The following is a 54497-nucleotide window of genomic DNA, read 5'->3' as shown; positions in this document are numbered from 1 at the left end:
TCCGAGCTTTCCGCGATCGGCCATCCGGCCGACGACAGGGAGAAAGCGCTTCTGGCGCCCTACCCCGGCCGCGTCCCGGCCGATGTCATGGACGGTACATGGCGGCCGCCGGTGACCGACGGATCGGGCCAGGACCGCCGCGTGCTGAAGGCAGCCTTCGATCTTTTGAAAAGTGTCGGCTACCACGTGCAGAATGGAACGATGCTTGATCCCGAAGGCAAACCCTTCAGCTTCGAAATCCTGACCGCGTCGCAGGACGAGGAGCGCCTTGCCGGCATCTACCAGCGCACGCTGGAGAAGATCGGCATCGATCTCACCATTCGCAGCCTCGACGGCGACCAGATCCAGTCGCGCAAGCAGCGCTTCGACTTCGAGGTCCTGATCGGATCGAGCGGCTTCAACAATTCGTTGTCGCCCGGCATCGAGCAGAGCGGGCGCTGGAGTTCCGCCGCGGCCAGGACGGAAGGCTCGTTCAATCTCGCAGGCGTCGCCGATCCGGCTGTGGACGCGGCGATCGAGGCGATGCTGCGCGCCCGCTCCAAGGAGGATTATGTTGCCGCCGTTCGCGTTCTCGACCGGCTGCTGATCTCCGGCAACTACATGGTGCCGATGCAGCACAACACGCAGCAATGGATTGCCTACTGGAACTACCTGGAACATCCGCAAAAGACGCCCATATTCGGGTATCAGCTCCCAACATGGTGGCGCAAACCCAACTGAGGATCAGGAGATCGAGATGAGCGAATTGAACGCCATCACCGTCGATGTGGTGTCCGATGTCGTCTGCCCCTGGTGCTTCATCGGCCAGAAGCGGCTCGACAGGGCGATTGCCGCCGTCGGCGATGTCGACGTGCATGTCCGCTGGCGGCCGTTCCAGCTCGATCCGACCATTCCGCCTGAAGGCAAGGACCGCCGCGAATACATGCTGGCAAAATTCGGCAGTGATCAGCGCATCCGCGAGATTCACGCCCGCATCGAGCCGCTGGGCGAAATCGAAGGCATCTCGTTCGCCTTTGACGCCATCAAGGTGGCGCCGAACACGCTGGATGCGCATCGGCTGATCCGCTGGGCAGGTGCCGCCGGCGAAGCCATTCAGAACAGGCTTGTGCGCCGGCTGTTCCAGCTGAATTTCGAGGAAGGCGCCAACATTGGCGATCATGCCGTGCTGGTCGAGGCGGCGCGCGAGGCCGGCATGGATGCGTCCGTGGTCGCCACGCTTTTGCCGACCGAGGCCGATGTCGAGGCGGTGCGCACCGAGATCGCCACCGCGTCGCGCATGGGCATTTCTGGCGTGCCGTGCTTCCTGCTCGAGGACAAATACGCGGTCATGGGCGCACAGGATGCCGACACGCTGGCCGATGCCATTCGCCAGGTGGCGGCCGCCAAGGCGCGCGGCGAACTGGACAAGGCCGGCTGAGCCGACCGCCCTCTCCTCTCCGCGACAGCAGCAAACGTTACTTCACCGTCGCTTTGGCCTTGCTGATGAAAAATCCATGGCCGTTCGTGGCGGTGCAGGTCAGTCCCTTGGTTGACGACTGGCACGAGAACGGCCCGGCGCTCCAGCTGTTGCCGTAGCCAAGCTTGTCGACATCGCTGCAGCAGCCCTGCTCGCCCGGGTTCTTGATCAGCGTGGCTGGCCCCTTCGGACCCAGGATAATCGTGACGTAGCTCGGCTCGACGCGCGAGCAACTCAGCTCCGGGCCGCCATCCTTTGGCTCATAGGTGCCGGTGCCGCCTTTGGCCGTGTAGATGCAGCCGATGTTGCCGGACGGCGTGTTGAACTCGATCTGGCCTTCGGCGCTGGCCGGGATGCTCTGCGCGCCGGCATGCGCCAAAGGTACGAGGGGCAGCCAGGCGAAGAGGGACAGGATTGCGGCCGCGCGTGCAAGCATTGGGAGCTTCCTTGTTGGAGAACCGGACATGCATGAGTGTCGACGATGGCGGGCAAGGTTCAACCCCAAGCGGATGAATTGTCAAACGCAGTCCCTCAGCTGACCGGACAAGACGGAACGCGCCGCTCGATCGATTCTCCCGTCACTTCCTGCCCCTGGCAAGGACGACCACGGCATTCCTGGCGAGTCACGAACCGCAAATTTTCGAGCTCTCTGGGCCGTCCGCAGTGAGAAAACCGATCGCTCGACACGATTTCGAGTTCACGAAACCGTGTGAAAGCCTTCCCCAGGGGAAGCTCCATCGACGGCATTTTATTGAAGATCAAGTATCTGAAATCAATATCGATATTTTGATTATTGCCGACCGTTGTCGCTATATTTCAGCGTGTAATCTGTTGCCTCACGGCAACGGCTGCCGGGGCAATCCGGTCGGGCCGGTTTTAAATTAATGGAAAATGATCAATTGGTGTTACCATCCGTAACAAAAGAAAAAAGGTTTGGGCGGGATCGTGATTCGGGTCGGTAGACCATCGCAAGAGTCAGTACCGGAAAAAACACCTCGCGATGCCGCAGGGCGATCGCTTCTGACGCCGGTGTCGTCGATGCGCAGCTTCTGGGGCCTGATGCGGGCCTACTGGGTTTCCGACCGCTGGAAGGAAGCCTGGACGCTGACGCTGGTGATCGCGGTGCTCACCGCGCTGTCTAGCAAGGCCGGTGTCTGGTTCGCCGAAGCCTCCGGCGAACTGGTCAATTCGATCGCCTTCTTCCATGACGCCGCCAACACCACGCCGCTTCGCTCGCTGCTGGTCAATGCCGGCGTCCTCGTGCTGCTGGTCGTACTCAAGGACGCTGGCTTCACCGGCATCCGCAATCTTGTCTCGGCGACATTGCACCGCAAATGGCGCGGTTGGCTGGACAGCCGCTTCAATGAAGCGCTGCTGGATGGCAACCATACGCATTTCCATGCCCAGCATGCATCGACCGGCAGCGGCGCACCGGCCCCCGACAACATCGACCAGCGTGTCCAGGAATCCATCAAGGACATGACCGGGGGCGCCATCGGGCTCGCCATGGGCGTACTGGCCGTCGCCACCTCGCTCTTTTTCGTCGGCCAGAAGCTGCTCGAAAACTCCGTCGAGGTGAAGGGGCTGGAGTTCCTCGGCAGCTATGGCAGCGCCATCCTCGCCTTCCTGGCCGTCGCCACCTATGTGCCGCTGAACACATGGATCGCCGTCAAGCTCGGCGGCCTGCTCGAGCGCCTCAACGTCAGGATGCAGAAGGCCGAAGGCAGCTATCGCGGCGAGCTGACGACGTTCCTGCGCCGCTCCTTCCATGTCGCGGCGTCTCAGGGCGAAGGCGTGCAAAGGACCATGCACGGCCGGCTCTATGTCGATATCGACGGCACCTGGACGCGGCTGAACATCGTCAACACCGTCTATATGTCGTTCGAACTGATCTACAATTTCATCGGCGCCCGCATTGTCGCCTATGGACCCGGCCTCGTGCCGTTCATCCACAACCGCCTCGATCTGAAGGGCTATATAACCGGCTCCGAGCTGGTCAATTCTCTGATCGGCCAGTGTTCGTGGTTCATCCACGTCATGCCCGCCATCGCCACGCTGCGCGCCAACAGCCAGCGTGTCACCGAACTGGCCAACGCGATCGAGAATGTCCAGCATCCCCAGGAATTCTACAGCCAGACCGGCCGCTCCGATTTCCACTACACCAGCCAGAACCCGGTTTTCGGCCTGACCATCCAGAAGCTCGAACTGGCGCATCAAGGCGAGGATGCGACGCCCTTCCTCAGCGCCGCCAATTTGCGCTTCCGGCGCGGCGAATGGACTTTCCTGAAGGGCGAGTCCGGCTGCGGCAAGACCTCGCTGATCAAGGCGATCAACGGCCTGTGGCCCTATGGCCGCGGCACCATCGTCTTCCCCGAAGGCGTGAAGAGTTTCTATGCCGCCCAGGAGGTCAAGCTGCAGCCTGTGTCGCTGAAGCAACTGGTCTGCCTGCCGGGCTCCGAGCACGACCATGGCGACGCGCAGGTGGCGTCGGCGCTGCACAAGGCCGGGCTTGGCGACTTCATCGAGCACATGGCCGACGAAAGCCGCGAAGGCAAAAGCTGGGACCATGTGCTGTCGGGCGGCCAGAAGCAGAAGCTGGTGGTGGCTCGCATCGTGCTGCAGCAGCCGGGGCTGCTGTTCCTTGACGAGGCGACCGGCGCGCTCGACCCCGACGGCAAGGTCGCCTTCCACCAGGCCATCAAGGACAACTGCCCCGATGTCACGGTGATCAGCGTCATGCACGAAGCGGTTGCGCCGAGATCGATGAGCGGCAGCGAATTCTATCACAGCATCGTCGCGATCGCCGACGGCGTCGCCACCAAGAAGCCGCTGGTTCCGACCCTGCCCGCCGAGCTCACCACCATTCTCGTGCAGCCCAGGCCGGTCCCAAGGCCGGTCGAAGACAAGTGGCTGCGTTTCTCGCGCCGGCTGAAGCAGAAATAACGGTTATTCCACCCCGGTCTGCCGAGGCGAACGGCAGCCGGCGATCACAGTCTCGCGATCTTGGCCGCTCGTCGGCATTTTCCCTCCTCACCGCGATTGACACGGCAAGGCGCGCTCCTATGTTGCGCCCGCTTGCAGATAGTAAAAACGCGAACCCGCAAGCGGAAAGGTCACCGCGCCATGCCTGGCGACAGTCACAGTCGAACGCAACAGCCGTCCGCCCTGACGTGACCTCACATGGTTCATGTCCTGCCGGACGGCAAGGAGTGAGCCATGAACGAAATTACCACAGTGGCAAGCGACGAAGCCGTCGCGATTGCCCGTATCCTAGCCAACGATCACGTCGCCGACATTGTCGAGGCCCTCAACAGGGAGCCTCGAGAGAACGCGACGGAACTGCTCTGTGAAGTGACGTTCGAACGTCTGGTCGAGATATTCGATCAGCCGGAACTCGACGGCGCGTCCGAACTCATGGAGGCGCTGCCGCGCGCCAAGGCGGGCAAGCTGCTCACCGCCATGTCGGTCGACCGTGCCGCCGACATCCTGCGCGAGCTGGAAGAGCCGGCCCGTTCCGAGCTGCTTGGCGGGCTTGCGCCGCCGCTGCGCGCAACGCTGCTGTCCATCCTCGGCTATCCCGAAGGCAGTGCCGCATCGATCATGACGACGGAGTTCGTCAGCGTGCCCTCGGACTGGACCGTCGGGCAGACGCTCGACTACATCCGCAAGGTCGAGCGGACGCGCGAGACCGTCTACGCGATCTATATCGTCGATCCGCAGACGCACCTGCTTGTGCGCTCGACGGGCCTGCGCCGGCTGATCACCGGTGAGCCTGACGATCCGATCATGACGGTGGCGCCGGATCACCTTCCGGTGACGGTCGGCCCGCTGACCGATCGCGAAACCCTGGCGCAGACGATTTCCAAATACGATCTGCTCGCCCTTCCGGTCGTCGACCATGGCAAGATCCTAGGCATCGTCACCATCGACGACATCATCGACACGATGGTCGCGGAGACGACCGAGGACGCGCACCGTTTCGGCGGCATGGAGGCGCTGGACGAGCCGTACATGAAGATGAGCTTCCTCGCCATGATCAGGAAACGCGGCGGCTGGCTGTGCGCGCTGTTCATCTCGGAGATGCTGACGGCCAACGCCATGCAGAGCTATGAGGGCGAGCTGGAGAAGGCGATCGTGCTGACGCTGTTCATCCCGCTGATCATGAGCTCCGGCGGCAATTCAGGCTCGCAGGCGACCTCGCTGGTCATCCGCGCGCTGGCGCTGCGCGAGATCGGTCTTGGCGACTGGTGGCGGGTGGCGCTGCGTGAGCTGCCCACCGGTTTGGTGCTGGGCGCCATGCTCGGCGTGGTCGGCGTCTGCCGCATCGCGCTCTGGCAGTATATGGGCTTCTACGATTATGGCCCGCACTGGCCGCTGATCGCCACCACGGTGGGGGCTGCACTGGTCGGCATCGTCACCTTCGGTTCGCTGTCGGGGTCGATGCTGCCGTTCGCCTTGAAACGTATCGGCTTCGACCCTGCCAGCGCATCGGCGCCGTTCGTCGCTACGCTGGTCGATGTCACCGGGCTGGTGATCTACTTTTCGGTGGCGCTGGTGATCCTGCGCGGCACGCTGCTGTAGCGACTATCTCCGCCGTGGCATGACCTTGCCGCGGCGGAGTTCCTCAACCCGGATTTGCCGTCAATCGACGCGCTCGCCGTCCTTCACGCGATAGGTCGGCTTGTACATGGTGACCAGTTCTTCCGCCGCTGTCGGATGCACGGCCATCGTACGGTCGAAATCGTCCTTGGTCAGGCTGGCCTTCAGCGGGATGCCGAGCAGCTGCGCCATCTCGCCTGCATCCGGCCCCAATATGTGGGCGCCAAGCACTTTTTTCGACGCGCCATCGACCACCAGCTTTATCAGCATCTTCTCGTCGCGCCCGGACAGCGTGTGCCGCATCGGCCGGAATGTCGCGCGGTAGATCTCGATGTCGGGGAAGCGCTTGACGGCGTCGTCCTCCGACAATCCGACAGTGCCGATCTCCGGCTGTGAAAAGACAGCGGTCGCGATCGTCTCGTGATCGGGCGCGGTCGGATTTCCCTTGAAGGCGGTTTCGATGAAACACATCGCCTCATGGATCGCCACCGGCGTCAGCTGCACGCGGTTGGTGACGTCGCCGATCGCCCAGACGTTGTCGATGTTGGTGCGGGAATATTGGTCGACGGCGATGGCGCCAGTCTTGGTCATCTCCAGTCCGATGCCTTCCAGGCCCATATTCTCGGTGTTGGGAATGCGGCCGATGGCCAGCATCACCTGGTCGACGGTCAGCACCTCGCCGCCGCTGACGAGCGCGTCGAGCCGGCCGTCCGGCCGCTTGCGGATCCATTCGGACACGGAATGGCAGAGGATCCTTATCCCCTTTTTTTCCATCGTCTCGTGCAGCATGCGCCGCAGGTCCATGTCGAACCGGCTGAGGATCTCCTTGCCGCGATAGACCAGCGTGGTGTCGACGCCGAGACCGTGAAAGATGTTGGCGAACTCGACGGCGATATAACCGCCGCCCTCGATCATGATCGCCTTGGGCAATTCCTTGAGGTCGAAAGCCTCGTTGGAAAAGATGCAATGTTCATGGCCGGGCAGCGCCGGATGCGCCGCCGGGCGGCCGCCGGTGGCGATCAGGATCTGGTCTGCTGTGACGGTGCGATCCTCGCCCAGAAGATGCACGACATGCGGATCGACGATCATGGCGCGCGAATGGAAGGTCTCGCCGCCGGCGCCCTCGACGTTCCTGACGTAGATGGCCTCCAGCCGGCTGATCTCGTGATCCTTGTTGGCGACCAGCGTCTGCCAGTCGAAACTGGCTTCCGGCACCGTCCAGCCATAGCCGGCGGCGTCGGCGAAATGCTCGGGAAATTGCGAGGCATAGACATAGAGCTTTTTCGGCACGCAGCCGCGGATGACGCAGGTGCCGCCATAGCGATATTCCTCGGCGATGCCGACTCGCTTGCCGAGAGCCGCGGCGACACGCGCCGCCCTCACCCCGCCCGAACCGCCGCCGATGACGAAAAGATCGTAGTCGTAACCAGCCATGACGCGGCTCCCAGGCTTCAGAAATGTGTCAGACAGGTAGGCCGCAAACCGTCAAAAGAAAAGCCCGGACAGGCCGGGCTTTCGCGGGAGGCCGCAAGGCCATTTGAAAATGCGGGGTCAGTTGTTGTCCGCAGGGGCCGCGCCATCGGCGGGCGCTGCGCCATCGGCCGGAGCGGCGGCTCCGGCGGCGGGCGCGGCAGGTGCAGCCTGCGCCTTTGCCTTGGCGGCTGCGGCCAGCGTTTCGCCGACCTGCTGGGCGAGATCGCGGCCCAGGCCGTTCTGCCAGATGTCGGCTGCCTTGACCAGTTCGCGGGTCACCGTCGGGCCGCTATCGAGCAGCTTCTTGCCCGAATCGGAATTGTAGAAGGCGGCGATGTCGGTCAGTTCCTTTTCGGAGAACACTTTTGCGTAGGCAAGTGCGGCTTCCTTCTCGAGGTCGGCGCGGCGCGAGGCCAGCGCCAGCGCCTTCTCGCTGATCGTCTTGCCGATCAGTTCCTGCATGTCCGGGTTCTTCTGGATCAGCTGCGATTCGAGCGCTGCGGCTGCCTGCGGCAGGATGTTGTCGAACGGGTCGGTCGCGTGGATCGCAGCGACCGCCGCGCGGGCGGCCTTCAGGTGCGATTCCGTGACATCCTGCGAAAACGCCGGCGAAGAGAAGGCGAAAACGGCCGACGCCGCCAGAAGGACGGAAAGGCTGCGAACCCGGTTATGCAACGTCATGATCGGTAGAACTCCCTGGTTTTCGGGCGGCATGGACGGTTTGGATACCGTCGCCGCCGGCGATGATGGCCGCTGAAGCCAGCCCGATGAAAAGACCATGCTCGACAACGCCCGGAATGGCGTGCAGAGCATTCGAAAGCGCTCTTGTATCCGGAATGCGGCCAAAAGATGCATCGAGGATAAAATGGCCGCCGTCTGTAACAAAAGCCTGGCCGCCCGTCATCCTCAATGTGACCGGCCCGGAAAGACCGAGCTTTTCAGCCGCCGCGGCAACCGCGATTTCAGTGGCGCGCAGGCCGAATGGATTGACCTCGATCGGCAGCGGAAAACGGCCGAGCGTCTCGACCATCTTGGAGCGGTCGGCGATGACGATCATGCGCTGGGACGCCGCGGCGACGATCTTCTCGCGCAGCAGCGCGCCGCCGCCGCCCTTGACCAGGGTCAGTTCCGGGTCGACTTCGTCGGCGCCGTCGACGGTGAGGTCGAGCTCTGGCGTTTCCTCCAGCGTCGACAGCGGTACGCCAAGCTCACGGCAGAGCAACGCGGTGCGCTCCGAAGTCGGCACGCCGATGACGGTCATGCCGGTGGCGACCTTTTCGGCAAGCAGCCGCACGAACTCTTCGGCCGTGGTGCCGGTGCCGATGCCGAGCCGCATGCCTTCGCTCACATGGGCGAGTGCTGCCCGCGCGGCCTCGACCTTCAACTGCCTTGCATCCATGTGGGTTCTGCCCCGGAAATTCGCTGCCGGGCTCGTAGCATTTTTGCCGGTCCGGTCAAAGCCCCAGGCGGCGGGTCCCCAGGTGATCCTGCGTAGGAATTATTTCCTTGACCGGTGAGGGCAGCTATGCTACATTTTTGGTTATGGTGCTGATTTGCGCCAACGACCCGCCGCTGTGGCGGGTTTTTCATTTCTGGAAGCTCGCCGCGAAATGTCCGGTCCGATGGGGCCTGCTTGCCCGGCGCGCTCGCCCAGGACAATCGGTTCAGGTTTTGGAATTCGCCCCGTCACCCTTTTCCTGACGCTGGCGCCGCCCCTCACCTGCCTACCGGCATCCTCTCCCCGTATAGTGACGGGGAGAGGGACGCTCTCATCGGTGGTTTCGCCAATCACCAGCGTTGCAAGAAGGGCGCCGTCATTGCGGCCAGCCACTTCTCCCCGTCACTATACGGGGAGAAGTGCCCGGCAGGGCGATGAGGGGCAGCGCCGGCTTCCACAATTGGTGGTCCCGCCACACGTTGAAACTGTCACCGGTCTGAAGCGATTGCCAAGCCGGCTTGCCCCCAGTCAGCTTGCCTTGACGCGCCGCAGCCGCTATCGCCTGCCCATTGCACACCTGCCCAGGACAGACCATGACCCGACCGATCATCGTGTTCGACCTCGACGGTACGCTGATCGACACAGCGCCGGACCTGCTCGACAGCCTGAACCACAGCCTTGCCGCCAGCGAGATCGCCGCGGTCGACGAAGCCGGCTTCAGGCGTTTTGTCGGTCACGGCGGCCGGGTGATGATCGAGCGGGCGCACGCCGCCCATCAGCGATCGCTTGCCGTCGAGGAGCACGACCGGCTGCTGAAACTTTTCCTCGACCACTACACACTCAACATCCCCGGCAAGTCGCGCCCCTACCCCGGTGTCGTCGAGGCGATCGCGCGCTTCGAGAAGGCCGGCTATATCCTCGCCATCTGCACCAACAAATACGAAGCCAACTCGCTGGCGCTGATCGAGGCGCTCGGCCTGACCAAACATTTCGCCGCGATCGCCGGCCAGGACACGTTCGCCTTCCGCAAGCCCGACCCGCGCCATCTGATCGAGACCATCAAGCTGGCCGGCGGCGACCCGCACCGCGCGCTGATGGTCGGCGATTCGCAAACCGACATCGACACGGCAAAAGCCGCCGGCATTCCCGTGGTGGCGGTCGATTTCGGCTACACCGACCGCCATGTCCGCGAATTCGAACCCTCGGCTGTGATTTCGCATTTCGACGCGCTGACGCTCGATCTGGCGCAAAGGCTGATCGCCGCTGCCGGAAACTGACGGAATGCGGCCAGCGTCGGTCGGAGACAGGGCGCAAAGCACAGCAAAACCGATCCCTGTCAGAACGCCGGACAGCGCCTTGACTTACCGCACCCGCCTCCCTTATATCGCGGCTCGCTTGGCCTTCGGGCTACGAGCGGGCGATTAGCTCAGCGGGAGAGCACACCCTTCACACGGGTGGGGTCGCAGGTTCAATCCCTGCATCGCCCACCAAATCCTTACGGAAGTCGGCGATGTCTGGAGATGCGCCGGTCGAGCCGCGATCAGCGCTTCATCGATTGCAGGATGGCCTGCATGTGCTCTTCCAGGTCGAGTTCACCCCGAGCCTCAGCGGTCAACAGGTAATCGGCCTTGGCCTGGCGGTCGCCTCGGCTGATCGCCGGATAGGAGCAGATGGCCAGCAAGGCTTCCTGTTCGATCCGGTCTGCCCTCTTGCGTTCGTGGCTGCTGCTGCCCGCTTGATGAACAACCCTGTGAAGCCCGACATAGCTGGCTTCATGGGCTCCGATCAGCGCCCGCAATTCGGGCGAAGCCCCTTCCGCTTCGGCAAACGTCGGTTCAATGGCCGAGGCCACGGCGGTGAACGCAAGAAGTGTACGGCGGGTGATTTCGGGCATGCCTCGTATCCTGCTGTCTGATCATGCAGGCACACCATAGCACCGGCGCAACGGTTCGAAGAGATGCTCAGGAACGCGACCGCACTGTCTGCTGACAAAATGTATTCGCTTCCGTAGCCCGCCCGCCCAGCAGCCGGTGTGGCCTTAAGTCGCAATGATTGGCTTGCGAAAGCAGGGTTTCGGGCTTCAATGACGCTGCGATCATCACCACATGGTGATCCACAGCCCTCCAAAACGAGAGAAGCTCGCTTTGACGCGGTCGCACAGCGGCCGTCAGCCGGCAATGGCTATGAACCAGGAACCTGAAAAACCATGCCAGAAAATGTCAGACCGATTTCGAAAGACGTCCCCCTCATTCAGCTAGGCGTCTATCAGTGCCGCTTCCCGGTGAGCGAAGACCGGTCGGTACCCGGCGGTTATCGTTTCTGTGCTGGGCCAACTTCGGCGGATCGCGTCTATTGCGATCACCACCACAGCATCGTGACCGCCGTCGACCCTCGTCGAACCCGTTCAGGTCTCCACCCCGCTCAACGACGCGCCGCGTAAGTCAAGCGGGCGGCGGCCCTCATTCGGGCAGCTGCAAACCGGTGGACTGAATCGGCACGCATTCCGGCTGCGGAACAAACCGGCACGCCAGCGAGTTTCTGTCCGACGGAAACTTGAGGGAAAGCCATGTCCAGATTGCTGCTGGCGACCAGCGTCGCCGTTCTTCTCGCCGGCGGGCCAGCTTTGGCGGCGGACGACAAGCCGCTGCCGCCGCCCAATGCCAAGAAGCTGTCGGAGATCATCGCCAAGGTCGAGCAGCGCGACGGCTTTCGCTATGTGGACGAGGTCGACTGGGACAGCGGCGCCTACACCGTCACCTATTACACGGCGGACAAGGCAAAGGTTGAAATCACCTACGATCCTGTGACGGCGGAGCCGAAATAGGGTTCGCCGCATCAAATTAGCCAGCCTTCCCGGCGCCGGCGCCGCCCCTCACCTGCCTGCCGGCATCCTCTCCCCGTATAGTAACGGGGAGAGGGACGCTGTCATCGCGCATTTCGCCAATCGCCAGCGTTGCGAGGTTGGCGCCGGCGTTGCGGCCAGCCCCTTTCTCCCCGTCACTATACGGGGAGAAATGTCCGGCAGGACAATGAGGGGCAGCGCCGATTTTGGCGATTGGCGTTCTCCGCTGCAAGTCGGACTTGTCGTTGGCCTAAAGCGATTGCCCTTGCCAACCGTCGCCCCCCTTGCGTCAGTCTCGCTTTGATGGCTGACTGTGCGCGCCGCATTGGGGGATGGGGATGGCGACGGCGAAGCACGTAATGAAGCGCATATTGATGATGTTGGCCGGCTACTTCGTGTCGGTGCTGGTCGGCCTGATCGCCATCGCGGTGATCTATGGCGTGCTCAGTTCCTTGCCCAACGCGCCCAGCTATTTCGACGTCATGGGCGTTTCGCCGATCGCGGTGCTGCTGGTGCCGCCGCTCGGCATGTTCGTCTATTTCCTGACCATCGTGGTGACCGCGCTGCAGACGCTGATCTTCGCGCTGATCGCCGAGTTCTTCTCGCTGCGCAATGTCCTGCTGCACATGGTTTTCGGCGCCGGCGCCGCGGTCGGCGGCTTCGCCTTGATCTGGCCGAGCGCGCCGGAGGATATGGACCCGGAGCGTTGGGTCGACATCGGCATCATCGCCGCTGCCGGCCTTGTCGCCGGGTTGCTCTATTGGCTGATCGCCGGGCGCGACGCCGGCTTCCGGCGGCCACTGTTCGAGCGCTACTAGCTTGCAGACTCATAATCGCGGAGCCACGCCGATCGGCTCATGCGGAACCTTGAAACAGATTCCGCCGCAATATGAAGGCAGTAGAAAAACGACCTCAAATCGGTCGCTTCTTGCTGCGCCCGAGAGCAGGCATGGCTCGTCATCGTCATGGCGCTGCTGTTCCGAGCGCAGCGGCCAGTACGTCGGCGAGGCCGCGTCCGGCGCTGCCGTCCTCATCAAGGCGCGGATTGTAGATGGTGATCTCGAGGCCGACTGCCTTGCCGCTCGCCAAGGCAAGCCGGAGCGCGGCCGTTAACTCGTCCCACGACAACCCGCCTGGCACGCGAAAATCGACAGCCGGCATGATGACATCGTCGAGACAGTCGGCGTCGAGATGGATGAAGAAGCCGTCCAATTCCGCTCTCGTCAGGTGATCGACCGCTTCGCGTGCGGCGGCCTCGATGCCCGTGGCGCGCACAGCGGGAAGGTCAAGCACCTTGAGCTCCTCGGGGAGCGGCTGGCTTCCGTACTCCTCCTGATCCTTGTGATCGCGATACGCGAAGGCGACAGCGTCTTCAGGGCGGACCAGAGGACCGCGACCTTCGATGTCGGTCAGCAGCGACGGACCGTAGCCGGTGACGAAGGCGAGGTCCATCGAGGCACCCTCACCATTGGGTTCCGCCTCTGGCTGGAAGAAATCGGCGTTGCCGTCAATGAAGAGCAAGCCGTAGCGGCCGCGCCGTCGAAACGCGAGCGCCGAGCCCAGCACGATCGTGCAATCCCCGCCCAGCACCACTGGAAACCCGCCTGCGTCAAGCACCGCTTCCACGGCGTCGGCGAGCTTGGGCGACCACTGCGCAATTGCCCTGGCGTTCAGGGTGCCGGTCTCGGGATCGGGCGTCGGGTCCTTCGGAGGCACAGCCAGCCGCCCGGCGCGGCGCGCCTGGATGCGCTCCGCAAGGCCAAGGTCCAGGAGCCGGCCAGGCAAGCGCTCCACACCGTCGGTCGCCAGGCCCAGCGTGGAGGGGGCTTCGAGAATCGCATAGCGGCTCGACACAGGCGCCTCCGCTTCGAGCGCTCAACATCGTTCGTCCCTGCCGAAACACAGTTGCGTTTTGAGCTTGTTCGATAACGATAGCCGCCGCTCCTCGTTCCCTCTCGGCCGCCTTTCCGCTTTCGGTCATGCCGTATTTATGAGTTAACGGCCTACCGAAAGCCCTGGATCAACTCGAAGGCGAGCGAACCGCCTCCGTTGCGTCCAGAGCCTGCTTCAGGCGCGAGTCGCGGTCGTAGACGTCGCCGAAATATTCGACCTTCCCGGACAGATCAGGCCAGGCGGTGAAATAGGCGACATAGACCGGGATCGTGCGTGTCACATTCTCGGTCGAGTGGCCGTGCTTCAGCTTCTCGGCGATATAGTCCACGGAGGTGCCAAGCACCGCCGCCGCCATGCCGCGCGGGTCCTGCAGCCGCACGCAGCCATGGCTGAGCGCGCGCATATCTCGCTGGAAGAATGATTTCTGCGGCGTGTCGTGCATGTAGATCGCGTGCTTGTTGGGGAACAGGATCTTCAACTCGCCCAGCGCGTTGGCCTCGCTCGGCTGCTGGCGCACGCTGTAGGGGATGTTCGCGCCATAGGCGCCCCAGTTGACCGCCGACGAAGGAATGCGCTTGCCGCGCGAATCCGTCACCTCATAGCCGGACCGGTCGAGATAGCCCGGATCGTTGCGCAATCTCGGCAGCATCTCGTTGACGATGATCGATTGCGGCACGCCCCAATAGGGATGGAAATCGACCTGCTTGATCTGGTCGTAGAAGAAGGAGGTCTGGTTGGTGGTCCGGCCAACGACGACACGCGTCTTGAGCTTTTCCTCGCCATTGTCGATGTAGCTCGCGGTGAAGGCCGGCTGGTTGATGAAGACGCGCGGGCTGCCAAGATCGGAGGGCAGCCAGCGCAGTTCCTCGAGCGCCACTTCCACCTTCAGCAGCTTGTCGGCCTTGGATGTTCCGGCCAGCGTCGCGACGGTGCGCGGGCCGATGACGCCGTCGCCCTTCATGCCTGCCTTTTGCTGCACGGCCTTGATGACCGGGACTAGTTCCGGATCATAGACTTCGCTGGTGGCCAGCCTGGACAGGATCTCGCCATAGGCGCCGCCCATCTCGTCATCGAGATTGCGCGCGATCAAGGTCAGCAGCTTCGGCAGTTCGGGGCTGGTTTCGCCCGGCTTCAGCAACAGTTTGGGGTCGACGACGATTTCGTTTTCCGCACTGGCCTGCAGAGATTCGAGTTCGACGCGCAGCGCCTGGTATTCCGCATTCTGCGGATGCCGCGATTCGAGATAGGTGCGCACTTGCTGGGTATGCGCCAGCGTCCTCAGCACGCCTTGCAAGTCGAGCGGCTTGGCCGGGAAATCATAGTAGCCGGTCATGCGGTTGGGATCGACGCGGCCGTTCTGGGCGTCATGGGCATAGCGCAGCACACGCGCGGAAAGCGCCATCTCGAAACGGACGAGTTCTTTCAGTTGCGCATTGGCGTCAGTCGTCGATGCGCCGGCAGCGGGCACTTCGACCGTATAGTCGGCGGGCGTGAGACCATAGCTTGAAGCCTCGCCAAGCACCCGCACCGCATCCTGGGCACGGCTGTTGAGGCTGGTTCCGCTTATCCAGATGAAATCCGGATTGGCCGAGTAATACGCGATCAGCGCCTTGGCGATATCGGGCTCGGCTAAGAGTTCGTAGTCACCCAGGCTGGCAACCGCTTCACGAAACGCAGCGCCCGTTGCCGACGGCACGAAAGCCGCATCCTGTGGCGTCGCCGGCTCTGGCGTCGGGGCCAGCGCCGAGAAGTCGACGCGAACCAGCCGGTCCGCCTTGTAGGTGTAATAGGATGGGCTGCTGATTCTCGCGCCGCCACCGCCACCGCTGGCCGGAGCCTTCGGTTTTGGTTTGTGCTTCGGTGGCGGGGGCGGAAACTCGCCTTTCGGCGCATGCTTTACGCCGCCGCCGAAAAGCATGTCGAACAGCCCCTGCGCGCCTGCCTGGGGTACACCGAAAGCCAGCGTTGCCGTGACTGCCAGCAGCGGCATCACGGTTGCTTTGTTTCCGAGGAATCTCATGAATCACCCGCTCCGGCCGCAACCGGTTCCCGTTCCGCACGCTAGATCGTCCCGCTCACCGCATGGCGGATGTAAGGCGCGACTATACTGATTCATACCGATTTCGTTAAGCTTTCATAAATTTTGGAAAGCCTGTTGCAGAACGGTTTCACAAGATCGTGACGGCTGGAGCGGAGGGTTGTTCCGCCCCAGCCGGAAATCTCTCGGGATCAGGCGTTGGCGCCGCCATCGATGGTCAGGGCAGCGCCGGTTACGAAGCGGCCTTCAGGGCCTGCAAGCCAGGCGACCATGCCGGCAATGTCATCGGCCTTGCCGAAACGCGGTGTTGCCATTTTCCGGCGCTGATGCTCGGCATGCGGGCCGTCGGCCGGGTTCATGTCGGTGTCGGTCGAACCGGGATGGACGACGTTGGCGGTGATGCCGCGCGGGCCGAGGTCGCGCGCCAGCGCCTTGGTCAGGCCGACCAGCGCCGCCTTGCTGGCCGAATAGGCCGTGAGGCTGCCGTCGGTCGCCCTCTCGGCAAGGTTGCTGCCGATCGAGATGATGCTGCCGCCCTCACCCATATGCACGGCCGCCGCCTTCGAGGCGATGAATGGAGCCCGGAGATTGACCTCCATAGTCTCGTCGAAATCGGCGAGCGACAGCGTGTCGATGGGGGCGGCCCGCCAGATCCCTGCGCTGTTGACCAGGATGTCGAGCCGGCCGAAGGCGGTCACTGCGTCATCGACGGCCTTGTCTATGGCCACCGCATCGCGGTTGTCGGCCTTGACCGCGATGGCGCGGCCGCCCTTGGCCTCGATTTCGGCGACAACCGAGCGGGCCTGCTCCTCGCCATGCACATAAGTCAGCGCGACGCTGGCGCCATCGGCCGCCAGCCTCCGCGCAATCGCCGCGCCGATGCCGCGACTGCCGCCGGTGACGAGCGCGGCCTTGCCGCCCAGTTGGTTGGATGACATCGATTTCTCCTTTTGTAACGATCGATACATAAATATCTGTCAGCCTTGCCCGTCGGCGTCAACTTAATTATGTATCGATCAACACAGAAAAGAGCATCATGCCGGAACGAGGCCGCCCCCGCACTTTCGATCGAACCGCAGCCCTGCGCCGCGCGATGGAGGTGTTCTGGGCCCGTGGTTACGAAGGCGCATCGATGAGCGAGCTGACCGCCGCCATGGGCATCAACTCGCCCAGCCTCTACGCTGCCTTCGGCAGCAAGGAGGCGCTGTTCCTGGAGGCGACGGATTTTTACTCGCACACCGAGGGTGCCGACATCTGGCTGGCGCTGGAGGAAGCTCCGACCGCGCGGCAGGCGATCGAACAATTCCTGAGCCTGACGGCGAGGGCCTATGCGCAGAGCGATCGTCCGCAGGGCTGCCTGATCACGCTGGGCGCACTGCATCAGGATTCGAGCCGCGGCGCCATCTGCGACGACCTGCGCCGTCGTCGCGCCGAAAACCACACCGCACTGCAGAAGCGTCTGGAGCGCGGCGTTGCCGAAGGCGAATTGCCGGCGGATTTCGACTCTAGTGCTGCCGCGACTTTCTTCGCCACGGTCCAGCACGGCATGTCGATCCAGGCGCGCGACGGCGCCTCGCATAATGCCCTGCTGGCGACGGTAGCCGGGGCCATGGCGGCCTGGAGGACGCTGGCCGGCGGCAGCGCGGCGTGACAAACGCCGGCTGGTGTGCTCGAAATCCGCCAGCAAGGCCGGGAGGGATGAGAGCGTGAAAAAGGGTTATCGCGAGCTGCTGGACGAGGCGAACGCCGTGATCGAGGTGGTTTCGCCGGAGGAGGCGGCCGGGCTGATCGACGATGAAGACACCATCTTCGTCGATCTGCGCGATCCACGCGAAGTGGAACGCGACGGCAAGATTCCCGGCGCCAAGCATGTCACGCGCGGCATGCTGGAGTTCTGGATCGACCCCGAAAGCCCTTACCACAAGCCCTTCTTCGCCTCGGGCAAGAACTTCGTGTTCTTCTGCGCCGGCGGCTGGCGCTCGGCGCTGGCCACAAAGACGGCGCAGGACATGGGGCTTTCGCCGGTCAAGCACATCCTTGGCGGCTACACCGCCTGGAAGGCCGCCGGACTGCCGGTCGAACCCGGCGAGAAGAAGAAATAATCTCGACCGCCGCTCAGTGCAGCAGCAATGGCTCGCGATTCGCCACGAAGCCAACCGCGCGTTCGACCACGCCCTTGTCGGCGAGAATGCGGCGGTGGCCGAGCCCGTCGGCCCAGTAGAGCCGCACATGGCCGCCGGCGCCGGCATAGCGCCTTGCATGATCGGCCGAGACTTCGCGGTCGTCCTGCGCATGGATGACCAGGGTCGGCACCGGCGCCTGGGCGAGCTGACGGTCGCCGGTGAATTCGTGCAGGGGTCGGCCGGAAAGATGCTCGACCCGGTCCGCCATGGCGGCTTGCGAGCGCGGGCCGACATTGAGCATGCGGCTGAAGTCGGCAAAGATCGCCGGCAAGGAACTTGGCGCCGCGATCAGCACCAGGCGTCCGGCCGCCAGTGGCGGGATGTTCTTGACCGAACCGGCGATGGCGTTGGCGGCGACGGCGCCGCCGAAGGAATGGCCGACCGCTGCCACGAAGGGGCCGAACCATTCGCCGGCAACCCGCACCGCATCCACCGCATTGACCATGTTCAGGCGCCGGCCCTGCGACTGGCCGTGGCCGGGCAGGTCAAGCGAAACGACCCGGTGGCCGGCGGCGCGATAACCTTCGATCAAGGCGCGCATATATTCGGTGCGCGAGCGCCAGCCATGGACGACGAGCACCGTGCCGGCGGCCGCCCTGCCCGGCTCCGGGCGGAACTCGTGCACCATGACGCAGCCGGTCGCGGTCTTCAGCCGGTGATGACGCGCCTCGGTCATGAACCCGGCCGCACGGTCGACAGCACGGCGCTCGCCATCGCTGAGCGCCTTGACATTCGGGGTGCGGCAGAACAATTCGAACGCCGCGCGTCCGCTAAGCCGCGGCGCGACACGCTCTGCCGCACCGAACACGCTCCGGATGACCTTCAGCCCGAATGATGCCATAGTGAAAATCCATCCATACGTTCAAGCATGAACATAATAGTTCAAAGATGAACAATAAACAAGAGCTGCCTTGGGATAACCCGCGTTTCCGCAACTGGGTCGCGGTGGCGCGCGCCTGCCATGTGCTGGAGCGCACGCTGGCGGTGAAGCTTGCGCCGCTCGATTTGAAACCGGCGCAGCTCGACGTGCTGATGAACCTCTATCGCCACCCCGGCATGTCGCAGCACGATCTTGCCCGCAAGCTGCTCGTCGGCCGTTCCAACATCACCATGCTTTTGCCGCAGCTGGAAGCGCGTGGCCTGCTGCGCCGCGAAGGCGACGAGAAGGACAAGCGCATCCTGCGGCTCGCGCTCACCGAGGCCGGCGAGGCGCTGTTGATGCAGGCGCTGAAAGTGCACATGGCGCTGATAGAGAAGGCGATGAGCCAGTCTACGCCGGAACAATGTGACATGATCGGCGAGCAGATGCGCAAGATCTATGATGTGCTGAAAGAGGCGTGAGGGCTTTTCAGCCCAACCTACCACATCGTCTTCTTCGCCCGCTCCGGCCATTCCTTGTCGTAGGTTTCGCCGTCGATGTTCCTGCGGCTGGTGATCTCCAGGATCTGTCCGGGCGTCGGCAGCAACTTCGGGTCGACATGCCTTGCTGCGTTCCAGAGCTCGGAGCGGACGATGGCCCGGGCGCATTGGAAATAGACCGAATCGATGTCGATGACGGTCACCGATCGCGCCGCCTTGCCATCCACCGTGAATGATGCGCACAGCGCTGTATCCGTCGTGATATGAGCGCGGCCATTGACACGCAACGTCGTGCCGGAGCCCGGCACCAGGAACAGCAGGCCGACGCGTGGGTCGCGGATGATGTTTTTCAGCGAATCGGCGCGGTTGTTGCCGCGACGGTCCGGCATCATCAGGGTTTTCGGATCATGGATGCGCACAAAGCCGGCGAGATCGCCGCGCGGCGAGCAATCAAGCCCCTCCGGCCCGCTGGTCGCCAGCGCGACAAAGGGCGAGGCTTCGATAAAGGCGGCATATTCGGGAATGATTTGGTCGAGTTCCTTGACCAGCGAGGCCTCGCCTGGAACCCCATAGAGCGCCTCGAGCTGTTCGACCGTGGTGATGACGGACATTTTTCTCGCCTCCAAACCTTTGCCGGCGCTACGCCATCTCGATGACGTTTTGACGACAGCGAGCGGAATCAATCTAGTGATCCCGGCTCAGGCCCTTTTCCGCAAGCTCCGCGAGATAGGCCTCCCAGCGCGCATCCTTCTCGTGGCCGAGCGTGTGCAGGTAATTCCAGGTGAAGATGCCGGTGTCGTGGAAATCGTCGAAGGTGATGCGCACAGCATAGTTTCCGACCGGCTCGATCTTGAGGATTGCCACATTGCGCTTGCCGGGGACCGTCACCCGCTGCTCCGGCGAATGGCCTTGCACTTCGGCTGATGGCGAGGCGACGCGCAGCAGTTCCGCCGGCAGTTCGAACGGCCGATGGTCGGGAAAGGTGACGGACAGAAGTTTGCGGTCCTTGGAGACCCTGAGCTCTTTCGGTGCGGTCATGCTGTTCGATCCCGTCTCATCCACCCTTCCCTACGCCGCTTCGCCAAACGGGAAAAGGCCTGATGAGACCGACCGACATGCGATGTCGGCTGAGAGATGTTACCAAAGATCGAGAGGCGCTATCTTGAACAGCAGGCCGGATCGTATCACATAGCGGTATATAACGAAGCCGTTCACGGTCACGGGAAGCGCTTGAAGCATGGACATGATTGATCCTTTCGGCCGCACGATCAGCTATCTCCGCGTGTCGGTCACCGACCGCTGCGATTTCCGCTGCACCTATTGCATGGCCGAGGACATGGCCTTTCTGCCGAAGAAGGACCTGCTGTCGCTGGAAGAGCTCGACCGGCTGTGCACGGTTTTCATCGAAAAGGGCGTCAGGCGATTGCGCCTGACCGGCGGTGAGCCGCTGGTGCGCAAGAACATCATGCATCTGGTGCGCCAGCTCTCGCGGCATCTCGCCAGCGGCGCGCTGGAAGAGCTGACGCTGACCACCAACGGCTCGCAGCTGTCGCGCTTTGCCGCCGAACTCGCCGATTGCGGCGTCAAGCGCATCAACGTGTCGCTCGATACGCTCGATGCCGACAAGTTCCACAAGATCACCCGCTGGGGCCATCTCGACAAGGTCATGCAAGGCATCGATGCCGCGCAGGCCGCGGGGCTGAAGGTCAAGCTCAACGCGGTGGCATTGAAGGATTTCAACGACGCCGAGCTGCCCGATATGATGCGCTGGGCGCATGGCCGCGGCATGGACCTGACGGTCATCGAAACCATGCCGATGGGCGAGATCGATGCCGACCGCACCGACCAGTATCTGCCGCTGTCGCTGCTGCGCGCGTCGCTGGAACGCCAGTTCACGCTGACCGACATTCCCTTCAAGACCGGCGGCCCGGCCCGCTATGTCCAGGTCGCCGAGACTGGCGGACGGCTCGGCTTCATCACGCCGATGACGCATAATTTCTGCGAAAGCTGCAACCGCGTCCGGCTGACCTGCACCGGCACCCTCTATATGTGCCTGGGCCAGGAAGATGCCGCCGACCTGCGCGCGCCCTTGCGCGCCTCCGAAGGCAACGAGCTGGTCGCCGATGCAATAGACGAAGCCATCGGCCGCAAGCCCAAGGGCCACGACTTCATCATCGACCGCCGCACCAGCCGCCCATCGGTGTCACGCCATATGAGCGTCACCGGCGGCTGATCTTTTCGTGAAATTCATGCAAGATCGCTTCGGATCATGACTCGAGGCGAGCATGCGGCTGCACTCTTCATTCCTGGCGATTGCGACAATGGCAGCAAGCAGTGCGGTCGCCGCGCCGTTCACTTATGTGAACGAGCGCTTCGGCACCGTCTGCACCTTTCCCGACGAGATCTTCACCGATCGCCAGCCGGAGCCCGATAATGGCGACGGACAGCAATGGCTGAGCGCCGATGGCGCCAGCCTGATCTGCTCCGGCATCCTCAACATAGACAACGATACGCCGAAGGGCTTTGTGGCGGCCGAGAAGGCCAGCGATGAAGCCGGCTACAAGGTGACCTATGGCAAGGCCGGCAGCGATTGGGCGGTGCTGTCGGGCGTTAAGGATGGAAAGATGTTTTACGAGCGACGTCTGTTTGGGAGAGACGGTATCATCCGCACGGTCTGGGTCGACTACCCTCCGGCCCTGAAGTCGAAATACGACCCGCTGGTCGGCGCCATTGCCGGCAGTCTCAAGGGGTCGTGAAAGTTTCGGACCACACCCCAGAAAAAGTCTTGTTCGCGAACCACAGCCGGATTTACGGCCAGTCTGTTCCAACCTACCCTTTCCCTGGAAGCGGATCTTCGCTCACAGGGGGAATACACCATGCGCAAACTCGTTCTTTCTCTAGCCTTGCTTGGTCTCGCGGCCGTGCCCGCTGCGGCCCAGTCGATCGGCGGCACTTATACGGTCGCCGGCACCAACTTCGACGGCTCTGCCTATGGCGGCGAGGCAACCATCACGCTGACCAGCGGGACGACCTGCGCGATCCATTGGGAAACCGGTGGCTCATCTTCCGACGGCATCTGCATGCGCAACGATGATGCCTTCTCGGCCGGCTATGTCATGGGCAAGGATATCGGCCTCGTCGTCTACAAGATGACGGACGACGGCTCGTTGCATGGTCTGTGGACCATCGCCGGCAAGGAAGGCAATGGCACCGAGGTGCTGACGCCGAAGAAGTAAGTTCTGCCGCCATTGCAGGTGATCTTCTGAGCCACAAACAAGGCTGTGGCCCAGCCCTTTGCTGTTGCTGTTTCACGCCCGGCTGTTACAGGCTTGCTGCCTAAAGCGCGTCGCGTTTGAACGGATTCAGGCGACGCGCTTTAGGTCTTTGTTTCTTATGCGTGTCGTTTCCCCAAAACCGAGGTCACTTTTGGGCGACATGCATTAGCAGAACCGGTACCCGTCTTGCCCCTGTCACCAAATATTCGCGGCGCGTTGTTCATGATGGTGGCGATGGCCGGCTTCTGCCTCAACGATGCCATCACCAAATACTCGTCACAATCGATGAACATGGCGCAGGTCATGTTGATCCGTGGGGCTTTCGCTTCGCTTTTCGTTGGCTTGCTCGCCTGGCAGCGCGGCGCGCTCGCCCGCCCGGGCTCGATGCTGCAGCCTCTGGTGGCCCTGCGCGTGATCAGCGAGGCCGGTGCCACGGTGAGTTTTCTCGTCGCCCTCGCCCATTTGCCGATCGCCAATGTTTCGGCGGTGCTGCAGGCGCTGCCACTGGCGGTGACGATGGGGGCCGCACTCGTCTTTGGCGAGGCTGTCGGCTGGCGGCGCTGGCTGGCCATCGCCATCGGATTTGCCGGCGTGCTGATTATCGTTCGGCCTGGCTTCGAAGGGTTCAGCATCTACTCGCTGGCGGCGCTGGCCAGCGTTGCCTGTTGTGCGGTGCGCGATCTCGCCACCAAGCGAATCCCGGAGGCCATTCCGACATTGCTGGTGTCGACGGCAACCGCGCTTGCCATGACCATCGTTGGTGCGGCGCTGTTGCCGGCAATGGGCGGCTGGACGCCGATGACGGGGGACAGCACAGCCCTGCTGGCCCTGGCCGCGGTGCTGGTGGTGATCGGCTACCAGTTCATCATCATGGCGATGCGGGCGGGCGACATCTCCTTCATCGCGCCGTTCCGCTATACGGCCCTGATCTGGTCGATCCTGCTTGGCCTGTTCATCTTTGCCGATATCCCCGATCCGCCGATGATCGTCGGCGCCACCATCATCATCGGCTCCGGCCTTTATGCGCTCTATCGCGAGCGTGTGGTCGGCCGGCGAAAGATCGTCGCCGAAAGCACGGGGCCGACCATGGTGCCTGACGGAATCTAGCCAGATCATTGAAGGTTCTTGTGATTTCCGACGGCTGGCGTACAGGCTTCGTGGCATGAAGCGAGACATTGCGGGGATCATCCTGGCCGGTGGCCAGTCGAGACGGATGGGCGGTGGCGACAAGAGCCTGTTGCCGCTTGGCGATGGCTGCCTGCTTGACCAGGTCGTGTCGCGCTTCACCCCGCAAATAGAATCGCTGGCGCTCAGCGCCAATGGCGACCCTGCGCGATTCCTGCGCTTTGGACTGCCGGTGCTTGCCGACAGCGTGCCCGGCTTTGCCGGGCCGCTCGCCGGAATCCTGACCGGCCTCGAATGGGCCGCGGCCAATACGTCTTGCAAAGCGATCGTCAGCGCTGCCGGCGACACACCTTTCCTGCCGTTGGACCTTGTCGAGCGTCTGGCAGGGGCCGCCGATCAAAGTCCCGGTTCGATTGCCGTAGCCTGCTCGGCCGGCAAGCGGCACCCGACCTTCGCGCTCTGGCCGATCGGCTGCCGCGATGCCTTGCGGCACTTTCTGGTCGATGAGGATATCAGGCGGGTTTCGGCTTTCATCGACCGGCACGGTTTTGTCGAGGTAGAGTTCACGGTTCCGCCGTCGGCGGGGGGCGACCCTTTCTTCAACATCAACGAACCAGACGATCTTGTGTCTGCCGAGCGTCTGTTGCAGAGCATCAAGCCATGAACAGACGCATCTTCGGCATCACCGGCTGGAAGAATTCCGGCAAGACGACTTTGACCGAAAGGCTGGTCACCGAACTTGTCCGGCGCGGCTGGAAGGTGTCGACGGTGAAACACGCCCATCATGATTTCGACATCGACAAACCGGGTGCCGACAGTTTCCGCCACCGGCAGGCCGGCGCCACCGAAGTCGCGATCGTCTCCGGCGTTCGCTGGGCACTGATGCACGAGCTGCGCGGCGAAGACGAGCCGGCATTGGAGACTGTCCTGTCGCGGCTTGCCCCTTGCGACCTGGTGCTGGTCGAGGGCTACAAGCGCGAAGCCCACAGCAAGATCGAAACCCGCCGGCTGGATGCGAAGGACCGCACGCCGCTTTCAGCGGAGGATCCCAACATCGTCGCTGTCGCCGCCGATTTTGCGATTGAAGGCGCGCAGCTGCCGGTGTTCGATCTCGACGATGCAAAATCGATAGCCGACTTCATTGAGCGCACCACCGGGCTCGTTGCTTGAGCGCTGACGCAACGGCAGAATAGCCTTGCCCATTTTTACGGTTTTGCAGTTGCTTTTTTCTTGGAAAGAGTGGGAGTATCGCGCCAGCGGGCGGTCAAAAGCACCGCCCCACAGAGCCGTTCGGAACGACGGCCGGGACCATAAAGAGAGGACCATCATGCGTATTTCACTGCGTATCGCGCTTGCCGCATCGGCCGCGCTGCTGACGCTCGGCGTCGCCCAGGCCCAGGAAAAGACCCTAAGGATCGGCACCGAAGGCGCCTACCCGCCCTTCAACAACCTTACCGCCGATGGCCAACTCGTAGGCTTCGACATCGACATCGCCAAGGCGCTTTGTGATGAGATGAAGGTAAAGTGCACCTTCGTCGCGCAGGATTGGGACGGCATCATTCCCGCCCTTCAGGCCGGCAAGTTCGACGCCATCGTCGCCTCGATGTCGATCACGCCGGAGCGGATGGAAAAGGTCGATTTTTCGCACAAATACTACAACACGCCGTCGGCGCTCGCCGTGCCGAAGGACAGCACGCTGAAAGGCGTGACCAAGGAAGATCTCGCCGGCAAGACCATCGGCGTCGCCACCACCACGACGCATTTCAACTATGCCTCGAAGACCTACACTGACAGCACCGTGAAGGGCTATCCGAGCAGCCCCGAGGAGCAGGCAGATCTTGCCAATGGCCGTCTCGACGCCATCGAGGACGATATCGTCGTGCTGCAGCAGTTTCTGGATTCGCCTGATGGCGCCTGCTGCAAGATCCTCGGCCAGCCGTCGCCGCAGCCGGTCGAGATCTTCGGGCCTGGCGCCGGCATTGCCGTGCGCAAGGGCGAAACCGACCTGGTCAACAAGCTCAACTCGGCCATCGACGCCATTCGCGCCAATGGAAAATACAAGGAAATCAACGACAAGTACTTCAAGTTCGACGTCTACGGCGCCGAGTCCTGATAAAGGTCAAGACGGCGGGGAATTTCCCCGCCGTCTTTCTATTCATCTCAGGAATGCCGTGGAGATAAGACCGGTCGATGCCAGCCCAGAGCATATGGACACTTCTCAGTTGGGGACCCGAAGGCTGGCTTGACGATATTGCCTATGGCACACTGATCACCATTGCGCTTGCGCTTGCCACGCTGCCCATCGGATTGACGATCGGCTTTTTCATCGCCCTCGCCAAGCAGTCCGAAGAACCCTCGCTGCGCCTTGCCGCCAACATCTACACCACGGTCTTTCGCGGCCTGCCGGAACTGGTGACGCTTTTCCTGTTCTTCTTCGGCATGCCGATCCTGCTGCAGCATCTCGTCAGGTATTTCCGGCCGGACATCACTATCGACGTCAACAGCTTCGTCGCCGGCATGATCGTGCTTGCGCTGATCTTCTCGTCCTATGCCAGCGAGGTTTTTCTTTCCGCCTTCCGCGCCATTCCCAAAGGCCAGTATGAAGGCGGCTATGCCATTGGTCTTTCGAACTGGCTGACCATGCGCAAGGTGATCGTGCCGCAGCTGCTGCGCATCGCGTTCCCCGGCCTGGAGAACTGCTGGCTCAGCCTGCTCAAGGACACATCGCTGGTGTCGGTCGTCGGCCTGGCCGAGACGCTGCGTAACGCTAGCATTGCCGCCCGCGTCACCAAGCATGCTTTCCTGTTCTTCGGTGTCGCCTCGCTGGTCTTTCTTGGCCTGGCCGTCCTGTCGTCCTTCGCCACCAGCGCTATTCTGCGCTCGCTTGGCCGGCAGGAGGCGCAGCGTTGAGCGCCACGGCCGCAATGGTCGAACGTCCGCCGCCACGGGCTCGCGGCTGGCCGCGCAGGCGTATCGCCGGTTACGCGCTGGTCTGCCTGTGGATTTTGTTCGGCATTGGCATCGTCAGCTATCTGGTTCTTGCCTGGAACCCTGAGTTCTTCGCCAAATATGCGCCCGCCTATTTGAGCGGGCTTGGGGTTACGCTCGCGCTGGTTTCCATATCGATGGTGCTCGGTGCGATCCTGTCGGTGCCCGTCGCCTATGGGCGCATGTCCAGGAGCCGGATCCTGTCCGGCCTCGCCTATTGCTACGTCTATTTCTTCCGCGGTACGCCGCTGCTGGTCCAGACCTATCTGGTCTACTACGGATTGGGCTCGTTCAGGGTCGAGCTCCAGTCGATCGGCCTCTGGGACTTTTTCAAGGACGCGTTCAATTGCGGCGTCTTTGCCTTTGCGCTCAACACCGCCGCCTATCAGGCCGAGATTCTGCGCGGCGCCATCGAGAGCGTGCCAAGAGGGCAATGGGAAGGGGCGGCATCGCTTGGCCTGCACAAACTGCAAACCTTGCGCAAGATCATCCTGCCGCAAGCCTTGATCGTCGCCTTGCGGCCCTATGGCAACGAACTGATCCTGATGGTCAAGGCTTCCGCCATCGTCGCCATCATCACGGTCTATGATCTGATGGGCAATGCCAAGCTCGCCTTCGCCAACTCGTTCGACATCCAGGCCTATATCTGGGTCGCGCTCGTCTATCTGGTGATGGTCGAGATATTGCGTCATGGCGTCGAATGGATCGAGCGCCGGATCACCGTTCACCTGAAACGCTGACTATTTTCAAATTCAGCTGCACCAGTCGATCCTGCCCTGCGCATCTTGACGAATTGCGCGCAGAGCCTAGACGTCTCGCAGCAAATTCCGTTTCTGAAGGGCAAGCTCATGGCATCTGTTGCATTTCTCGGTCTTGGCGTGATGGGCTATCCGATGGCCGGGCACTTGAAGAACAAGGGCGGCCATGACGTGACCGTCTACAACCGCACCAAGGCCAAGGCCGAGCAATGGGTTGGCCAGCATGGCGGTAGCCTTGCGGCGACGCCAGCACAGGCCGCCGAAGGCAAGGATTTTGTCTTCTCCTGTGTCGGCAATGACGACGATTTGCGTTCGGTGACGACCGGTCCGGAAGGCGCCTTCAAATCGATGAAGAAGGGTTCGGTCTTCATCGACAACACCACGGCCTCGGCCGAGGTCGCTCGCGAGCTGGCGGCGGCGGCGCAAGTCGGTGGTTTTTCGTTTCTCGACGCGCCTGTCTCGGGCGGCCAGGCCGGCGCCGAGAACGGCGTGCTGACCGTCATGGTCGGCGGCGAGCAGGACGCTTTCGACAGAGCGAAGCCTGTCATCGACGCTTTTGCCCGCATGGTCGGCTTGATGGGGTCGGCCGGTGCCGGCCAGCTCACCAAGATGATCAACCAGATCACCATAGCCGGCCTCGTCCAGGGCCTGGCCGAAGGCATCCATTTCGGCAAGAAGGCCGGGCTCGACATCGAGAAGGTGATCGAGGTGATTTCCAAGGGTGCCGCCGGCTCCTGGCAGATGGAGAACCGCCACAAGACGATGAACGCCGGCAAATATGATTTCGGCTTCGCCGTCGACTGGATGCGCAAGGATCTCGGCATCTGCCTGGCCGAGGCCGACCGCAATGGCGCCAGATTGCCGGTCACCGCACTCGTCGACCAGTTCTACAAGGATGTGCAGGCGATGGGCGGCAAGCGCTGGGACACGTCCTCGCTGCTCGCCCGTCTCGAAAAATAGGTTCCGCGGTGCCAGAGCTCTCGCCTCAATCCAGTGCTGCAGAAATCGTCGCCCATCTGCGCGCTATCGGATCGGAGGAGAACCGCCTCGGCATGTTGCGCTACGGCATCAAGATCGACCGTGCACTTGGTATCACGCACGGCATGCAGCGGCAGATCGCCAGGAAGATCAAACGCAACCACGAGCGCGCCTTCGAGCTATGGGACACCGGCATCATGGAGGCGCAGTTCATCGCCTCCGTCACGGCTGACTCGAAACGGTTTTCTGCTGAAGATGCAAGACGATGGGCGGCTAGTTTCGACTCCTGGGACATCGTCGACGGCGTCTCGGATATCTTTGTCGATACGGACGCCTGGAAAGAACTGATCGCCGAGTTTGCGGCCGATGAGCGGGAGTTCGTTCGGCGCACGGCCTTCGCCATGATGGCCTGGTCCGTCGTCCACCGGAAGAAGGAGCCAGGGGCGACCTTCCTCTCCTTCCTGCCGATCATCGAAACGCATGCGAACGACAGCCGCAATTTCGTGAAGAAGGCCGTGAACTGGGCGCTTCGGTCGATCGGCAAACGATCGATGGACATGCACGGAGCTGCCCTGGCTGTCGCCGAACGGCTGGCGCAGTCGACCGACAGGACGGCGCGCTGGATCGGCAAGGACGCGGTAAGGGAGCTGTCCAATGCCAAGACGCTAGCGCGGGTCGCCGCAAGGAAAGGCTGACGGCGCGGAAACCCGCTTTCCGGCATGTCTGGATCTCGCCGACATGTGATGCGGTTGCCGACATGTGATGGCGGGAGCGTTGACGTCGCTGACAGCGGCGTCTTTACTTGAGCTTCAAAGGGACGCGGCCAATGAGCAATCCTCTGAAATCAACCATAATGCTCGCAGCGGCATTGTTTGTGTCCGCGGCCACAGATGCCTCGGCCGAGACCGCGCACATATTCTGGAAGGATCTGCGTCCGGCTACGCAATCCGCCGCCGAAAACGTCGGGCTACCGATGATCGCGGCAAAATTGCCCGACCACGGCGAGACGCTGTCCCTCAACCTGCAGGACAAAAGCATTCAGCTAGCCGGCTATGCATTGCCGGTCGATCGCGATGGCGATCTTGTCTATCAGTTCCTGCTGGTGCCCTGGACGGGTGCGTGCAGCCACATGCCGACGCCCCCGCCCAACCAGATTGTCTTGGTCACGCCGGCTCGTCCCTACAAGATGTCCGAGGCGTATCAGCCTGTCGCGGTCACCGGCGCGCTGAAGCCGGACATGGAGAAGAGCCAGCTGTTCATCCTCGACGGCGTCAGTGTCATCCAGTCTGGCTACAGCGTCCGCAAGGCAGATGTGGTCGCTGTCGGCAGCGTGCCGGACACCGTCACCCTGCCGGTCAATTCTCCCTGGAGTTTCCTCAACAAAAAGAAGAACTAAGCAGGACAACCTGCTGCAGCTCAGGCGGCGTTGGCACCCGATTCCTTGTCCAGCACCATGTAGTCGAGCGGGATTTCGGTCGTGTACTTGATCTGCTCCATGGCGAAGGATGACGAAACGTCACGGATTTCGATCTTGGCGATCAGCCGCTTGTAGAAGGCGTCATAGGCCGCGATGTCGGGCACCACGACGCGCAGGAGATAGTCGACGTCGCCGCTCATGCGGTAGAACTCGACCACCTCGGGAAACTCCTGGATGACTTCCGAGAAACGCCGCAGCCATTCATGGCTGTGCGAATTGGTGCGGATCGACACGAAGACGGTAACGCGCACATTGACCTTTTCATGGTCGAGAATGGCAACGCGCCGCTTGATGACGCCCTCCTCCTCGAGCTTCTGGATGCGCCTCCAGCAAGGCGTCGTCGACAGCCCGACTTTCTTGGCGACGTCGGCGACCGCGAGTGTCGCGTCCTCCTGCAAGAGGCGGAGGATTTTTCTATCGAGGCGATCCATATCGTGCTCCCAAAGGAATAGAATGCCTATACTCTGCCTTATCCAGGCCTTTCACAAGAAAGGAATTCTGCTGATCGGGCAAAAAGCGAGTGATTTCTTGCTGAAAGGTCAGCCGAGGCGATAGCGGATTTCCGAACGCAGAAAAGGCAGCAAATCCATTTCAAACCATGGATTCTTCTTCAGCCAGCCGGTGTTGCGCCACGAGGGATGCGGCAGCGGCAACACTTTCGGACCGACGGAATTCTCCCAGATGGAGCGCCAGTCCATGACTGTTTCCGTCAGGGAGGGCCGGCGCGCCGCACCCATATGCCAGGACTGCGCATAGATGCCGATTGTCAGCACCAGATCGATCCGTGGCATCGAGGCCATCAAGGGTGCGCGCCAGGCCGCCGCGCATTCGCGCCTCGGCGGCAGGTCTCCCCCCTTGGCATCCTGGCCGGGAAAGCAGAAACCCATCGGCACGATGGCGAATTTTTCGATGTCGTAGAACTCGTCGCTCGTAACACCAAGCCAACTGCGCAAGCGATCGCCGGAGGCGTCGGTGAACGGCATGCCCGACAGATGCACCTTGGTGCCGGGCGCCTGGCTGGCGATCAGGATACGGGCGCTGGACGATGGGCGCAGCACAGGTCGTGGCTCATGCGGTAACGGCTTGCCGGCCGGATTTTCCACGCAGATGCGACAGGCGCGGACCTTGGCGACGAGGTTTTCGAGTTCGGCAGTCATTCTCAGGCTGATGCGCTCGGCCGGCTGGAGACGGCCTGATGCCAACGCAACACATTCGAGCAATCATCCGGCACCTTGATGCGTGCCGGCTTCATGAAGTCGACAGCGATCAGGCCGGTGATGTCGGCGATCGAATAGCTGTCACCGGCGATGAACTCCCGGCTGCCCAGTTCGCCATCCAGCAGCCTGAGGAACGCCACGGCCTTCGGCTTGTTGGCCTCGCCCCATTCGGAGACCTGCGGGATTTCCCATTCCTTCATGGCCGGATGGGTGTGCCGGAAGGCCTGCGTGACGCAGCTGAGCAAATTGAATTCCATCCGTCGCTGCCACATCTCGACCTGCGCCTTGCCGAGTGCGCCACGCCCGAACAGGGCCGGTTCGGGATGCAGTTCCTCGAAATAACGGCAGATGGCGACGGATTCCGTGATGACGGTGCCGTCGTCGAGTTCCAGCACCGGCAGGCGCAGCAAGGGATTGCGCGAGCTGACCGCCTGTTGCCTGTGTTCCAGCGCCCCCATGTCGATGGGCACCTGTGGAACTTCGATGCCTTTCTCGGCCAGGAAAACGCGGACCCGCCTTGGGTTGGGCGCCCGGCCACCGTCGAAGAGTTTCATTCCATCCTCCTGTTCGTTCTCGGTTCGGCTTCCAGGACGCGCATCACCAGAAGCGAAAAATCTCGCGCACGGCATCGCCGATCGACGCCAGCGTGCCGTGCTTCTTCTCGACGACTTCGCCGTGATGGCTGTCTCGCCAGTCTTGCGGCTGATCGAACGTTCCCGCCCAGATGCCGGCCTTTCCCGCGCGGGCGATGGCTTCCTCGCTCTCGAAATCACCATAGGCAACCGCCCAGCCCGCCTCGACCTGCGCGCGGTTGAGATCCTTGCCACCGGCGGTGCAGTCGCCGAGCAGCCGGCCATAACGATCACGCTGCCAGCCGGTACAAGAGACGGGCTTGCCGGCAATCAGGCGAACGAGCGACTGACGCGCAAGCGTGCCGCAGGAATAGTCGGCGCCGTTCTTGCGGCAGGTTTGCGTATATTCTGGAGCATCGATGCCGCGCATGCGGATACGCTCGGTGCCAAGCGTGATCGAATCGCCGTCGTTGATGATTGCCACGCCTTGCGTCTTGCGTGTCTCCACCCGGTCGAGGCGGGCCGCCAGCAGGATCAACAGTCCGAGGATGACGACGGCAAGCCCGTAATCCACCAGCCGGCGCCACAGGCTTCTGGGGCGCGCAACGTATCGCCGGCGCGGCCTCGGCGACCATGAACGGCTCATATGGCAAACGGTTGGTTAATCATTCGAACGTAGCTTAACACTTGGAAACCGCTGCTCGCATAAATTGAAGTTTTGATGCCCTTGCAACGCTCGAACACAGCGGACAAGTTCATTGTGGACCGCAGGAAACCTCATCGCAACAGCGATGTGGCGCGCGCGGTGCGCAAGACGCGTGACCGTCTTTCGCAGCAGGCCGGCAATCTCGACTTCGATCGCGAATTGCTGAAGCTGCATGCCCGCGCGATGACAAGCGGCGCCATCGCCATCCCGCTTCTCGTGCTGGCGATGGCTGCGGGTGGCCGGCTGGCCGGAATCGGCAACGAGATCGGGCTTTGGGCGCTGTTCACCCTGACCTGCTACACGATCGTTGCCTTCATGGCGCGGCGCATCGAGCGCACTGAAGCTTCCGAGCTCAACCCTTTGCAAGCACGACGGGAATTCCTGATCGGTCATTTCCTGTGCGGTCTCGGCTGGGCATGGTTCGTGTGGCTTGGCTGCAGCGTCTGCGAGGTCGATCCATTCCACATCGTCAAGGCCGTGGTGCTGTTGTTCGCCATGGCGGCGACCGCGGTGATGACCTCGTCTCTGCGCGGGGCGCTGCTGGCGACCTTTGCCGTTCCCGTGGCGCTCTACGCCTATGCCGGCGTCAAGCTATGGATGCCGGTCGAGGCGATCATGGCCGCGCTGCTGGTCGTGTCGCTGCCGTTCTTGGACTATGTGGCCCGTCATCTCAACCACTCGTCCCTCATGATGTTGTCGTTCCGCTCCGAAAAGGATGCGCTCATCGCCGAACTGGAGACGGCGAAATCGATGTCGGACGAGGCGCGGCGGCGGGCCGAGGACGCCAATCTGGCGAAATCGCGGTTCCTCGCTTCGATGAGCCACGAATTGCGTACGCCGCTCAACGCCATTCTCGGTTTTTCCGAGGTGATGTCGAACGAAGTGCTGGGGCCGATGAGCAATCCCACCTATCGCGACTACGCCCATGACGTGCACGAATCCGGCCAGCATCTGCTCGACCTGATCAACGAGATTCTCGACCTGTCGCGCATCGAAGCCGGCCGCTACCAGCTCAACGAAGAGCCGGTGATGCTGCTTGGTATCGTCGAGGACTGCTGTCACATGATGGAGTTGAGGGCGCGCAACAAGGATATCCGGGTCGTCCAGGATTTCGAGCACGAGCTACCGCGCCTTTTCGCCGATGAGCGTGCGGTGCGGCAGATCACGCTCAACCTTCTGTCGAATGCGATAAAATTCACCGCCACCGGCGGCGAAATCCGTGTTCGTGTCGGCTGGACGGCGGGTGGCGGACAGTACATTTCGATCAAGGACAATGGCCCGGGCATACCGGAAGACGAGATCCCGATCGTGCTTTCCGCCTTCGGCCAGGGCTCCATTGCCATCAAGAGCGCCGAGCAAGGCACCGGGCTTGGCCTGCCGATCGTGCAAGGGCTGCTCGCCATGCATGGCGGCGAGTTCGAACTTCATTCCAAGCTGCGCGAAGGGACCGAGGCGATCGCCATCTTCCCGCTCAGCCGGGTGATGGAGGAGCTGCCAGCACTGCCGACCGCGGCGGTCGCAGCTCGGCGTCGGTAGGCGTCGCGGCGAACTGTGTCGATGGCCAGTTAGAAGGACGGCATCCCACGATGGCGGAAGGTGACTGGCATGTCGGTGGCACAGAGATCAACTCGGACCGCCTTCGCTTGAGGCCGTTTACAGCCGACGACGCTGAAGACCTCTTTGTCGCCATCACTCCCGCCATCACCCGTTTCATGCAGTGGGAACCACCTCGATCACTGGCGGCCTTTGCCGAAGTATGGCGATCCTGGCTGTCGCCAATCCAGGATGGATCGGATTTGCACTTTGTTGTGCGTGCATTGGTGGACGATCGCTGTCTGGGACTTGTCGGCCTTCATGCAGCGAAGACCGTGTGTCCCGAACTCGGGATCTGGATCAGGGAAGACGCTCAAGGAAACGGCATTGGCCAAGAGGCGATTGCTGCTGTCGCGCAGTGGGCCTCCGAGGCACTCGAACCGGACTGCTTCGAATATCCGGTAGCCGAAAGGAACGTGGCCAGCAGAAGAATAGCGGAACGCCTTGGAGGCGTAATAGTCGGCAGCCGCTCCAACCCAAAATACAACGCTGTCGTCTATCGCATTCGCAATCTCCGGCGCTAGCAGGTCAAGACTCTAGCCACGTACCGCAGCTGCCATGCCCGAACTGGTCAGCGCGGCGGCCTTGACCAGCCCCGCAGCAACGGCGGCCCCTGCCCCTTCGCCATGGCTGATACCCAAATCAAGCAACGGGCGCAGCCCTAGCCGTTGGGCGGCGCGTGCATGCGCGGGTTCCGGCGACAGGCTGGCCAGAAGGCAATGCTCGAGCGCTGTGGGATTGACGCCATGCAGTACCGCTGCGGCTGCCGTCGCCGCCAATCCGTCGAGCAGCACCGGGATCTTCTGCATCCGCGCGGCAAGGATGGCGCCGGCGATCGCCGCGAATTCACGGCCACCGACCCGGCGCAGCGCCTCGAGCGGGTCGCCGAGATGGCCGCCATGAAAAGCCAGCGCCGCATCGACCACGTCGGCTTTGCGTGCCTGCATCGCCGCATCGGCGCCCGACCCCGGGCCGACCCAATCGGCGCCCCCGCCCCCGAAAAGTGCCGCAAACAGGGCGGCGGCGACGGTCGAGTTGCCGACGCCGAGATCGCCGAGACACAAAAGGTCGGTGCCGCCGGCGATCGCTTCCATGCCGAAGGCCATGGTGGCGGCACAGCCACGCTCGTCCAGCGCGGCCTCTTCGGTGATGTCGGCGGTCGGGATGTGCAGGGCAAGATCGAAAACCTTCAGCCCGAGATCGTAGGCAATGCAGATCTGGTTGATCGCGGCACCTCCGGCGGCGCAAAACTCGACCGCGTTGGCGGTCGCCGCCACCGGCCGTGGCGAAATGCCGTGGCGCGTGACGCCGTGATTGCCGGCAAAGACCGCCATCAGCGGTCTTGTCACCGCGGGCGGAGCCCGTCCGCTCCAGGCGGCCAGCCAGGCAGCGATGTCCTCGATGCGGCCAAGCGAATTGCCTGGTTTATCGGCCTTGGCAAACAGCGTGCGCACGCGGGTCTCGGCTGCCGTGTCGGCCGCCGGCAGATTGGCCAACAGGTTGCGAAAATCGTCGAAAGGCAGTGCGCTGGTCATCTTGTTATCGATCATTCCCTGGAGTTGGTGAGCGGCATAGCCGCCTTGCGAGGTTGGCACAACCTCCGGGATGATGGCCTGCATTTGCCGCAAAGCCGGCCCCGAAGGGCGCAATCGCGAGGGCTTGCATTGGCTTTGCCGTTGCACCATGTGGAGGTGGAACAAGGGATTCCGGATGGAAGCCCAAGAGAAAGTCATGACGGCCATCGAATCCCCGTGCATCCTGGTCTGTTCGATCGACATGAAAACCGGCTTTTGTTTCGGCTGCGGTCGCACGCGCGAGGAAATCGGCGCCTGGATCGGGATGACGACGGAAACGCGCCGCAGCGTCATGGCGCAATTGCCGGCCCGGCTGGAGACGGTCGAACGCCGGCCGCGCCGGGAAACGCGCCGCACCCGCATGGCGCGCGAACGCGACGCGCTATCGTGAGGTGCGGATGAGCCGGTTGTTCTGGATTTTGATGGCCGCGATCGGGGTGGGAGCAGTCCTGCTCATGCTCAACGATTCCGCCGGCAGCACGCTCGGCGTGGAGAACAACGATTTCAGCCGGCTGATCTGGCTCGGCGCCTTTGGCGCCCTTATCGGCGCCGGCCTGCTTCGCTCGGGTAGGCCCCTGGGCGCCATAGCCCGCAATCTCGGCGCCTGGGCGGCCATCGCACTCGCGCTGATCGCCGGCTACCAGTATCGCTATGAGTTGCAGGATGTCGCCAGCCGGGTGACCGCGGGCCTTGTTCCCGGCAGCCCGCTTGCGCTTGGCGTCGAGGACGGCCACGCCACGGTGACGCTCGACAAGGCGGACAACGGCCATTTCGAAGCGCGCATCCTGATCAATGGCAACCCGGTCCGGGCCGTGGTGGATACCGGCGCGACCAGCACCGTGCTGACATCGCAAGATGCGCAGGCCGCCGGATTCAATCCAGCGGCGCTCAACTACACCATACCGGTTTCGACCGCCAACGGCATGGCGCGCGCCGCGGCCGTGAAAACCGATCAGATTGCGATCGGCGGCATCATGCGCAAGGATATGTCGGTGATGATCGCCGCACCCGGTATGCTCAGCCAGAGCCTGCTCGGCATGAATTTCATCGGTTCATTGTCGGGTTTTGACGTGCGCGGCGACCGCATGATCCTCAGGGATTGATCCCCGAAGCTCAAGCCGCTTCGGCTGCCGATCCAAAGAACTCGACGGCCGCGAAAGCCGTCTTCAGCACGTCCGGGCCGGCGCCGGGTTTTGTCGCGTCCGTGGACAGGATCTGCCGGTAGCGGCGCGCACCGGGCAGGCCATGGAACAGTCCGACCATATGGCGGGTGACATGGCCAAGCCGCCCACCCTGTTCGATATGGCGTGCCGCATAGTCCGCCATCGTATCGATCAGCACGGCGAAATCGAAGGGCTCGGACTGGACGCCGTAGAAAGCGGCATCGACGCCGGCCAGAATGCCGGGCGTGTGGTAGGCGGCGCGGCCAAGCATGGCGCCGTCGACATGACCGAGATGCTTCTGCGCCTCTTCGATCGTCTGAATGCCGCCATTTATACCTATGAATTTGTTATTCTTTTTTGCCTTCAGTCGATAGACTCTGCTGTAATCGAGCGGCGGGATGTCTCGGTTTTCCTTGGGACTCAGCCCTTCCAGCCACGCCTTGCGTGCATGCACCCACAACGCGTCGGCGCCGGCATCGAAAACCCCATACGCCAGCGCATCCAGGGCCGGCTCCGGATCCTGCTCGTCGACGCCGATACGGCATTTAACGGTCACGGGGATCTTCACCGCCGCTTTCATCGCCGCGACGCAGCCGGCGACGAGGTCCGGCACTTTCATCAGGCAGGCACCGAACGTGCCCGACTGGACGCGGTCTGACGGACAGCCGACATTGAGGTTGATCTCGTCATAGCCAAAGGCCTCGCCAATGCGGGCAGCCTCGGCGAGCTTTTCACGATCCGAGCCGCCGAGCTGCAGCGCGACCGGATGTTCCACCGCATCGAAGCCGAGCAGCCGCTCGCGCGCGCCATGGATGACCGCGTCGGCCACCACCATCTCGGTATAAAGCAGCGCATGGCTTGTCAGCTGGCGGTGGAGGAACCGGCAATGCCGGTCCGTCCAGTCCATCATAGGCGCAACGGAAATCCTATGGGCTTGATTTATCACGCTTTTTCTCGTATTTTCAGGGCCTTAAAACGTGCACACGTTCGCCGTTTGTACGACACGATATCCGTTAGTTTTCGCATTTTGTACTCCTCCCTGTGCACACAGCGTGCACGAAAAAGAGACCACCCATGGCATCCATCAACAAGTTGGCTTCCGGCAAGTGGCGTGTGCAGGTTCGCTGCAAGGGCCACTACCTCACCACCAGCTTCGCGCTCCGCAAGGACGCCGAGATGTGGGCGCGCCGAATTGAGCGAGAAATCGACCTGGGACAGAAGCCTGCTCCCAAGCACAAGGACGGGATTAAAACGGTCTCCGACCTGATCGACCTGCATATCGCGGATATGATCGAAGTTGGCAAGGTGATCGGGCGATCGAAGGCATTCAGCCTGGACCTGCTGCGAGCCAGGCTCGGAAGGCTCAACATCGCCGATCTCAATCGCGAACAGATCATCAAGTTCGGCAAGGAACGAGCCGAGGAAGGCGCCGGACCTGTCACCGTTGGAATAGACATCGGATACGTCCGGACATTGCTGGTGCACGGCGCAGCTGTGCATGGACTGCCTTATTCAGCGGAGCCGGTGGACCTTGGTCGTGTTGCCCTCACCCGCTTGGGTCTTGTTGGCAAGGGCAACGAGCGCGATCGGCGACCGACGCTTGACGAGATAGAGGCCCTGATCCGATACTTCAGAGGAAACAACTTCCAGATTGTCCCCGTCGACAAGATCATCCGCTTTGCGATCGCAACCGCCATGCGGCTCGGGGAAATCTGTAACGCCACGTGGGAGGACCTCAACGACCGCAACAACACCCTGCTGATACGAGATCGCAAGGACCCGCGCCACAAGAAGGGCAATCACATGCGTATCCCGCTCCTCGATGTGAGTGGTTACGATGCCCGCGCGATCCTCGAAGAGCAGCGTTTCTCCACCGAGGGAAAGGGACGCATCTTCCCCTACAATGGGAAGTCGGCCGGAACCGCCTTCCGACGTGCCTGTCATGAACTTAAGATCGAGGATCTGCATTTCCACGACCTGCGTCACGAAGGCACAAGCCGCCTGTTCGAAGCTGGCTTCAGCATCGAGCAGGTCGCGATGGTCACCGGGCACAAGGATTGGAAGATGCTGCGCCGCTATACCCATTTGAGGCCGGAGCAACTTCATGTGATCGCGGCGAGGCTGCAACAGACACCGCCAAATACGGAGTTGCGGCAAGCAATCGGCTAATACCACTTTGCCAGACATCTGCCGTGCCAGGAGGACAACGACGAATCCAGGAAGGATTGAGCGATGTTGCCACGGGTCGCAGGATTAGAAGATGTTGCGTTGATATACGCATCTCAGCCCGAAACCCTGAGCACGATCCGAGCTGCGAGGCAGCCTAGCCGACCGCCAATAAATTGGCGCTTCCTAAGGAAACCCTATCAACCTCTGGCAGCGGCTCCGTGGAAAACGCAGCGATGATCGCCTCGAGCGACACATTCAGTGCGTTGGAAAAGGTCCTGCCCTTCTGCCAAATCGCCACGTAGTGATACAGCGCGGATGGTTCCACTGGCCTTATTCCCAGGTGAAACGCTGCGTATTCGCGCGCAATAATCTCATTGGTTATTGAAACGCCCAGGCCAGCCGAAACGTATCCAGCTTCGTGACCGTTGCAATCGAACTCCACCAGTATGTCCGGCTCAACGCCGGCGAAGCGCAACGCATTGAAGTTCATTTGGTGGGCGGCGAACTGGGGATCGATATCGACGATCGTTTCGCCTACCAGGTCGTGAGCCTGGATACAGGTCTGTTTTGAAAACCGGTGGTCGGGGTGAAAGATGCACACGTTTCGCGCCGACCCAAGCGGCGCCCACTCAAAAAGACTTGGATCCAGGGGCAGTCTCGAGATTCCGAGTTCCGCACGCCCTGCCAGGATGTGCTCGCCGATTTGCTCGTAGCTCCCCGAAATCGAGCGGACATTCGAAGCGGTCTTTGCGTGGATAATCGCCACAACCTTGGGCAAGGTCACGAAACCGAAAACAGAGGGCGCGGCAATCGCAATCCGCTGCTTTTCGTCGTTCTTCATCGCGAAGATCGATGCTTCCAGACGATCCAGGGACGTCAGGGCGAGCTCCACGTTTCGCATGAGTTCCCAGGCTTCCTGTAAGGGGACGATGCGGTTGGCTGATCTCTTGAAGAGTGTGATGCCGAGCGTGGTCTCGAGTTGCTTCACATGCTGACTGACGGCCGGCTGGCTTATCCCGAGCGCTGCCGCCGCTCGCCTTGTCGAACCGGCCCGCAACACTTCTCGGAAGACCTTCAGTTGACGGAGCTTCAGGTCGCTCTGCAGCAACTCCATTCCCTGCGCTCCTTTCCCTGATAACGCCACCCGGGAAGCGGATAACGCCAACCTGAGGAGCAACGAGCCGTCTCAGTATATAACGGTGCGTTATAGATAAAATAATAAAAATTATAGATTGAGTGTGTAATTTCAAGCGATAGAATTAGCCAATATCTTAAATTAACTCCAAATTACAAATATAACAATTCGCAACCTTGGGTTATACGACTTGGTCTGAGTGACACGGACCGTCGTATCTCGCGGTATTGCGAGCCAAGGAAAGCTCCCCATGGGTGGTTTTACTACTCAGTTTGTTGTCGCACTCACCGTGACCATAAGCCTGGCTCTTGTCAGCGGCTGCCTGGGTACGGCATTCGGGCTGTTTCTGGCCATTTCGAAGGGCACGGCACAGCCGCGCCTCAACAGCGTCGTGACGGCCTACACGACGGTTGTCCGTGGTGTACCAGAACTTCTCATTATCCTGCTCATCTACTTCGGCGGAACGACCCTCGCCAGCAAGATCGCCGGCCGGTACGTGGAGGTGAACGCATTCACCGCAGGCGTTGTCGCGCTCTCGGTCGTCTTCAGCGGCTATGCGACCGAAGTGTTTCGCGGCGCGATTGCGGCGGTGCCAGCAGGTCAAGCCGAAGCGGCAAAGTCTCTTGGGCTGAACGCCTGGCAGCGCTGGATGTTCGTCATCGGACCGCAGATGCTGCGGCTGGCGCTGCCGGCCTATGGCAATCTCTGGATCTCGCTCTTCAAGGACACCGCGCTGGTCTCGATCGTTGGCCTGACCGACATCATGCGCGTCGCGTATGTGGGGGCCGGATCCTTGCGCGCACCATTGACCTTCTACCTTGCGGCCGCCGCTCTCTACCTCTCTCTGACCACCGTCACGCTGCTGTCGATCCGGCTGGCTGAGCGACGCTATCCGGCACTCGGCCGGTAGGAGGCAGCGACCATGAACCTCGGCTTGATGTTTGACGCTCTGGTTGTCCTGCCTTCGGGCATTGGCCTCACCTTGACCCTCACGGTCTTGTCGCTGACGGCTGGATTTCTTCTGTCCGTGCCGCTGGCCTTCATCCGCGCGTTTGGACGTCCCGGCCTCTCGCTCGCGGTGCTGGCATATACCTATGTCATCCGCGGAACGCCGATGCTCGTTCAGCTCTTTCTGCTCTACTACGGCCTCGGTCAGATCGAGGCGGTGCGAGCCAGCATCTTCTGGGTGATCCTGCGCGACCCTTTCTGGTGCGCCCTTCTGACATTTTCGCTCAACAGCGCGGCACACACCACAGAGATCCTGTGCCGCGGTCTCCAGTCCGTGCCTAAGGGTGTCACCGAGGCGGCCACGTCTCTCGGCTTGAAACGCTTCCAGACCGCTCGCCTGGTCACCTTCCCGATCGCTTTCAGGATATCGCTTCCGGCCTACGGCAACGAGATCGTGGGGATGATCAAGGGTTCGTCCCTGGCAAGCACCGTAACACTGCTCGAGATCACCGGCATGGCGAGACAGATGGTGTCGACCACGTTCGCGCCGTACGAGATCTTCATCGTCGCCGGAGCGATCTACCTATCGCTCACCTCGATCGCGGTGAAAGCGATCCAGTTGCTGGAGCGATGGCTTTCGACCGACGGCCATCCTGTGCGTCGACGAAAGCCGCGATTGCGCCCACCATTGCCTGATCCCGAGATCACGACGCCCCTGCCCTGACCCGCCGGTCCTTCGGCAGCCCTTTCCATCCAAACCAACGAAGAGGTGCATCATGCGCATACCCCTGGCTATTGCTTTTTCTATCGCATCCCTGATGTCGGCCTTTCCGGCCAGCGCCGAAAGCAAGAGCGTCATATCGATTGCCACTGAAGGAGCCTCGCCGCCCTGGGACGGCACCGACGCGAACGGTCAGCTCTACGGTTACGATATCGATGTCGGACTGGAGCTTTGCCGTCGCATCGAGATCAAATGTACCTTCGTCCCGCAGGATTGGGACGGGATCATCCCGGCACTGCTTGTCGGCAAGTTCGACGTGATCATGTCCGGCATGGCGATTACAGAAAAACGCAAGCAGTCGATCGCGTTCTCCGTTCCCTACGCCGCCGGCTTCAACCAGTTCGTGGTGCGCAAGGACCTGGGTCTCGACGCCGGCGACACCAAGGAGAAGGTCAACCTTTCGACCATCGGCGACAAGGAGAAGGCGACCATTGAACGGCTCCGATCGACACTCGCCGGCAAGGCGATCGGGGCGTTACGCTCGTCGAATTCGGAAGCCGTCGTGAAGGAAATGCTGGGCGATGTCGTGACCATTCGCAGTTATGACAGCCAGGACAACATGAAGCTCGATCTTGCCGCGGGTCGCATCGACGGCGGCCTCGCCGACTATTTCACCTGGCGGGATTTTCTGGAGACGCCTGCCGGCTCGGATGTGGTGTTTTTCGGGCCTGAACTGAAGGGCGGGCTGTGGGGGCCAGGCGTCGGCGCCGGCATGCGCAAAGACGATACCGAGTTGCTCACCAAGTTCAACGCGGCCATCGAGGCCGCCACCAAGGATGGAACGATCAAGGCGCTGAGCCTGAAATGGTTCAAGAGCGATATCTCACCGGCCCTCTCGCAATAGGCGGCAACCGACTTCGACATTGACGTGGCGCGGGCCGGAACGCCGGCGCCCTCCCCTCCTTCAAGGCGAGCTCTCATGAAAGACCAGTTCTGCGCGGTCGTTACCGGCCAATCCCTGATCAAGCACGACATCCGTGATGTTAACGACGAACGCTTCATCGCGGTTACTGACTTCCTGCGCCAAGGCGACGTCGTCTTCACCAACTTCGAGTCGACGATCCTCGGCAAGCATGGCGGGTGGCCGACCAAGGGCAAATACTTCGGATATTCCAGGGCTGAAGTGCTCGACGCATTGCAGGCCATCGGTTTCAACGCGCTTGCGCTCGCAAACAACCACGCCTTCGATCTCGGAGCTGGCGGCATCCTGTCGACGCTGGAAGAGGTGGAAGCGCGCGGTTTCCTGCATGCCGGCATCGGGGCCGACGAGACGGAGGCCAGAAAACCGGGCCGCCGCCGATTGGGCGCGCGCGAGGTCGCGCTTCTTGCGATGGATGCAGGCCCCGGCCCTACCAACATGTATGCGGAAGACCGCACGGCCTTCCGGCCGGCTCGGCCCGGCGTCAATTGTCTGAACACGGTTCGCAAGATGGGGGTGCCGGACGGACATTTCAGCAGACTGGCAAGGCTTAGCGCTCATTTGCAAAGCTCCCCCTTTGAACTGGCCAACTATGCGCAACCGGAGGAGCCGGTAGAGGTGTCGGCCGGCAAGGAGATCAATTTTTACGGCACAGTGTTCACGCAAGCCGCCGACTTCGGCCGTCTGATCGAAGTCGATCAGCGGAGCGCGAGTGTCCATCTGTCCGCCATCCGGCATGCTGCGGCACAAGGCGATTTCGTTATAGCCTATCTGCACCACCATCATTGGGAACCAGGTTGGCAGGATGTGCCGCGCTGGGTGCAGACCTTTGCCAAGATGTGCATCGACGCCGGCGCCAACCTGTTCGTCAGCCACGGCGCTCCGGTGCTGCAGGCGGTGGAAATCCACAATGGCGCGCCGATCTTCTACGGCCTCGGCAACTTCCTGTTCCACGTCCACCCCGAAGAAACCGAATGGGATCCCCCGGAAGTCTGGCAAAGCATTGTCGCCGCGTGCCGCTATGATGCGGGCGGAAACCTCGCAGAAATAGATCTCCTGCCCGTCGTGATCGGCGCGGAAGGTCAGTCTCTTGGATCAGCAACGGGCAGACTGGTACCCGTCGCCGTGACGGGAAGCGCGACGCGAGACGTCCTCGAGGGGTTCGCGACCCGCTCGCGGGCGTTCGGCGTCGAAGTCGAAGTGTCCTCGGCTTGCGGCCGCATCGCCCTGCCCGCTGCCCGAAAATTTGGCTGACAGGCGCAACCGGCCGTCAGACTGTCTTGTGTTCGGCCGGCGCGGCTTCGCCGGCCGTTTCGTTGTCGCGTTTCGCGTCGAGCAATGCCAGCTCCTCCCCCAATGCGGCGATCAGAGACGAGACGCGACCGCGCACTCGCGGCGGAAGGTTCACCAGCCCCTCGATCAGACGCCGCCCTTCCGCGCTGGCAATGAAATCCAGGCGCTCATCGACCGGCAGGGGCCGCGCCTCGACGCGGGTCTCATCGTTTCCGGGCAGGCCTTCAAAGAAGCGGCCGACAGGAACGCCGAGCGAGCTGGCGATTTCGTAGAGCATCGACGCGCTCACGCGGTTCCGCGCGTTCTCGTATTTCTGAAGCTGCTGGAAACTAATGCCTATCGATCTGGCAAGTTGAGCCTGCGAGACGTCGGATTGGACGCGAACGGTCGCAATCTGCCTGCCGACATGCTGATCCGCAGGATGAGGGTCACTGTCGATTTTTGGCTCCTGCCCCATCCGCAGGAGGACGGAGCGTTGCGATTTCAACAAGGCCTTTCGATGCTCCACTAGTCAGCCGGATAGAGGGTCTGTCGCGTACGCACCAGTCTCTCGTGTCGATGTGATCTGAAAAGTCGAATCGCCATTTAATATACCTTATAGGGTGCAAAATAACCCTATAGGTGGCAAACAATATCGGCCTGCCGATTGTGGACTCATGGTCAGTCCACGACAGATTCGAGCCGCACGGGCTTTGCTTGGTTGGTCGCAGCAGGAGCTTGCTGACAAGGCAATTGTATCGCTGAATGCGCTCGCCCGGTTGGAAAACGGCAAGGTGGATTCCCGGATCAGCACTCTGCAGGCCATTGAGGCGGCTTTGATAAAAGCGGGTGTCGAATTCTTGTCCGCTGGTCAAAAGGGAGAGGGTGTTCGGCTCTTAGATCCTCTGGTTTGAATGTTCAATTGGCAGGGAAGATGGGTTCCCATTCTCGCAATTGCAGTTGCCACATGCAGCCTCCTCCCGATGACGAGAGACAAAGTCGTGGTATTGTCGAATCATCCATGATCCGAGCTCGCTTAAACTTGGTCGTGGTCAGGCTGGGCGCGTGCTGCACCATCCGCCCGTCAACTAAGTCGCAATTTGTCTAACGTTCGACATTTAAGCTGACATTCGATCCAAAGTCAAACAAAAAGACTGATTTTAACTGATGAGCCAAATTTCGGTGGAGCAATGCAGAGGCGCCAGAGCGATGCTCGGCTGGAGCCAAGCTGAACTGGCGGAAGCTGCAAATGTTTCGCGCGCTACGGTTGTGGATTTCGAACGAGGCTTGCGCGTCCCACATCGCAACAACCTCGGTGCTATTCGTGAAGCGCTCGAAGCTGCCGGTGTAGAATTTATTCCGGAGAACGGCGGCGGTGCCGGCGTGCGCCTGGCCAAACGGCGATAGCGGCGCACGGCGCACAGCTTCGAGCGATGGGAACTGCTGCCCTTCTTAGCTGTGTGACAGTTTTAGACGTGCTATATTCGGTCTTCGGAGTATGCAACTGCTCCAAATATGAGACGCCGCAACCCGCAGCACTGTCCGAGTCGGCATGCCGCTCTCTAGGTCTGTTCTCCGAGCAGGTTTCTTAGATTGCGTGTGATCTTGGCCGATATATCGGGCGGTGACATTCCGTGCAGTCGCGCTAAGCCTTCCACTGCGATCCAAACATCGCTCGGCCTGGTGGGGCGGGCGTCGATTTGGGTGAACGGTCCGTCCGTCTCCGTCAAAATTCGATCTAAAGGCAAAGACTTGGTTATCGCCGCGCGTTGCTCGTTAACGAGCATTTCGGCGTTCACAGAAAAATAGCAACCGAGATCGATGGCTCTCCTGGCTTCTGTTGCGGTCCCAGTGAACCAGTGCAGCACTACTCGCCCGCGCGAGGGCGGCATATACTGCTCAACCATATCGAGCACGGCCTTGGTCGCACGGACACTATGCGTCGACACGATCTTGTTCCCCGCCGCCGCACAGAGCGATAGCACGCGAGCGAAGACCTCCTTCTGGACGTCGAAAGACTTGTAGAACCGCGGGCCAGCATCCAGTCCAACCTCCCCAACATAGCGGGTTCGCGGCAGTAACTCCTCCCATAGTCCGATCTCACGAGCGCGGTCGGCGACTAGCTGAGGGTGCAGGCCAAGAGCCGCGCGAACGTGACGGGTGGCGGACGCAAGTTCGTGGTTCCGCGGCCAAGCCTTGGGCGTGGTAGTCACAGAGAGAGTGAACACGCCATCGCGATCGCAACGCTCCACCGCAGCCGCGTGGTCGGGATAAAGATCGAGATGGCAATGAAAATCGACAAGAGCTGACCGCATGAGGCCTCTTACGATGGTGCGGCGCGAACGCCAGTCAGTAAGCGCCCGACTTCCTCCAATCCACGGCGATAGACATCAGCCAGGTCGTCGTGGCGGGAGGGGTCATCATAAAGTGGCCCTGGCTTGTGGATGAGGGCCTTTGCGAGTTCCGGGCGCTTCGATAGTCGTTCGATCGCGATCTGGAAGGATCGGACCTGCTGACCTTCGGCCTGTCTGGTGTCCAATGTGGCAGACTTCAAGTCGGGTATGCCGTAAACGGTCGAGTCTTTGCCTTGCAGAGAGGCACGCCGAATGAGGCATGGCAAGCAGTATCCACAGTGCCCCTGCGGCTTCTTGGTCCAACGCCCCTTCGTGGGTGACGAACATGATAGCGACAGCGGGGCAAGCTGCTTCAACACGGCCGGATTTGCGCAATGGGCGACCATCTCCCCCTTGGTCTTGTCCCAATAGGGATTCTCGACCTTCCCTGCAACACCGAGCGCCTGGAGCAAATCATTCCACCGGGTCATATAGAAAGGATGCGTCGTCCGGGTGCTGAGCGCTCCGAGCCGAAGCCGATCGAGCGGTACATTGAGTGCGATCAGGCCATTCTCAGGCACCTTGAGCACGAAGTCGCGGCCTAGCGCGGTGCCAGCGGCGACGCCCAGAGAGAAGAATAGGAACGAGCGGCCTCGCGTGGTGTCCTCCGATGCGACATCCTCGACCAGCCCGCTATCGAAGCTCATCCACACTCGCAGACGATCGAAGGCGGAGGATTTGTAAGCAGCTTTCAAACCTTCGAAGCACTGTTCCTGCGACTTACTTACCAACCCTTCACCCGCGTGGCTGACCAAGAGCGGGGTCTCGCCAGCATTCAAGCTGTCGATCGCGCCGATCAGACTGTCCAAACCACCGGAGAACAGACTCACGCCATCGAATGGAGCAGGAATAAGGGTGGGTGCCGCGACAGGAACCAGCTTCGCATAGTCCTTGGCACGTTTGCGGAAGCCCACATCCCATCTGTCGCCGGTTAGGAAGTTGAGGCCGCGGACCAAGATGGGTGCCGCGGCGGTCCATCGCACCGGATCGCTCACGGGGATGACCACCCGAATTTCGCGCGTCCAGGCGTCCTGCGATTCCGTGAAGCGGGAGATGCGGGTGTCCGCTGCGTGGACATGGGCGGCAACGACGAGCATGTCCGCGCCGACTTCGCTCGGGGTCAGGTGCAGCGCCTTGAGGTCGGACAAGGCGCGGCCGATCCCATGATCGAGACGCGTGCCCGCTACCAACTGCAAGGTCGATGCAACCTCGTCGCTCGCCTTCGGGACACGGATTTGGTCGTCCGGTCCGAAACGGCCGATGATGACATGGCGCCTCATTTCGCTGCCTCCCCGTCGCCCATCGTCTGCAATACGTCGAAGGCGGATTGATAGACGTTGGTTACAAAGCCCATCACTGCATCTGGGGTCAGCGATTGGATGTTGACACCAGCGGCGTTGATGGCATCGCTGACACCACGCTGGATAAAGTCACGCAATTGGGCCTGAACCCTCTCGGCTGTGCGCGGATCGGTGGGCAAGGTCACGATCTTGGTGCCGATGTCGTTGCAGATGCGCGCCTCGATCGCGTGCGTCGCATATAGTTCGAAGACGGTTTGGATCTGGCCGGGTGTGAGCGCATCGATGTCAGTAATTCCCGCACCGGCGAGATCGGCGATGGTCTCGACGAAGGCGTCTCGCGCGATTCCCTCGTCGATCGACCCACCTTCGGGGCAAATGTAATCGGCGAGTCCCGCGAACACTTCCTCGATCGGCCGCCCGGCAAGGCTTTCAAGGTTGAGCGTTCGCAGCGCTTCGCGAACGCCGTTTACACTGGCGTCATTGAGGAATCTGACAAGCCCGGCACCTGCGCCGCGCGATGAGCCCAGGCGCTGCGCAGCCTGACGCGAACCGCCCGCCGCTTTGGACACATATTGCGAGACAGCTCTGCCGAGGCTCCTGCGGTCGCTGCCGCCCGAACTTACGAAGCGGGTGAAATTGTTTCGCGCGGAGGTGAAGCGATCTGATGCCCCTGCTGGCGCGGTTGGTCTGGGCGCCGGCGCGGGAGGAACTGCTGGGGGCGACCCATCAGGCGACGCGGGTTGCGTTCCGTCGCCATCAGCCGCGCCCGCGCCGGCACCGCCCTCGCCCTGCAACCAACTCGGTATGAGCGGCGTGCCGCCGCCTGCACCTCCAAAAGCATTTGACGTGCCCATCAGCGCCCACCTTTCCGAGTGCGAAGCGCGGCGCTCGCCGTCGTCTTCAGGAACGACGATCGGGACGTCGACCACCCTTGAAGGAGTTTCTCGAAACGAGCTACGGCGTCGGAATCCTTGATGACGCCTTCCCAGCCGGACGCGGGCCAGGGCCCGCACCGATCGGCGGGCAAGGCTTCGAGCAAGTCGAGAAGATTGGCCTGAAGTGTTGGGTGCGCACGAACCAGCACGGCGAGTCCATCAATGCCGGGTGGCGCAGTATCGAAGGCATCTCCGCCCATGACACGCCCACGCAGTTCCTCAAAGACCTGAGCGGCCTCGGCCGGAACGAGCTGCTTGAGTTCACCTTCGAACGCCTGGACGGCAAATTTCGGACCGAGCAGCTTCTCGATCACTCCGGCGAGTCGCCCGAGAACGGAGGCCGCCCCGAAATAGTCCTTCCGGTCCTTCGTCACGAACAGATATGGGCGCAGATCAACTTCGGCTAAGGCCGGAGACAGACGCGCCCAGGCGCGTATCACGTCCGCTGCCTTCCATTCTGTCAGAATGGCGCTGTCTTTGGAGTCGGGTACGGCTGTCGGCTTGGCATCATCAAGGGAACTGATCTTCGGCCCGGTCCGCTTATATTTAGCAGACGGCTTTTCTTGCGAAGCGTCAACTTCAAGCGCCGCCAAATCTATGCAGCGGCCGTCCAGATCGCGGGCAGCGGCGCTTGCGATTTGATCAAACAATCTGGACAGGAACCGTTCGGCAAGCATGAGCTTCGCCAGGACGGGCAGCTTCACCTCTTCTCCAAAGCCGCGAGCAAGCGCGGTTTGATGGCGCAGCAGCAGGCTGTTCAGGAAGCGCTTAATCTGCCGCGGATTGCCCTGAGTGCCGCTGGCCAGGATCGGACCGATCTGATCGCTCAAGGTGAGCGCGTTCTGGACCTTGCCAGCTTTATCGCCCAAGGCGGTTTTTACCGTTTGCGCGTCGAGCCCGGCCGTCTTCCAGGGCCGCTTGAGCAGTTCACGCGCGACGGTGATCAGCGCCGAGTAAGCGGGATCCTCCTCGCCCAGCTCGGCGCCAATGAGCAACAAGGTGACATAGATGCGGGTTTCGGTCTCGCCCAAAGCTGGAATCCGGAACGGTATTTGGATCAGCTTTTCGAGATAGTTGCGTGCATAGTCGCGGGGGCCGGTCGTGTCCGGCAGCTCCGGGAAATGCTTGCGCACCGAATATTCGATCATGGCCTCGTCGGCCGCGACGATGAACGCGGTGCGGGCGGTGAATACGAACAGACGGACGGCTTCAAGGGTTTCAATCGCTGTGTCCGGAAGGCAGCGGTCCAGATCGTCGATGAGAACGATCAGTTGCTTAACGCCCGCTTGCTTGAGCAGATTGTCGAAAGCCTTTCGGAACGCCTCGATCTCTTCCGGCACATTCTTCGACTCACCTGGTTTCAGCAGACCCTGCACACCATCGATGGCTTTGTCGTAATTCTCCTGCGTGGCGAGTTTTGAGGGGTCGGAGAATATGCCCTTCAAGGTGCCGACCACGGCGCCGACCTGATCGGCTGTCGGGATGCCGGTAAATGCGGTGAACGCAAGACCGCCGCCGTGCCGCGCGATCTTAAGCCAGTCGATCCGCCGGAAGATATCTTTCACGGCTATTCCGGCTTGGGTAAGCAAAGGGCGCTTTTCAATAAGCCCGGTGACGATGCCCTCGATCAGGGCGATCTTGGCGTCTTCGAATCCTTGAAAGCGCCATCCGTTGAATTTGATGCAGAGTACGTTCTCATCCGAACTGAGGCCATTCTCGATCATCTCCAAGATGCTGGATTTGCCAGCGCCCCAGTCACCATGAACACCGACGGTCACGGCGCGCTCGGGCTTCTCGCGCAGCAGTTCGATTATAGTCTTAGCGATCGCCTCATTGTTGAGGAGATCCAACTTTGTCTCATTGTCGGTTAGAATCATCGCCCCCCCAATGCGCTCTCAACGAGTCTTAACCGACGTACATGATCACCCCTTTGCGGCCTCAATCAAGGCGGTACTTGCTTGACGTCCGCCGAGCCTGTGAGAGTATTGGAACAAGGGGAGGCGTTCAGATGCGATTTGTTGCCATCGATGTAGAAACGGCAAATGCTCGCATGCGCAGTATCTGCCAGATTGGTATCGTTGTCTTTGAACATGGGAAAGAGCTCGCGTCGGACGTAGTTCTCGTCGATCCTGGGGAAGATTTCGACGGCATAAACATTTCAATTCACGGCATCGACGAGACGCACGTTGTCGGGGCAAAGACATTTCCGCAGATTTTCCCTTGGCTTGCGGAATATGCGCGAGACCAGGTTGTCGTCTGCCACACCCATTTTGACCGCGTAGCGATCGCTCAGGCGCATGACCATCATCGCTTGACGGCAGTGCCTTGCCGTTGGCTCGATACAGCCAAGGTTGCCAGGCGAGCGTGGCCCCAGTTCACTCAGAGCGGTTACGGCATTCGAAATCTTGCTGACAGCTTTGGCATCCCATTCCGGCATCATGACGCTGTAGAGGATGCGCGAACCGCGGGATTGATTCTGCTTCGCGCCATAGAACAGTCAGGCCAAGACCTCGACCAATGGCTGTCTCGCGTAAAGCTTGGCCTTTCCGGGCATCCGAAAGGTCGAGAAAGGCGCGAATGCGACGGCGAAAGCGAAGGTCCGTTGCTCGGTGAGACGGTCGTGTTCACTGGGAGCTTGTCGATACCCCGCCGCGAAGCTGCTGATCTCGCTCACATGGCGGGCGGTGCCGTCGATCCGGGCGTTACCAAAGCCACCACCGTCCTAGTAGTCGGCGACCAGGATCTTCTTAGGACGGGCGGCAAGCCCAAGAGCTCGAAGCACCTGAAGGCAGAGGGCTTGGTAGCTCAAGGGCAGCCGATACGATTCCTTGCTGAAACGGATTTCATGGCCCTTGTCGCAGAGTAATTTGGCTACGGCTTCTGGAGCCGGACACCAGCGCCGCCGCCATTCTCCGGAATGAACTCGACCTGTGCAGCCTCAAGCCGCGCCGATGGCGCCAACGCTGATAGCCATGCCGATCGCCGGGCCGTCGCTGCCTTCCGGGACAATGTTTCCGATCCGCTGCCGCAATGACTGCCATTGCCACTCAAATGAATGGCAGTTTTTGGGTATCGACGACCAACCGTGAAGGTCCGAAATGCGGCGCATTGCAGTCGGCAACTTCCGGCCGTGAACGGACTGGCAGCTTTCGGGAGCGAGGCCCGGAAAAGCAGACGTGCGTCTGCGTTCGAAAAAAGCAGCGAGTTCCAATCTCGTCTGGCGCGCCATCCCTCTCAGGGGACAAATCAGGAGTCAAAAACAATCATATAACATGTTGAAATATAGGGACATATTTGCCGTTCGAAATCTCATTCGGCATGTATTCCAACTTATCTACGAATGAAAGTTATAGCACGATCCGATTGTCGACGAAGGCCAGATGTTATCCGCTCCACATGTTTCGACAAAGTCCTTCATGTTCCTGTCATCATATCTCCCGCACCAATACATCATGCCCGCGTGGGTTTCCCTACGCTCTTAGGCCTTGATCTGATTGCTCGTTACGGAGATGGAATATTTTGTCTTCGGGGCAACGAAATATTCGCTTGCCTCGGCCTAGATCGAACAAAGGAATGGTAGTTGAATTGAAACTGCTGCCGCCAAATTTCGCACATTTTCATTATCGAGGTACTGGCGAATGGAAGAGGAGATTTCCCAGTTTATTCTTGCGGCGGCCAAGTTCGAATTCTTCTTAGTAAATCACGACATACGGATTGCACACGTGACGAACGTCCGTGGCATTCGCGCGGTTGCGGGCGTGAACTGGAGCGTGATCGCCGTCGACGTAGAAAGCAGATTTCCTTTCACCGGCTTCGATTTTGCTGCCAAAGGCATTCTCATCTTTAAGGAAACCGTTCCGCAATATCTCACCGTCGGGTGGGGCGGCACACTAAAGTGGGACAGCGACAACGCTCCAATCGATTCATGGGATCGATTGCTGTCTAGGAGCTACGGTCAGTTGAGGAACAATGTTGCACATGGCAACAAGCATCAGATGCCGGCTCCGTTTACATATGAGCGGACCCTCAAATTTCTGCCAGCCGGTCATGCTTTGATGAATTTTGTTGCAGCTGAGGTTTACGATCAGGCTGATTGGGATACGCCAATCTTTAGCTAGTCCCACCAGCCAGCACCACCTAATTCGCGATGCTCCTCTCTACAGACGCTGAGGGTGTAAGGGATGGCCTTCTCCAACCGTACGTATTTGTTCGGGGTAAACTGTGAAGAGCAATTGAAGCGACCCGCTATCACCGTGTAGTGCTTACATGCTCAACACCAAGGGTCAATTTGCGATAATAATCGCCACAGCAGTTTCGCAGGCTACGAGGCACGTTTGAAACTCGTCGATAAAGCCGAAATCCTGAAGGATGCAGAGGCTCGCGGGCTCCGGAGGGCGCTCGTTGTCACGGCTCTGGACATGGAGATGAGTGCCGTCAGGGCTCATTTAGCCCATCTTGGCTCCTGCCAGGCGCGTGACGGCAACATTGTTGAGATCGGGCAGTTTTCCGCTCCAGGCGATGAATGGTTCGTTGTCGTCACTGAATCCGGCGCGGGAACACACGCAGCGCAGAGTGCCGTGACATATGCTTCTGTAGATTTTGGACCGTTCGAGGTCATGTTTTTCGTTGGTGTTGCGGCGTCTAGGAAACCAGAGGCTGCTATTGGAGCAGTGGTTGTCTCAAACCATGTCTATTTTCCTTACACTGGCAAATACCAAGGCGGCGAATTTTCCAGCCGCCCTCACACTTTTCCAGTTGATCCTCGTCTGGTTGGTCTTGCGAAGAAGCTACGCCGCGATGGTGAATGGCAGATGCGCATTCGGGATTTGCTCAGACAGAAGCTCCCTGACATATCGGTCTATCCTCAGCCGTTTCCGCCAGGTTGTTTTGTTGCGCCAATCATCTCGGTCGAAGCGGTATCTGCTGACGCCGAGTCCGAACTGGAAAAACAAATTTCGAAACATTACGGCGATTCCCTTGCACTGGAGATGGAAGGCTACGGTGCGCTCTATGCAGGCTCGCTTGAGCGGACCCCGAGCATCGTGGTCCGTGGCATTTCGGACATGCGGAAAGACAAGACGCCAGAACTCGATGCCATCTACCAACCCGTCGCTGCCGCTCATGCGGCGGCGTTTGGGTTCGAACTCCTCGCTGCATGGAGTCAATCCTCTCCGGCGTCGCGTCCGGCACCAGCTATTTTAACGACACCAGAACGCGGAGGGGTGGAGGAGAGCATAACGTCTGCATCATCGGGCGTTGAAGGCACGCGAACAACACTTGTTCTCAATTTCGCTGGGAAGGCCACCGAGTTTCCCAAAGAAAAGATCGACCAGATAATTGATGAACTTCGCTCGATAACTGGCGATCCAGACCTTAGTCTCGTGCGCACCGAACTGGGCTCGTTCCGCTTTTTCGTGTCCGCGCGGGTATCCGACATCGCGCGGCTGAGCGCGCGGGAGACTTTTGGGCTCCTGCAGGAGAAGTTTCAGTCACGGTTGCTGGGCGTCTCGACAGAATCCGAATTTCTGTCCGTGCCGACACTGGGTGTCAGCATCCTCGAAGCGTCCCGTTCACTCTTGGACTGGCCTAAGACTCTGCCGGACGGCACCGCAATTCATCGCCCCGAACTTGATCACCTGTTATCGCTGGTTCAAGAATCCGAAAGCAGCACAACGGCGCTGTTGGGACCTCCTGGCGCTGGGAAATCTGCATTGCTGGCAGCATTCGGCCAGGCTCTCCATGACCAAAACATTCCCTTCCTAGCGATCAAAGCAGACCTGTTAGACCTCGATATTTCCGACGAGGAAGGACTTTCACAATCCATCGGCCTAGATCAGATTCCGACAAAGCTTCTACTAGGGCTGTCGCTCACTCGTCCGACTGTGCTCATCATTGATCAGCTTGATGCGTTAGCTGGGTATGTAGACCTGCGCACCG

Annotated in this window: 59 protein-coding genes and 1 tRNA gene (2 of these 60 cut by a window edge); 37 read left to right on the top strand and 23 right to left on the bottom strand. The window is 61.3% G+C overall.

Annotated elements, in window-relative coordinates; genetic code table 11:
- Positions 1-720: the end of an extracellular solute-binding protein gene (locus AC0L3E_RS24115; protein WP_127396693.1), read on the top strand. The gene continues 1101 nt to the left of window position 1, outside the view; only the last 720 of its 1821 coding nucleotides appear in the window; the start codon falls outside the window, past its left edge; the stop codon is at positions 718-720.
- A 16-nt stretch (positions 721-736) separates the two neighbouring features.
- A complete protein-coding gene (locus AC0L3E_RS24110) occupies positions 737-1417 on the top strand; it encodes a DsbA family oxidoreductase (RefSeq protein WP_127272639.1) in 681 nt (226 codons plus the stop codon).
- Positions 1418-1454: 37 nt separating this feature from the next.
- Here AC0L3E_RS24110 and AC0L3E_RS24105 read toward each other — a convergent pair whose 3' ends face one another.
- On the bottom strand, positions 1455-1892 hold the full coding sequence (locus AC0L3E_RS24105; RefSeq protein ID WP_127272122.1) for a hypothetical protein: 438 nt from the start codon (positions 1890-1892) through the stop codon (positions 1455-1457).
- A gap of 602 nt (positions 1893-2494) precedes the next feature.
- On the opposite strand from AC0L3E_RS24105, the gene AC0L3E_RS24100 reads away from it, so the two are divergent.
- Together AC0L3E_RS24100 and mgtE are read left to right on the top strand one after the other, a co-directional pair.
- On the top strand, positions 2495-4399 hold the full coding sequence (locus AC0L3E_RS24100) for an ABC transporter ATP-binding protein/permease (protein WP_473605796.1): 1905 nt from the start codon (positions 2495-2497) through the stop codon (positions 4397-4399).
- A 273-nt stretch (positions 4400-4672) separates the two neighbouring features.
- Positions 4673-6037, top strand: coding sequence for a magnesium transporter (gene mgtE / locus AC0L3E_RS24095; RefSeq protein ID WP_473605795.1), 1365 nt, complete (start codon positions 4673-4675; stop codon positions 6035-6037).
- 60 nt (positions 6038-6097) lie between these two features.
- Here the strand turns inward: mgtE and gor are convergent, their stop codons facing one another.
- The 3 genes from gor to rpiA form a co-directional block, all read right to left on the bottom strand.
- Entirely contained in the window at positions 6098-7489 is a 1392-nt protein-coding gene (gene gor / locus AC0L3E_RS24090) for a glutathione-disulfide reductase (protein WP_473605794.1), read from the bottom strand.
- 117 nt (positions 7490-7606) lie between these two features.
- Positions 7607-8209, bottom strand: a complete 603-nt coding sequence (locus tag AC0L3E_RS24085; protein ID WP_127318742.1) for a DUF2059 domain-containing protein — start codon at positions 8207-8209, stop codon at positions 7607-7609.
- The gene (gene rpiA, locus AC0L3E_RS24080; RefSeq protein WP_127271162.1) at positions 8196-8927 is read right to left on the bottom strand and encodes a ribose-5-phosphate isomerase RpiA; all 732 of its coding nucleotides are present in this window, start codon (positions 8925-8927) and stop codon (positions 8196-8198) included. Before rpiA ends, AC0L3E_RS24085 begins: the two co-directional genes overlap by 14 nt.
- A gap of 632 nt (positions 8928-9559) precedes the next feature.
- Between rpiA and AC0L3E_RS24075 the strand changes: the two genes are divergently transcribed.
- Complete coding sequence (locus AC0L3E_RS24075; RefSeq protein ID WP_473605793.1) at positions 9560-10243, top strand: phosphoglycolate phosphatase; 684 nt, start codon at positions 9560-9562, stop codon at positions 10241-10243.
- Positions 10244-10381: 138 nt separating this feature from the next.
- Positions 10382-10456, top strand: a tRNA-Val gene (locus tag AC0L3E_RS24070).
- A gap of 50 nt (positions 10457-10506) precedes the next feature.
- Here the strand turns inward: AC0L3E_RS24070 and AC0L3E_RS24065 are convergent.
- Positions 10507-10860 carry a hypothetical protein gene (locus AC0L3E_RS24065; protein WP_128310018.1) on the bottom strand — a complete coding sequence of 118 codons (354 nt, stop codon included), beginning with the start codon at positions 10858-10860 and terminating at the stop codon, positions 10507-10509.
- A gap of 672 nt (positions 10861-11532) precedes the next feature.
- Here AC0L3E_RS24065 and AC0L3E_RS24060 point away from each other — a divergent pair.
- Together AC0L3E_RS24060 and AC0L3E_RS24055 are read left to right on the top strand one after the other, a co-directional pair.
- Positions 11533-11790, top strand: a complete 258-nt coding sequence (locus AC0L3E_RS24060) for a PepSY domain-containing protein (protein WP_127332369.1) — start codon at positions 11533-11535, stop codon at positions 11788-11790.
- A 350-nt stretch (positions 11791-12140) separates the two neighbouring features.
- Positions 12141-12626 carry a hypothetical protein gene (locus AC0L3E_RS24055; protein WP_164749075.1) on the top strand — a complete coding sequence of 162 codons (486 nt, stop codon included), beginning with the start codon at positions 12141-12143 and terminating at the stop codon, positions 12624-12626.
- Positions 12627-12771: 145 nt separating this feature from the next.
- Here the strand turns inward: AC0L3E_RS24055 and AC0L3E_RS24050 are convergent, their stop codons facing one another.
- The 3 genes from AC0L3E_RS24050 to AC0L3E_RS24040 all read right to left on the bottom strand — a co-directional run bounded on the left by AC0L3E_RS24050 (position 12772) and on the right by AC0L3E_RS24040 (position 16677).
- Positions 12772-13662 (bottom strand): arginase family protein, encoded by an 891-nt coding sequence (locus AC0L3E_RS24050; protein WP_128309806.1) that lies wholly within the window; start codon positions 13660-13662, stop codon positions 12772-12774.
- Between the two features lie 166 nt (positions 13663-13828).
- Positions 13829-15721, bottom strand: a complete 1893-nt coding sequence (locus AC0L3E_RS24045) for a L,D-transpeptidase family protein (RefSeq protein WP_128309805.1) — start codon at positions 15719-15721, stop codon at positions 13829-13831.
- A 209-nt stretch (positions 15722-15930) separates the two neighbouring features.
- Positions 15931-16677 carry a 3-oxoacyl-ACP reductase family protein gene (locus AC0L3E_RS24040; protein ID WP_473605792.1) on the bottom strand — a complete coding sequence of 249 codons (747 nt, stop codon included), beginning with the start codon at positions 16675-16677 and terminating at the stop codon, positions 15931-15933.
- Between the two features lie 98 nt (positions 16678-16775).
- Here AC0L3E_RS24040 and AC0L3E_RS24035 point away from each other — a divergent pair, with 98 nt between their 5' ends.
- Together AC0L3E_RS24035 and AC0L3E_RS24030 are read left to right on the top strand one after the other, a co-directional pair.
- Complete coding sequence (locus tag AC0L3E_RS24035) at positions 16776-17390, top strand: TetR/AcrR family transcriptional regulator (protein ID WP_473605791.1); 615 nt, start codon at positions 16776-16778, stop codon at positions 17388-17390.
- Positions 17391-17445: 55 nt separating this feature from the next.
- The gene (locus tag AC0L3E_RS24030) at positions 17446-17841 is read left to right on the top strand and encodes a rhodanese-like domain-containing protein (protein WP_127270856.1); all 396 of its coding nucleotides are present in this window, start codon (positions 17446-17448) and stop codon (positions 17839-17841) included.
- 13 nt (positions 17842-17854) lie between these two features.
- Here AC0L3E_RS24030 and AC0L3E_RS24025 read toward each other — a convergent pair whose 3' ends face one another.
- Positions 17855-18763, bottom strand: a complete 909-nt coding sequence (locus tag AC0L3E_RS24025; RefSeq protein ID WP_127322532.1) for an alpha/beta hydrolase — start codon at positions 18761-18763, stop codon at positions 17855-17857.
- 47 nt (positions 18764-18810) lie between these two features.
- Between AC0L3E_RS24025 and AC0L3E_RS24020 the strand changes: the two genes are divergently transcribed.
- The gene (locus AC0L3E_RS24020) at positions 18811-19263 is read left to right on the top strand and encodes a MarR family winged helix-turn-helix transcriptional regulator (RefSeq protein ID WP_023813960.1); all 453 of its coding nucleotides are present in this window, start codon (positions 18811-18813) and stop codon (positions 19261-19263) included.
- 17 nt (positions 19264-19280) lie between these two features.
- On the opposite strand, the gene AC0L3E_RS24015 is transcribed toward AC0L3E_RS24020, so the two are convergent.
- Positions 19281-19892, bottom strand: a complete 612-nt coding sequence (locus AC0L3E_RS24015) for a pyridoxamine 5'-phosphate oxidase family protein (RefSeq protein ID WP_128308541.1) — start codon at positions 19890-19892, stop codon at positions 19281-19283.
- A gap of 73 nt (positions 19893-19965) precedes the next feature.
- On the bottom strand, positions 19966-20319 hold the full coding sequence (locus AC0L3E_RS24010; protein WP_128308540.1) for a gamma-butyrobetaine hydroxylase family protein: 354 nt from the start codon (positions 20317-20319) through the stop codon (positions 19966-19968).
- A 199-nt stretch (positions 20320-20518) separates the two neighbouring features.
- On the opposite strand from AC0L3E_RS24010, the gene moaA reads away from it, so the two are divergent.
- From moaA to AC0L3E_RS23950, 12 genes are all read left to right on the top strand, one after another.
- Entirely contained in the window at positions 20519-21514 is a 996-nt protein-coding gene (gene moaA / locus AC0L3E_RS24005) for a GTP 3',8-cyclase MoaA (protein ID WP_128308539.1), read from the top strand.
- An 88-nt stretch (positions 21515-21602) separates the two neighbouring features.
- Positions 21603-22037, top strand: coding sequence for a hypothetical protein (locus AC0L3E_RS24000; protein WP_236383069.1), 435 nt, complete (start codon positions 21603-21605; stop codon positions 22035-22037).
- A 120-nt stretch (positions 22038-22157) separates the two neighbouring features.
- The gene (locus tag AC0L3E_RS23995; RefSeq protein WP_127269771.1) at positions 22158-22517 is read left to right on the top strand and encodes a hypothetical protein; all 360 of its coding nucleotides are present in this window, start codon (positions 22158-22160) and stop codon (positions 22515-22517) included.
- Positions 22518-22742: 225 nt separating this feature from the next.
- Positions 22743-23663 carry a DMT family transporter gene (locus AC0L3E_RS23990; protein WP_352583978.1) on the top strand — a complete coding sequence of 307 codons (921 nt, stop codon included), beginning with the start codon at positions 22743-22745 and terminating at the stop codon, positions 23661-23663.
- Positions 23664-23718: 55 nt separating this feature from the next.
- Entirely contained in the window at positions 23719-24345 is a 627-nt protein-coding gene (mobA, locus tag AC0L3E_RS23985) for a molybdenum cofactor guanylyltransferase MobA (protein ID WP_473605790.1), read from the top strand.
- Positions 24342-24851 (top strand): molybdopterin-guanine dinucleotide biosynthesis protein B, encoded by a 510-nt coding sequence (gene mobB / locus AC0L3E_RS23980; RefSeq protein ID WP_128308537.1) that lies wholly within the window; start codon positions 24342-24344, stop codon positions 24849-24851. Before mobA ends, mobB begins: the two co-directional genes overlap by 4 nt.
- 157 nt (positions 24852-25008) lie before the next feature.
- On the top strand, positions 25009-25794 hold the full coding sequence (locus tag AC0L3E_RS23975) for an ABC transporter substrate-binding protein (RefSeq protein ID WP_027036615.1): 786 nt from the start codon (positions 25009-25011) through the stop codon (positions 25792-25794).
- Between the two features lie 77 nt (positions 25795-25871).
- Positions 25872-26591 (top strand): ABC transporter permease, encoded by a 720-nt coding sequence (locus tag AC0L3E_RS23970; protein ID WP_128308536.1) that lies wholly within the window; start codon positions 25872-25874, stop codon positions 26589-26591.
- A complete protein-coding gene (locus AC0L3E_RS23965) occupies positions 26588-27409 on the top strand; it encodes an ABC transporter permease (protein ID WP_128308535.1) in 822 nt (273 codons plus the stop codon). The genes AC0L3E_RS23970 and AC0L3E_RS23965 overlap by 4 nt, the downstream gene beginning before the upstream one ends.
- A gap of 108 nt (positions 27410-27517) precedes the next feature.
- Complete coding sequence (locus AC0L3E_RS23960; protein WP_127270841.1) at positions 27518-28387, top strand: NAD(P)-dependent oxidoreductase; 870 nt, start codon at positions 27518-27520, stop codon at positions 28385-28387.
- A gap of 8 nt (positions 28388-28395) precedes the next feature.
- Complete coding sequence (locus AC0L3E_RS23955; RefSeq protein WP_128308534.1) at positions 28396-29100, top strand: DNA alkylation repair protein; 705 nt, start codon at positions 28396-28398, stop codon at positions 29098-29100.
- A 131-nt stretch (positions 29101-29231) separates the two neighbouring features.
- Positions 29232-29801 carry a DUF3299 domain-containing protein gene (locus AC0L3E_RS23950; RefSeq protein ID WP_127270836.1) on the top strand — a complete coding sequence of 190 codons (570 nt, stop codon included), beginning with the start codon at positions 29232-29234 and terminating at the stop codon, positions 29799-29801.
- Positions 29802-29821: 20 nt separating this feature from the next.
- On the opposite strand, the gene AC0L3E_RS23945 is transcribed toward AC0L3E_RS23950, so the two are convergent.
- The 4 genes from AC0L3E_RS23945 to AC0L3E_RS23930 form a co-directional block, all read right to left on the bottom strand.
- A complete protein-coding gene (locus AC0L3E_RS23945) occupies positions 29822-30313 on the bottom strand; it encodes an Lrp/AsnC family transcriptional regulator (protein WP_006205209.1) in 492 nt (163 codons plus the stop codon).
- 108 nt (positions 30314-30421) lie between these two features.
- The gene (locus AC0L3E_RS23940; RefSeq protein ID WP_473605789.1) at positions 30422-31102 is read right to left on the bottom strand and encodes a uracil-DNA glycosylase family protein; all 681 of its coding nucleotides are present in this window, start codon (positions 31100-31102) and stop codon (positions 30422-30424) included.
- Complete coding sequence (locus AC0L3E_RS23935) at positions 31042-31653, bottom strand: glutathione S-transferase (RefSeq protein ID WP_128309840.1); 612 nt, start codon at positions 31651-31653, stop codon at positions 31042-31044. The genes AC0L3E_RS23940 and AC0L3E_RS23935 overlap by 61 nt, the downstream gene beginning before the upstream one ends.
- A 43-nt stretch (positions 31654-31696) precedes the next feature.
- Positions 31697-32317, bottom strand: a complete 621-nt coding sequence (locus AC0L3E_RS23930; protein WP_473605788.1) for a thermonuclease family protein — start codon at positions 32315-32317, stop codon at positions 31697-31699.
- A 75-nt stretch (positions 32318-32392) separates the two neighbouring features.
- Here AC0L3E_RS23930 and AC0L3E_RS23925 point away from each other — a divergent pair, with 75 nt between their 5' ends.
- Positions 32393-33913, top strand: a complete 1521-nt coding sequence (locus AC0L3E_RS23925; protein ID WP_128309839.1) for a sensor histidine kinase — start codon at positions 32393-32395, stop codon at positions 33911-33913.
- 50 nt (positions 33914-33963) lie between these two features.
- Positions 33964-34494 carry a GNAT family N-acetyltransferase gene (locus AC0L3E_RS23920; protein ID WP_473605787.1) on the top strand — a complete coding sequence of 177 codons (531 nt, stop codon included), beginning with the start codon at positions 33964-33966 and terminating at the stop codon, positions 34492-34494.
- 12 nt (positions 34495-34506) lie between these two features.
- On the opposite strand, the gene AC0L3E_RS23915 is transcribed toward AC0L3E_RS23920, so the two are convergent.
- Positions 34507-35505 (bottom strand): nicotinate-nucleotide--dimethylbenzimidazole phosphoribosyltransferase, encoded by a 999-nt coding sequence (locus AC0L3E_RS23915; protein WP_473605847.1) that lies wholly within the window; start codon positions 35503-35505, stop codon positions 34507-34509.
- A gap of 196 nt (positions 35506-35701) precedes the next feature.
- Here AC0L3E_RS23915 and AC0L3E_RS23910 point away from each other — a divergent pair, with 196 nt between their 5' ends.
- Positions 35702-35935 carry a DUF1289 domain-containing protein gene (locus AC0L3E_RS23910; RefSeq protein WP_027036625.1) on the top strand — a complete coding sequence of 78 codons (234 nt, stop codon included), beginning with the start codon at positions 35702-35704 and terminating at the stop codon, positions 35933-35935.
- Between the two features lie 7 nt (positions 35936-35942).
- A complete protein-coding gene (locus AC0L3E_RS23905; protein WP_473605786.1) occupies positions 35943-36647 on the top strand; it encodes a TIGR02281 family clan AA aspartic protease in 705 nt (234 codons plus the stop codon).
- A 10-nt stretch (positions 36648-36657) separates the two neighbouring features.
- Here the strand turns inward: AC0L3E_RS23905 and dusA are convergent, their stop codons facing one another.
- On the bottom strand, positions 36658-37653 hold the full coding sequence (dusA, locus tag AC0L3E_RS23900) for a tRNA dihydrouridine(20/20a) synthase DusA (RefSeq protein WP_473605785.1): 996 nt from the start codon (positions 37651-37653) through the stop codon (positions 36658-36660).
- A gap of 128 nt (positions 37654-37781) precedes the next feature.
- Here dusA and AC0L3E_RS23895 point away from each other — a divergent pair, with 128 nt between their 5' ends.
- The gene (locus AC0L3E_RS23895; protein WP_473605784.1) at positions 37782-38876 is read left to right on the top strand and encodes a site-specific integrase; all 1095 of its coding nucleotides are present in this window, start codon (positions 37782-37784) and stop codon (positions 38874-38876) included.
- A 154-nt stretch (positions 38877-39030) separates the two neighbouring features.
- Here the strand turns inward: AC0L3E_RS23895 and AC0L3E_RS23890 are convergent, their stop codons facing one another.
- A complete protein-coding gene (locus AC0L3E_RS23890; protein ID WP_473605783.1) occupies positions 39031-39990 on the bottom strand; it encodes a LysR family transcriptional regulator in 960 nt (319 codons plus the stop codon).
- Positions 39991-40261: 271 nt separating this feature from the next.
- On the opposite strand from AC0L3E_RS23890, the gene AC0L3E_RS23885 reads away from it, so the two are divergent.
- The 4 genes from AC0L3E_RS23885 to AC0L3E_RS23870 all read left to right on the top strand — a co-directional run bounded on the left by AC0L3E_RS23885 (position 40262) and on the right by AC0L3E_RS23870 (position 43913).
- Entirely contained in the window at positions 40262-40921 is a 660-nt protein-coding gene (locus AC0L3E_RS23885) for an ABC transporter permease subunit (protein ID WP_473605782.1), read from the top strand.
- A gap of 12 nt (positions 40922-40933) precedes the next feature.
- Entirely contained in the window at positions 40934-41683 is a 750-nt protein-coding gene (locus AC0L3E_RS23880; protein ID WP_473605781.1) for an ABC transporter permease, read from the top strand.
- Positions 41684-41735: 52 nt separating this feature from the next.
- Entirely contained in the window at positions 41736-42584 is an 849-nt protein-coding gene (locus AC0L3E_RS23875; protein WP_473605780.1) for a transporter substrate-binding domain-containing protein, read from the top strand.
- Positions 42585-42659: 75 nt separating this feature from the next.
- Positions 42660-43913 (top strand): CapA family protein, encoded by a 1254-nt coding sequence (locus AC0L3E_RS23870; RefSeq protein ID WP_473605779.1) that lies wholly within the window; start codon positions 42660-42662, stop codon positions 43911-43913.
- Positions 43914-43929: 16 nt separating this feature from the next.
- Here the strand turns inward: AC0L3E_RS23870 and AC0L3E_RS23865 are convergent, their stop codons facing one another.
- The gene (locus tag AC0L3E_RS23865; protein ID WP_473605778.1) at positions 43930-44442 is read right to left on the bottom strand and encodes a helix-turn-helix domain-containing protein; all 513 of its coding nucleotides are present in this window, start codon (positions 44440-44442) and stop codon (positions 43930-43932) included.
- Positions 44443-44608: 166 nt separating this feature from the next.
- Here AC0L3E_RS23865 and AC0L3E_RS23860 point away from each other — a divergent pair, with 166 nt between their 5' ends.
- Together AC0L3E_RS23860 and AC0L3E_RS23855 are read left to right on the top strand one after the other, a co-directional pair.
- Positions 44609-44845 (top strand): helix-turn-helix domain-containing protein, encoded by a 237-nt coding sequence (locus AC0L3E_RS23860; RefSeq protein WP_224685811.1) that lies wholly within the window; start codon positions 44609-44611, stop codon positions 44843-44845.
- Positions 44846-45098: 253 nt separating this feature from the next.
- Positions 45099-45338 carry a helix-turn-helix domain-containing protein gene (locus tag AC0L3E_RS23855; protein WP_473605776.1) on the top strand — a complete coding sequence of 80 codons (240 nt, stop codon included), beginning with the start codon at positions 45099-45101 and terminating at the stop codon, positions 45336-45338.
- A 155-nt stretch (positions 45339-45493) separates the two neighbouring features.
- On the opposite strand, the gene qatD is transcribed toward AC0L3E_RS23855, so the two are convergent.
- From qatD to qatA, 4 genes are read right to left on the bottom strand one after another with little or no spacing between them, the layout of a single operon-like run.
- Positions 45494-46246: a Qat anti-phage system TatD family nuclease QatD gene (gene qatD / locus AC0L3E_RS23850; protein ID WP_473605775.1), complete on the bottom strand. Its 753-nt coding sequence runs from the start codon at positions 46244-46246 to the stop codon at positions 45494-45496.
- A gap of 8 nt (positions 46247-46254) precedes the next feature.
- A complete protein-coding gene (gene qatC, locus AC0L3E_RS23845) occupies positions 46255-47604 on the bottom strand; it encodes a Qat anti-phage system QueC-like protein QatC (RefSeq protein WP_473605774.1) in 1350 nt (449 codons plus the stop codon).
- Positions 47601-48479 (bottom strand): Qat anti-phage system associated protein QatB, encoded by an 879-nt coding sequence (qatB, locus tag AC0L3E_RS23840; RefSeq protein WP_473605772.1) that lies wholly within the window; start codon positions 48477-48479, stop codon positions 47601-47603. Before qatB ends, qatC begins: the two co-directional genes overlap by 4 nt.
- Positions 48479-50410 carry a Qat anti-phage system ATPase QatA gene (gene qatA / locus AC0L3E_RS23835; RefSeq protein ID WP_473605771.1) on the bottom strand — a complete coding sequence of 644 codons (1932 nt, stop codon included), beginning with the start codon at positions 50408-50410 and terminating at the stop codon, positions 48479-48481. The genes qatB and qatA overlap by 1 nt, the downstream gene beginning before the upstream one ends.
- Positions 50411-50568: 158 nt before the next feature.
- Between qatA and AC0L3E_RS23830 the strand changes: the two genes are divergently transcribed.
- The 3 genes from AC0L3E_RS23830 to AC0L3E_RS23820 all read left to right on the top strand — a co-directional run.
- On the top strand, positions 50569-51426 hold the full coding sequence (locus AC0L3E_RS23830; RefSeq protein WP_473605770.1) for an exonuclease domain-containing protein: 858 nt from the start codon (positions 50569-50571) through the stop codon (positions 51424-51426).
- Positions 51427-52198: 772 nt separating this feature from the next.
- Positions 52199-52678, top strand: a complete 480-nt coding sequence (locus AC0L3E_RS23825) for a hypothetical protein (protein ID WP_473605769.1) — start codon at positions 52199-52201, stop codon at positions 52676-52678.
- Between the two features lie 216 nt (positions 52679-52894).
- Positions 52895-54497: the beginning of a phosphorylase family protein gene (locus tag AC0L3E_RS23820; RefSeq protein WP_473605768.1), read on the top strand. It continues 3629 nt past the right edge of the window; the window shows 1603 of its 5232 coding nt (coding positions 1-1603); the start codon lies at positions 52895-52897; the stop codon falls past the right edge of the window.

Source organism: Mesorhizobium sp. WSM4822 (assembly GCF_055811155.1).
This window is presented reverse-complemented; position numbering and strand designations above follow the sequence as displayed.

What these genes read in the sequence shown, in the direction of transcription:
- AC0L3E_RS24025 (WP_127322532.1), bottom strand. Translation starts at nt 18,763, where the DNA reads ATGGCATCATTCGGGCTGAAGGTCATCCGGAGCGTGTTCGGTGCGGCA.
- AC0L3E_RS23920 (WP_473605787.1), top strand. Translation starts at nt 33,964, where the DNA reads ATGGCGGAAGGTGACTGGCATGTCGGTGGCACAGAGATCAACTCGGAC.
- AC0L3E_RS24085 (WP_127318742.1), bottom strand. Translation starts at nt 8,209, where the DNA reads ATGACGTTGCATAACCGGGTTCGCAGCCTTTCCGTCCTTCTGGCGGCG.
- AC0L3E_RS23895 (WP_473605784.1), top strand. Translation starts at nt 37,782, where the DNA reads ATGGCATCCATCAACAAGTTGGCTTCCGGCAAGTGGCGTGTGCAGGTT.
- AC0L3E_RS24035 (WP_473605791.1), top strand. Translation starts at nt 16,776, where the DNA reads ATGCCGGAACGAGGCCGCCCCCGCACTTTCGATCGAACCGCAGCCCTG.
- AC0L3E_RS23830 (WP_473605770.1), top strand. Translation starts at nt 50,569, where the DNA reads ATGCGATTTGTTGCCATCGATGTAGAAACGGCAAATGCTCGCATGCGC.
- AC0L3E_RS24055 (WP_164749075.1), top strand. Translation starts at nt 12,141, where the DNA reads ATGGGGATGGCGACGGCGAAGCACGTAATGAAGCGCATATTGATGATG.
- AC0L3E_RS23960 (WP_127270841.1), top strand. Translation starts at nt 27,518, where the DNA reads ATGGCATCTGTTGCATTTCTCGGTCTTGGCGTGATGGGCTATCCGATG.
- AC0L3E_RS23890 (WP_473605783.1), bottom strand. Translation starts at nt 39,990, where the DNA reads ATGGAGTTGCTGCAGAGCGACCTGAAGCTCCGTCAACTGAAGGTCTTC.
- AC0L3E_RS23860 (WP_224685811.1), top strand. Translation starts at nt 44,609, where the DNA reads ATGGTCAGTCCACGACAGATTCGAGCCGCACGGGCTTTGCTTGGTTGG.
- mobB (WP_128308537.1), top strand. Translation starts at nt 24,342, where the DNA reads ATGAACAGACGCATCTTCGGCATCACCGGCTGGAAGAATTCCGGCAAG.
- AC0L3E_RS23885 (WP_473605782.1), top strand. Translation starts at nt 40,262, where the DNA reads ATGGGTGGTTTTACTACTCAGTTTGTTGTCGCACTCACCGTGACCATA.
- gor (WP_473605794.1), bottom strand. Translation starts at nt 7,489, where the DNA reads ATGGCTGGTTACGACTACGATCTTTTCGTCATCGGCGGCGGTTCGGGC.
- AC0L3E_RS24075 (WP_473605793.1), top strand. Translation starts at nt 9,560, where the DNA reads ATGACCCGACCGATCATCGTGTTCGACCTCGACGGTACGCTGATCGAC.
- qatC (WP_473605774.1), bottom strand. Translation starts at nt 47,604, where the DNA reads ATGAGGCGCCATGTCATCATCGGCCGTTTCGGACCGGACGACCAAATC.
- AC0L3E_RS24065 (WP_128310018.1), bottom strand. Translation starts at nt 10,860, where the DNA reads ATGCCCGAAATCACCCGCCGTACACTTCTTGCGTTCACCGCCGTGGCC.
- AC0L3E_RS23995 (WP_127269771.1), top strand. Translation starts at nt 22,158, where the DNA reads ATGCGCAAACTCGTTCTTTCTCTAGCCTTGCTTGGTCTCGCGGCCGTG.
- AC0L3E_RS24000 (WP_236383069.1), top strand. Translation starts at nt 21,603, where the DNA reads ATGGCAGCAAGCAGTGCGGTCGCCGCGCCGTTCACTTATGTGAACGAG.
- rpiA (WP_127271162.1), bottom strand. Translation starts at nt 8,927, where the DNA reads ATGGATGCAAGGCAGTTGAAGGTCGAGGCCGCGCGGGCAGCACTCGCC.
- AC0L3E_RS24015 (WP_128308541.1), bottom strand. Translation starts at nt 19,892, where the DNA reads ATGTCCGTCATCACCACGGTCGAACAGCTCGAGGCGCTCTATGGGGTT.
- AC0L3E_RS24110 (WP_127272639.1), top strand. Translation starts at nt 737, where the DNA reads ATGAGCGAATTGAACGCCATCACCGTCGATGTGGTGTCCGATGTCGTC.
- AC0L3E_RS23935 (WP_128309840.1), bottom strand. Translation starts at nt 31,653, where the DNA reads ATGAAACTCTTCGACGGTGGCCGGGCGCCCAACCCAAGGCGGGTCCGC.
- AC0L3E_RS24010 (WP_128308540.1), bottom strand. Translation starts at nt 20,319, where the DNA reads ATGACCGCACCGAAAGAGCTCAGGGTCTCCAAGGACCGCAAACTTCTG.
- mgtE (WP_473605795.1), top strand. Translation starts at nt 4,673, where the DNA reads ATGAACGAAATTACCACAGTGGCAAGCGACGAAGCCGTCGCGATTGCC.
- AC0L3E_RS23945 (WP_006205209.1), bottom strand. Translation starts at nt 30,313, where the DNA reads ATGGATCGCCTCGATAGAAAAATCCTCCGCCTCTTGCAGGAGGACGCG.
- AC0L3E_RS23930 (WP_473605788.1), bottom strand. Translation starts at nt 32,317, where the DNA reads ATGAGCCGTTCATGGTCGCCGAGGCCGCGCCGGCGATACGTTGCGCGC.
- AC0L3E_RS23905 (WP_473605786.1), top strand. Translation starts at nt 35,943, where the DNA reads ATGAGCCGGTTGTTCTGGATTTTGATGGCCGCGATCGGGGTGGGAGCA.
- AC0L3E_RS23950 (WP_127270836.1), top strand. Translation starts at nt 29,232, where the DNA reads ATGAGCAATCCTCTGAAATCAACCATAATGCTCGCAGCGGCATTGTTT.
- AC0L3E_RS24100 (WP_473605796.1), top strand. Translation starts at nt 2,495, where the DNA reads ATGCGCAGCTTCTGGGGCCTGATGCGGGCCTACTGGGTTTCCGACCGC.
- AC0L3E_RS23915 (WP_473605847.1), bottom strand. Translation starts at nt 35,505, where the DNA reads ATGACCAGCGCACTGCCTTTCGACGATTTTCGCAACCTGTTGGCCAAT.
- AC0L3E_RS23910 (WP_027036625.1), top strand. Translation starts at nt 35,702, where the DNA reads ATGACGGCCATCGAATCCCCGTGCATCCTGGTCTGTTCGATCGACATG.
- AC0L3E_RS24045 (WP_128309805.1), bottom strand. Translation starts at nt 15,721, where the DNA reads ATGAGATTCCTCGGAAACAAAGCAACCGTGATGCCGCTGCTGGCAGTC.
- AC0L3E_RS23975 (WP_027036615.1), top strand. Translation starts at nt 25,009, where the DNA reads ATGCGTATTTCACTGCGTATCGCGCTTGCCGCATCGGCCGCGCTGCTG.
- mobA (WP_473605790.1), top strand. Translation starts at nt 23,719, where the DNA reads ATGAAGCGAGACATTGCGGGGATCATCCTGGCCGGTGGCCAGTCGAGA.
- AC0L3E_RS23870 (WP_473605779.1), top strand. Translation starts at nt 42,660, where the DNA reads ATGAAAGACCAGTTCTGCGCGGTCGTTACCGGCCAATCCCTGATCAAG.
- AC0L3E_RS23825 (WP_473605769.1), top strand. Translation starts at nt 52,199, where the DNA reads ATGGAAGAGGAGATTTCCCAGTTTATTCTTGCGGCGGCCAAGTTCGAA.
- AC0L3E_RS23970 (WP_128308536.1), top strand. Translation starts at nt 25,872, where the DNA reads ATGCCAGCCCAGAGCATATGGACACTTCTCAGTTGGGGACCCGAAGGC.
- qatD (WP_473605775.1), bottom strand. Translation starts at nt 46,246, where the DNA reads ATGCGGTCAGCTCTTGTCGATTTTCATTGCCATCTCGATCTTTATCCC.
- AC0L3E_RS23925 (WP_128309839.1), top strand. Translation starts at nt 32,393, where the DNA reads ATGCCCTTGCAACGCTCGAACACAGCGGACAAGTTCATTGTGGACCGC.
- AC0L3E_RS23875 (WP_473605780.1), top strand. Translation starts at nt 41,736, where the DNA reads ATGCGCATACCCCTGGCTATTGCTTTTTCTATCGCATCCCTGATGTCG.
- qatB (WP_473605772.1), bottom strand. Translation starts at nt 48,479, where the DNA reads ATGGGCACGTCAAATGCTTTTGGAGGTGCAGGCGGCGGCACGCCGCTC.
- AC0L3E_RS24060 (WP_127332369.1), top strand. Translation starts at nt 11,533, where the DNA reads ATGTCCAGATTGCTGCTGGCGACCAGCGTCGCCGTTCTTCTCGCCGGC.
- moaA (WP_128308539.1), top strand. Translation starts at nt 20,519, where the DNA reads ATGGACATGATTGATCCTTTCGGCCGCACGATCAGCTATCTCCGCGTG.
- AC0L3E_RS24020 (WP_023813960.1), top strand. Translation starts at nt 18,811, where the DNA reads ATGAACAATAAACAAGAGCTGCCTTGGGATAACCCGCGTTTCCGCAAC.
- AC0L3E_RS23855 (WP_473605776.1), top strand. Translation starts at nt 45,099, where the DNA reads ATGAGCCAAATTTCGGTGGAGCAATGCAGAGGCGCCAGAGCGATGCTC.
- AC0L3E_RS24105 (WP_127272122.1), bottom strand. Translation starts at nt 1,892, where the DNA reads ATGCTTGCACGCGCGGCCGCAATCCTGTCCCTCTTCGCCTGGCTGCCC.
- AC0L3E_RS23880 (WP_473605781.1), top strand. Translation starts at nt 40,934, where the DNA reads ATGAACCTCGGCTTGATGTTTGACGCTCTGGTTGTCCTGCCTTCGGGC.
- AC0L3E_RS24040 (WP_473605792.1), bottom strand. Translation starts at nt 16,677, where the DNA reads ATGTCATCCAACCAACTGGGCGGCAAGGCCGCGCTCGTCACCGGCGGC.